Below are 53,699 nucleotides of genomic sequence, written 5' to 3'. Positions count from 1 at the left end.
TTTGTCAAGGCGGGAAAGCGTGCCTTGACAAACCCGATCGTCGGCTGAAGGGAAGGCTGGGATGAGGGGCGGGGGAGGTCTGGTGACGTCGTTGGTTCTTTTGCGCTGCCGGCCGCCGGTTCGTTTCCGCTTGGTAAAAGAACAAGAAGGGCCCCTCCGCTCGCCGAGCGAAGAGGCCCTTCTTCGAAAAAACTCAAACGCGCTTGAACAGCAGGGCGCGCTTCACTTCCTGGATCGCCTTGGTCACCTGGATCCCACGGGGACACGCGTCCGTGCAGTTGAACGTCGTGCGGCAGCGCCACACACCCTCGCCGTCGTTCAGGATGTCCAGGCGCTCCTCGGCCCCCTCGTCGCGGGAGTCGAAGATGAACCGGTGGGCGTTGACGATCGCCGCCGGGCCGAAGTACGAGCCGTCGTTCCAGTACACCGGGCAGGACGATGTGCAGCACGCGCACAGGATGCACTTCGTCGTGTCGTCGAAGCGGTCGCGGTCCGCCTGCGACTGGATGCGCTCGCGCGTCGGCTCGTTGCCGTACGTGATCAGGTATGGCTTGATCGCGCGGTACGCCTCGAAGAACGGGTCCATGTCGACGTAGAGGTCCTTCAACGTCGTCAGGCCCTTGATCGGGGCGATCGTGATCACCGTCGGCTTGCCGGACGCCGACAGCAGGTCCTTCATCAGGACCTTGCACGCGAGGCGGTTGATGCCGTTGATCTGCATCGCGTCGGACCCGCACACGCCGTGCGCGCAGGACCGGCGGAACGAGAACGTGCCGTCGATGTAGTCCTTGACGTAGAACAGCAGGTTCAGCAGCCGGTCGGTGCGCTGGGCCGGGACGTCGTAGGACTCCCAGTGCGGCTCGCTGTCCACCTCCGGGTTGAAGCGGAGGATCTTCAGCGTGACCGTGATGGGCGTGTGCTCGTCCGAAGCGGAAGAGGCAGGAGCTTCAGCAACGCTAGTCATCAGTACTTCCGCTCCATCGGCTCGTAGCGGGTGAAGGTGACCGGCTTGTAGTCCAGCCGGATGTCGGACGACAGACCCGAGCCCTGCTTGTAGGCCATGGTGTGCCGCATGAAGTTCGTGTCGTCGCGGGTGGGGTAGTCCTCGCGGGCGTGGCCGCCGCGGGACTCCTTGCGCGCCAGCGCACCCACGATCAGGACCTCGGCCAGCTCCAGGAGGAAGCCCAGCTCGACGGCCTCGAGCAGGTCGGTGTTGTACCGCTTGCCCTTGTCCGACACGGTGATCCGCTGGTAGCGCTCCTTGAGCGCCTGGATGTCGGTCAGCGCCTGCTTCAGCGTGTCCTCGGTCCGGTACACCGAAGCGTGCGAGTCCATCGTCTGCTGCATTTCCTTGCGGATGTCGGCGACGCGCTCGTCGCCGTGCTCCGACAGCAGGCCCGAAAGCTGCTCTTCCACCAGCTTCGTGGGGTCCGCAGGCAGCTCGACGTGCTCGTGCGCCAGCGCGTACTCCGCGGCCGCGATGCCGGCGCGGCGGCCGAACACGTTGATGTCGAGCAGCGAGTTCGTGCCCAGGCGGTTCGAACCGTGCACGGACACGCAGGCGACCTCGCCCGCGGCGTACAGGCCGGGGATGACGTTCTCGTTGTCCCGCAACGCTTCGCCGTGGACGTTGGTCGGGATGCCGCCCATCACGTAGTGACACGTCGGGAAGACCGGCACCGGCTCCTTCACCGGGTCGACGCCCAGGTAGGTCCGGGAAAACTCCATGATGTCCGGGAGCTTCGCGTTCAGCGTCTCCTCGGGGATGTGCGTGACGTCGAGGACGACGTAGTCCTTGTTCGGCCCGCAACCCCGGCCCTGCAGCACTTCCTGCACCATCGAGCGGGCGACGATGTCGCGCGGCGCGAGGTCCTTGATGGTGGGGGCGTACCGCTCCATGAACCGCTCGCCGGAGGCGTTGCGCAGGATCCCGCCCTCGCCGCGGACGGCTTCGGAGATCAGGATGCCCAGGCCCGCGAGGCCGGTCGGGTGGAACTGGAAGAACTCCATGTCCTCCAGCGGGAGGCCCTTGCGGAAGATGATGCCGAGGCCGTCACCGGTGAGGGTGTGCGCGTTCGACGTCGTTTTGAAGATCTTGCCCGCGCCGCCGGTGGCGAACACGATCGACTTCGCCTGGAAGACGTGCAGCTCGCCGGTGGCCAGCTCGTAGGCGACGACGCCGGAGGCGACCGGGTTGCCGTTCTCGTCCGGGGTGGTGACGAGGTCGAGCACGTAGAACTCGTTGAAGAACTCCGTGCCGTACTTGACGCAGTTTTGGTACAGCGTCTGGAGGATCATGTGCCCGGTGCGGTCCGCGGCGTAGCAGGCGCGGCGGACCGCGGCCTTGCCGTGGTCACGCGTGTGCCCGCCGAAGCGGCGCTGGTCGATCTTGCCTTCGGGCGTGCGGTTGAACGGCAGGCCCATCTTCTCGAGGTCGAGGACCGCGTCGATGGCCTCCTTCGCCATGATCTCGGCGGCGTCCTGGTCGACCAGGTAGTCGCCGCCCTTGATCGTGTCGAAGGTGTGCCACTCCCAGTTGTCCTCTTCGACGTTCGCCAGCGCGGCGCACATGCCGCCCTGGGCCGCGCCGGTGTGGGACCGGGTCGGGTAGAGCTTGGTGAGGACCGCGGTGCGGGCGCGCTGGCCGGACTCGATGGCCGCGCGCATCCCGGCGCCGCCGGCGCCGACGATCACCACGTCGTACTTGTGGACCTGCATGGTGGGAAGTCTCCGGGTCAGTTCGCGGGCATGTTCGGGTCGAACGTGAAGATCACCATCGTGCCGACGGCCAGGATCAGCACCATCGAGACGTACAGCAGGATCTTCAGCCAGAACCGCGTGCTGTCCTTGCGGGCGTAGTCGTCGATGATCGTGCGCAGCCCGTTGCCGCCGTGGATCTCGGCGAGCCACAGCATCAGCAGGTCCCAGAACTGCCAGAACGGCGAGGCCCAGCGGCCGGCGACGAAGCCCCAGTTGATCCGGTGCACGCCGCCGTCGAGGATGTTCATGATCAGCAGGTGGCCGAGCACCAGGACGACCAGGACCAGCCCGGAGATCCGCATGAACAGCCAGCTGTAGAGCTCGAAGTTGCTCCGGCGCGCGGCGGGGCGCTTCGGCGCGCGCGGGTTCGCGAGGGCGAGGTCGGCCATGTCAGTTACCCCCGAAGAGCATTTCGGCGGTGCGCTTCAGCATGAAGAACGCACCGGGGACCATCACGACGACCCAGACGACGCCGATGACCCACAGCATCGCCTTCTGCAGCTTCGGGCCCTTCGACCAGAAGTCGACCAGCATGACGCGGATGCCGTTCAGCGCGTGGAACAGCACCGCGCCGACCAGGCCGACCTCCAGGAGGTTCACGATCGGCGTCTTGTAGGTCTCGATGACCTGGTCGTAGGTGTTCGGCGACACGCGCACCAGCGCGGTGTCGAGCACGTGCACGAACAGGAAGAAGAATGTGAGCACGCCGGTGATGCGGTGCAGCACCCAGGACCACATGCCGGGGTCGCCCCGGTAGAAGGTCCCCTGCCGGCGTGAGGCACCCGCCCGATCGCTCGCCTCTGCCGCTGTGGCAGTGCTCGCCGTGGTGGACATCGGTGAACGGCCTCCAACGTCTGACTGTGCGCCCGGTGGCCGGTGAGGTCCGCTGTCGCCGCGGGAACGGCGGCTGTGCCGAGATCAACGTCATCGAGCCTGGATGAATCGGATGCTAGACCCGCACCCGAAAGGCGGCTCACCTCCGGGTTCCCCTCTGTGATGGACCAGACACCGGTACTCCCGCACCGCCACCCGGCGGTGTGGTGCAGCGCACTCGGTGGCGCGGCGGCCAGGAGTGTCCCGATGAACGGTCATCTGACCTCTGCAAGATCTGATATCTGATGCGCTACGCCGAACGGCTGGTGATCGTGGTGTGTCATTGACCATCTACGACGTCGTCCCTAGCGTCGCTCGGGCAAACATCGGATCTCTCACGATGGGGTGACGTTCTGGTGCGACGACTCGGCTTGGTGATCGCCGTCGCGGCCCTGGTGCCCGTGGTGTCGGTCACGCCCGCGCAGGCACTGCCCGACGGACTGGCGCTGACACCGCCGATGGGCTTCAACAACTGGAACACCACCGGCTGCGCCGTCGACGAGCGGCTCATCCGCGACACCGCCGACATCTTCGTCGACAAAGGACTCAAGGCCGCCGGCTACGAGTACGTCAACGTCGACGACTGCTGGGCCGAGCCGGAGCGCGACGCCGACGGGCGCATGCAGGCCAGCAAGGCCCGGTTCCCCGGCGGCATCAAGGCGCTGGCCGACTACGTCCACTCGAAGGGCCTCAAGTTCGGCATCTACACCAGTGCGGGCACGCTGACCTGCGCGAAGACCCAGCCGGGCGCGCTCGACCACGAAGACGTCGACGCGCAGACGTTCGCGGACTGGGGCGTCGACTACCTCAAGTACGACAACTGCAACAACCAAGGCCGCCCGGCGCTCGAGCGCTACGCGAAGATGCGCGACGCGCTGAAGAAGACGGGTCGCCCGATCGTGTACTCGCTCTGCGAGTGGGGCGAGAACAAGCCGTGGACGTGGGGTGGCGACGTCGGGCACCTGTGGCGCACCACCGGCGACATCAAGGACAACTGGGCCAAGATGCTCCAGATCCTCAAGGCGAACGCGCCGCTGGCGCCGTACGCCGGGCCGGGGCACTGGAACGATCCCGACATGCTCGAGGTCGGCAACGGCGGGATGACGACCGGGGAGTACCGCTCGCACTTCTCGCTGTGGGCGATGATGGCCGCCCCGCTGCTCATCGGGGCCGACCTGCGCAAGGTGTCGCCGGCGAACTTCGATGTCCTGCGCAACGCCGAGGTCATCGCGCTCGACCAGGACCGCCGCGGCGTCCAGGCGCGGGTGCTGTCCAACCAGGACGGACACTGGGTGTTCGCCAAGCCGCTGTCAAACGGGGACGTGGCCGTCGCGCTGTTCAACGAGACGACGTCGTCCGCCACCATCGGCACCACCGCGGCGGAGGCCGGGCTGCCGAAGGCCGCCGGGTACAGCGCACGGGACCTCTGGGCGCACAGCGACCTCCAGACGGCGGGCCGGCTCTCCGCGGTCGTCCCGCCGCACGCGACGGTCGTCTACCGGGTCCACGCGGGTGGGTCGTGGTGGCGGAACGCGCCGCTGGTGAGCACCGGCATCGAGCTGGCTTCGCCGGTCCCGGGCGTCCCGGGCGAGATCACGCCCGCCGGGCAGCCGTTCGAGGTCACCGTGTCGGCGACCGACGAGGCCCGCGTCCCGGTGTTCGACCCCCGCGTGACGCTCACCGCACCCGCCGGGTGGCACGTCGAGCAGGTGGCGCGGCCGCGGGCCGTCGTGCTCGGGACCGGCGAGACCGCGGCCGGCCGCTGGCGGGTCACCCCGCCCGCCGGGACCGAGGGCACGACGGAGGTGCTGCGCGGCGGCGTCACCTACCGCGCGCTCGGGTTCGGGCAGGTCACCTGGACCGGTGACCAGCAGCTGACCGTGCCGGCGGCACCGCCCACCACGTCCGCGTGGGCCAGCGACCTGCGCTGGGCGGCGGAGAAGAACGGCTACGGCCCGGTCGAGCGGGACATGTCCAACGGCAGCATCCCGGCCGGCGACGGCAAACCGCTGACGATCAACGGCGTCGTCTACCCGAAGGGCCTCGGCGCGCACGCACCCAGCGAAGTCGTCTTCTACCTGGGCGGGCACTGCACGGCGTTCACCGCGGACGTCGGCGTCGACGACGAGCGCGAGGCGACGAACAAGCAGGGCTCGGCGACGTTCGAGATCTACGCGGACGGCACAAAGGCGGCTTCGACCGGCGTGCGCACCTGGCAGGACCCGGCGACGCCGCTGGCGGCGGACCTGCATGGGGCGCGCTACCTGCGGCTCGTCGTCACCGACGGCGGGGACGGCAACTCCTACGACCGCAGCGACTGGGCCGGCGCCCGGCTCACCTGCGGCTGAAGGGACTTCGCATGAAGAAGCGGATGGGAACGGCGGCCGCCTTGGCCGCCGGGGTGGCGCTGGTCGGGCTGCCGGCCGCCGGGCAGCCCGCGCCGGTGACGTCCTGGACGCTCACCGCGCCGGGGACGTCGCTGGCCCCCACGCCGGCCGCGCACATCGTCCTGGACCGGGGCCGGCTCACGCTGTCGGTCACCCGCGGTGCGACGACGGTGCTCGAGCCGTCCGCGCTCGGCGTCGAGACCGCGAACGGCGACCTCACCCAGGGGCTGAAGGTCACCGGGTTCAGCCAGCGTCCGGTGCACGACGAGTACCCGACCACCACCGGCAAACGCTTGCAGCACGCCTATGACGCTGCCGAGACCACGCTCGACGTGAAGGGGCCCGGTGGCGCGTTCGCCGTCGTGGTCCGGGTCTCCCGCGACGGCGTCGCCTACAGGTACGTCTTCGACACCCCGAAGTGGGTCACGGTCGTGGGCGAGGCGTCGGAGTTCGCCGTCCCGCAGGCCGCCGACTCCTTCCTGCTGCCGTTCGACAACGGCCGCAGTGACTACGAGAGCATCCACGTCCACAAGCCGGTCGCGCAGCAGGACCTGATCGAATACGGCTACCCGGCGCTGTTCCACGTCGGTGACACCTGGCTGTCGGTCCTCGAATCCGACCTGAACGGCAGCTACGCGGGCTCGCGGCTGACGCTCACCCCGCAGCACCGCTTCCGGCTGACCCTCGGCGACCCGGCGGAAGTCGCGAAGGGACCCCTGGCCACGCCGTGGCGGGCGATGATCGTCGGCGATCTCGCCACCGTCACGCAGTCGGACCTCAGCACCGACCTCGCGAGCCCGGCGAAGATCGCCGACACGTCGTGGATCAAGCCCGGCGCGGGGGCGTGGTCGTGGTGGTCGGAAGGCACCGGCGACCTGGCGCTGCAGGAGAAGTACGTCGACCTCGCGGCGAAGGAGGGCTGGGCGTACAACCTCGTCGACTCGGGCTGGAACGCCGCCTGGGTGCCGGACCTGGTCGCCTACGCGAAGCAACGCGGCGTCGGCATCTGGCTCTGGGCCGACGCGAAGATCACCGACACCGACAGCGAGCGGGAGAAGAACTTCAAGCAGTACGCCGACTGGGGCGTCGCCGGGCTGAAGATCGACTTCGTCGAGTCCGAACGGCAGGACCGCACCCGCTGGTACGACGCGGTGCTCGCGGCGGCCGCGAAGGAGCACCTGATGGTGAACTTCCACGGCGCGCCGATCCCGCGGGGCATCCAGCGGACCTGGCCGAACGTGATGAGCGTCGAGGCGGTGAAGGGCGCCGAGGGCACGAAGCCGAAGCCGGGGCGCGTGCCGTTCCCGATCGAGCACTACCTGACGCTGCCGTTCACGCGGAACCTGTCCGGCTCGATGGACTTCACGCCGGTGACCTTCTCCGGCGTCCGGCCGACCAGCGACGGCGGCGAGCTCGCGCTGTCGGTGCTGTTCGAATCCGGCGTCCAGCACTTCGCGGACAGCGTCGCGAGTTACGACGCCCACCCCGTCGCCGAGCGGCTGCTCAAGGGCATCCCGACGGCGTGGGACGACACGCGGCTGCTGGCCGGCGACCCCGGGAAGCTCGCGGTGATCGCCCGCCGCAGTGGCGCGCAGTGGTACGTCGGGGCACTGGCGGCGGGGCCGGCGACCCGGCTCGACGCACCGCTCGATTTCCTCCCACCGGGTGATTGGCTGGCCGAGATTTACGGCGACGGCGCCGACGGCCGGCTCCAGGTCACGACACAGCGCGTGACATCCGGCGGGGTCCTCACCGTTCCGGTGGCCGCGAACGGCGGATTCGCGGCCCGCCTCTGCGTCGCCGCCGCGGGCGCGCCGACCTGCCCCTGAGTAGCCCGAATGGCCGCTGCGGGCGGCCATCGGGGCACGGAAAGCCCTGGTGGCGGCCCGCTGGGCCGGTTTTTGCCCCGCCGCTGGTCCGTTCGGATGATCACATTCGGTGTCCGGTTCGTCGCGCGCGCGACTCGTGAGTAAACGTTTGTGTTACGTAGCGTGCCTTTCCTATGGCGCATTCCTGTCCGCCGGGTACGGTCTGGCGGTCGACCCGGCAGTAGGGCCGGGTCGTGCCCTTGACCATCCGCTGGATCAGCGGGGAGGGAGACACACGTTGCGTCGCATGCGTGGAACCGCGCTGGCCGCCGCGGCCATGGCCGGGGTGCTCGCCCTGGCCGGGTGCGCCAAGGACTCGAGCGGTGGCAGCAGCAACAACAGCGCCGCACCTTCGTCGGGCGGTTCCGACTGCGTCACCGCGCAGAAGCCGCCCGCGGCGCCCGCCGCGTCGAGCAGCACGGCCGCCGCCGGGGAGAAGGTCGACGGCAGCAAGCTGAAGATCGGCCTGGCCTTCGACGTCGGCGGCCGGGGTGACGCGTCGTTCAACGACGCCGCCGCCGCGGGTACCGACAAGGCGAAGGCCGACCTCGGCGTGACGACGGTCAGCGAAAGCACCGCCTCCGCCAGCGAGGCCGAGTCGGCCAAGCAGCAGCGCCTCGACCAGATGGCTTCGCAGGGCCTGAACCCGATCGTCGCGGTCGGCTTCGCGTACGCCGATTCCGTCAAGGCCGTCGCCGCCAAGTACCCGAACACCAAGTTCGCGATCGTCGACGACGACTCGATCCAGCTGCCGAACGTGACGCCGCTGGTGTTCGCCGAGGAGCAGGGCTCGTTCCTGGCCGGCGTCGCCGCCGCGTACAAGAGCAAGAACTGCCACATCGGCTTCGTCGGCGGTGTCAACACCCCGCTGATCCAGAAGTTCGAGGCCGGCTTCCTGCAGGGCGCGAAGACCGCTTCGTCCAAGATCAAGATCGAGGACGAGTACCTCACCCCGGCCGGTGACTTCTCCGGGTTCCAGGACCCGCCGAAGGGCAACGCGAAGGCCGCCGCCGAGATCGCCAAGGGCGCGGACGTCGTCTACCACGCCGCCGGCGCCTCCGGTAAGGGCGTGTTCGACGCCGCCAAGGCGGGCAACGCGCTGGCCATCGGGGTCGACTCCGACCAGTACAACCAGAAGACCGTCGCGGCCGACAAGGACGTCATCATCACGTCCATGCTCAAGCGTGTCGACGTCGCGGTGTTCGACTACATCCAGGCCGTCGCCAAGGGTGACCTGACGGTCCTGCCGAAGCGGTTCGACCTCAAGGTCGACGGCGTCGGCTACGCCACCTCCGGCGGCAAGGTCGACGACATCAAGGACGTCCTCGACGGGTACAAGGCCCAGATCATCTCGGGCGCGATCACCGTTTCGGACAAGCCGCAGAAGTAGCTCAACGCGTGCCGGGGCTCGGAGGAATTCTCCTCCGGGCCCCTCACGCGTTCCAGAGATATGGAATTCTCCCGCCCATGAGCACAGCCGAGGCCCCGGCCGAGGCCGTCCCCGACCGGGGCGCCCCCGCCGTCCAGCTGACCGGGATCACCAAGCGCTTTCCCGGCGTGGTGGCCAACTCCGACGTCAACCTCACCGTCACCGCCGGCGAGGTGCACGCCATCTGTGGCGAGAACGGCGCCGGCAAGTCCACCCTGATGAAGATCCTGTACGGCATGCAGCCGCCGGACGAGGGCACCATCGCGATCAACGGCGAAGAGGTGAAACTGCGCAACCCGCAGGACGCCATCCGCGCCGGCATCGGCATGGTGCACCAGCACTTCATGCTCGCCGACAACCTGACCGTCGGCGAGAACGTCTTCCTCGGCGCCGAGGGCCTGCACGGCATCGGCCGCGCCGCCCGCGCGCGGCTGGCCGAGCTCGCCGAGCGGACCGGCCTGCACGCCAAGCCGGAGACGCTGCTGGAGGAGCTCGGCGTCGCCGACCGCCAGCGCGTCGAGATCGTCAAGGTGCTCTACCGCGGAGCGAAGATCATCATCCTGGACGAGCCGACCGCGGTCCTCGTGCCGCAGGAGGTCGACGCGCTCTTCGAGACCGTGCGGGAGATGAAGGCCGGCGGCTACACGTTCCTCTTCATCTCGCACAAGCTCGACGAGGTCCGGGCGATCGCCGACACCGTCACGGTGATCCGCCGCGGCACGACCGTCGGCACCGCCGACCCGAAGACCATCACCTCCCGCCAGCTCGCGGAGATGATGGTCGGGTCCGAGCTGCCCAGCCCGGAGACCCGCGAGTCCACGGTCACCGACCGGGACGTGCTGCGGCTGACCGGGCTGACGCTGGGCGCCGAGGGCTCCGGCCGCAACGCGCTCGACGACGTCTCCTTCACCGTGCACGCCGGCGAGGTGCTCGGCGTGGCCGGCGTCGAGGGCAACGGCCAGACCGAGCTCGTCGAGACGATCATGGGCATGCGCAAGCCGTCCGGCGGCACGATCGAACTGGTCGATGCCGAGGGCAAGGCGCGCGACCTCACCAAGACGGGCACGCTGGCGCGCCGCGAAGCCGGTATCGGCTACATCGCCGAAGACCGCACCCGGCACAGCCTGCTGCTCACGCAACCGTTGTGGGTCAACCGGATCCTCGGCTACCAGACCCGCGAACCGGTCTCCAAAGGACAGTTGCTCGACATCGCCGGCGCCCGCGCCGACACCGAGCGGATCGTCCGCGACTACGACGTCCGCACGCCGGGCATCGACGTCCCGGCCGCGGCGCTCTCGGGCGGCAACCAGCAGAAGCTGATCGTCGGGCGCGAGCTGTCCGGCAACCCGGTGCTGCTGGTGGCTTCGCACCCGACACGCGGGGTCGACGTCGGCGCGCAGGCGCTGATCTGGGAGCAGATCCGCCTGGCCCGCGCCGCCGGGCTCGCGGTGCTGCTGATCTCCGCCGACCTCGACGAGCTGATCGGCCTGTCCGACACGATCCGGGTCATGCTGCGCGGGCGCCTCGTGAGCGAGGCCGACCCGGCGACGGTGACCCCGCAGGAACTGGGCTCCGCGATGACCGGCGCGGGAGAGGGTGACGAAGAATGACCTCCTGGCGCACGAAACTGCTGCCGCCGCTGCTGGCGATCGTGTTCGCCGTGCTGCTGTCGGCGATCGCGCTCATCATCTCCGGGGCCGACCCGCTGCAGGCGTACGGCACGATGATCGGCCAGATGTTCAAGGGCTCGACCGCGGTCGACACGGTGAACCTGGCGACGGTGTACTACCTGTCCGGCCTCGCGGTGGCCATCGGCTTCCAGATGAACCTGTTCAACATCGGTGTCGAAGGCCAGTACCGCTTCGCCGCCGTCGTCGCGGCCATCGCGGGCGGCGCGATGAAACTGCCGCCGGTCATCCACGTCATCGCGATCCTCGTGGTCGCGGTCGTCGCGGGCATGGCCTACGCGGCCGTTCCGGCGATCCTCAAGGTGACCCGCGGGGTCAGCGAGGTCATCTCGACGATCATGCTCAACGCGATCGTCGCCGGCATCATCGCGTTCCTCATCAACGCCGACCAGTTCGGCGTGCAGCGCGGCAACAATATCGGCACCCGCGTGATCGAGCCGTCCGGCCGGATCCCGGGCATCCCGCTCGGCTCGGGCACGCTGTTCGGGTTCGTCGTCATCGCCGCGCTCATCGGCGGGGCCTACTGGTTCATGCTCAACCGCACCCGGTTCGGCTTCGAGCTGAAGGCCTCCGGCGAGTCCACCACCGCCGCGGCCGCGGGTGGCGTCAGCGCCAAGAAGATGACGCTGATCGCGATGCTGCTCTCCGGTGGCGTCGCCGGCCTGGTCGCCATGCCGGAACTGCTCGGCCGCGACTACAGCTACGGCATCACCGCGACGCAGATGTACGGCTTCACCGGCATCGCGGTCGCGCTGCTCGGCCGCAACCACCCCGGCGGCATCGCGCTCGGCGCGCTGCTGTGGGCGTTCCTCGACACCTCCGCGGTGTCGCTGGAGCAGATCAACGTGTCCAAGGAGATCGCGACGATCATGCAGGGCATCATCGTGCTGTCGGTCGTCGTGGCGTACGAGATCGTGCGGCGCGCCGACCTCGCGGCCGAACAACGCAGGGTCGGGCGCGCACTCGCCGGCCGCAAGGGTTCCACGGTCGCCGAAGGGGGTGCGGTGTGATCACCGACGTCGCTCCCGAATCCGGCTCGACCATGCCGGTGCAGCGCAAGCGGGGCCGGGTCCCCGGCTGGCTGCGCGGCGTGATCTGGGCCGTGATCGCCATCGCGGTCATCTCGACGGCGTCGTACTCCACCGGCGTCGCCGCGCTGACGTCGTCCAACACCGCGTCGACGGCGTTGCGCCTGGCGCTGCCGATCCTGCTCTGCGCGCTGGGCGGTCTCTGGGCCGAGCGCGCGGGTGTGGTCAACATCGGGCTCGAGGGCATGATGATCCTCGGCACCTGGGGCGCCGCCTGGGGTTCCTACTACGGCGGCGCGTGGTCCGGCCTGCTGGCCGCGCTGCTGTTCGGCGCGCTGGGCGGGCTGCTGCACGCGGTGGCGACGGTGACGTTCAACGTCAACCACATCGTCTCCGGCGTCGCGATCAACCTGCTCGGCCTGGGTGTCACGAAGTACCTGGCGAACCTGATCTTCGCGCCGATCTCGGGCAACCCGCGCCAGTCGCCGGTGGTGCCGAAGTTCGACACCTACTCGGCGACGTTCCTCTCGGACTGGCTGGGCGACCTGGAGAAGGAGCAGCGCGTCGGCATCTCCGACGTCGCCGGCATCCTGCGCGGCCTGGTCACCGAGGTGGCGCCGCTGACGATGCTCGCGATCATCCTGGTGCCGGTGAGCTTCTGGGTGCTCTGGAAGACCCGGTTCGGCCTTCGGCTGCGGTCCTGCGGCGAGAACCCGGTCGCGGCCGAGTCCCTCGGCGTGAACGTGTACCTGCACAAGTACGCGGCCGTGATCATCTCCGGCGCGTTCGCCGGCATGGGTGGCGCCTCGCTGGTGCTGCTGCGCGGCGGCGCGGACTACCTGGAGAACCAGACGAACGGCCGCGGGTACATCGGCCTCGCGGCGATGATCTTCGGCAACTGGCGCCCGGGCGGCCTGCTCGGCGGCGCGGCGCTGTTCGGCTACGCCGACGGCCTGCAGCTCGCCGGCGGCGGGGAAGCGGTGCTCGCGCTGCTGTACGGCGCGGTGATCCTGGTCGCCGTGATCGTCGTCGTGCAGCTGTTCCGGAAGCAGTGGATCGCGGCGGGGCTCGGCGTCGTCGGTGCCGGTGTGCTGTATGCGATCTACTGGGCCAACGACACGCTGCCGTCGGACCTGATCCCGTACACCGCGCACTTCGTGACGCTGATCGTGCTGGCCGTGGCTTCGCAGCGGCTGCGGCCGCCGAAGGCTGACGGGCAGCCGTACCGACGGGGTGAAGACTGATGTCCAGCTTTGAGTCCACTGTGGACTGGGATGCGCTGCGTTCTCAGGCGATCGAAGCGGCTTCCCATGCGTACGCGCCTTATTCGGGCTTGCACGTCGGGGTGGCCGGGATCGTCGACGACGGCCGCGTGGTCACCGGGTGCAACGTGGAGAACGCTTCCTACGGGCTCGGGCTGTGCGCGGAGTGCACGATGGCCGGGCAGCTGCGGCTGTCCGGCGGCGGGCGGCTGGTCGCCGTGGCGTGCCGGTCCGGCGCCGGTGACTTGCTGATGCCGTGCGGACGGTGTCGCCAGATCCTGTTCGAGCTGGGCGGTTCGGCGTGCCTGGTGGACACTCCGCGCGGGGTGCTTCCGATGTCCGACGTCCTGCCGGATGCCTTCGGCCCGGACGACCTGCCGTGAGCGAGCCTGCGAGTGAACCATTGATACAGCGCGCGTTCGCGGCGGTCGACGTCATCCGGACCAAGCGGGACGGTGGCAAGCTTTCCGACGAGCAGATCGACTGGGTCGTCGACGCCTACACCCGCGGGGACGTCGCCGAAGAGCAGATGTCGGCGCTGGCCATGGCGATCTTCTTGCGGGGCATGGATTCCGGCGAGATCTCCCGGTGGACGCACGCGATGATCGCGTCCGGCGAGCGGCTGTCGCTTTCGGTGTCCCGGCCGACGGTGGACAAGCACTCGACGGGCGGGGTCGGCGACAAGATCACGCTGCCGCTGGCGCCCCTGGTGGCCGCGTGCGGCGCGGCGGTGCCGCAGCTGTCCGGGCGCGGGCTCGGCCACACCGGCGGGACGCTCGACAAGCTGGAGTCCATCCCGGGCTGGCGCGCTTCACTGTCCACTTCGGAGATTCAGGCGCAGCTGGAGGACGTCGGCGCGGTGGTCTGCGCGGCGACGTCCGGGCTGGCGCCGGCGGACAAGAAGCTGTACGCGCTGCGGGACGTCACCTCCACGGTGGAGTCGATTCCGCTGATCGCCAGCTCGATCATGAGCAAGAAGATCGCCGAAGGCGCGTCCGGGCTGGTCCTGGACGTGAAGTTCGGGTCGGGCGCGTTCATGAAGTCCCTCGACCAGGCCCGTGCGCTGGCTTCTGCTTTGACGTCGATCGGCGCGGACCACGGTGTCCCGACGACGGCGTTGCTGACCGACATGAACGTCCCGCTGGGGCGGGCGGTCGGGAACGCGGTGGAGGTCGCGGAGTCGGTCGACGTGCTCAAGGGCGGCGGTCCGGCGGACGTGGTGGCGCTGACCGTGGCCTTGGCCCGGGAGATGCTGGCCCTCGCGGGTCTCGACGTGGACCCGGCGGCGGTGCTGGCTTCGGGCGAGGCGTACGAGGTCTGGTGCCGGATGATCGCGGCCCAGGGCGGCGACCCCGCGGCGCCGCTGCCGACGCCGTCTCACGTGCACACGGTCGTGGCTCCGGCTTCGGGCGTGCTGGCTTCGCTGGACGCCTACGCGGTGGGTGTCGCGGCATGGCGGCTCGGCGCGGGGCGCGCCCGCAAGGAGGACCCGGTCCAAGCGGCGGCGGGCATCTTGTGCCTGGCCAAGCCGGGGGACCGTGTCTCCGAGGGTGACCCGCTGCTGGAACTCCACACGGACACGCCCGACGCGGTTCCGGCGGCGCTGTCCGCTCTCGAGGGTGGCTTCACGATCGCTTCGTCGGCTCCGGAGCCGGGCCCGATCGTCGTGGAGACCATCCGCGGCTAGTTCGACTGTGATGATCGTCGCGAAGATGATCACCCGTCCGAGTGACATGAAGAAGGCCCCCGCCGGGATCCGGCGGGGGCCTTCTTCGTGCGTGAGTCCTACTCCGTGGCTTCTTCCGAGCCTTCGCCCGGCTTGCCCTTCACGTCGGCCGGCTTCGGGGCGCGGCCGTTGCGCGAGCTGCGACGCGGCTGGCGCGGCGCCGGCGGGGGCGGGGAGATCTGCTGGACCGCCGGGCCGCCGCCGAGCATCAGCTCCGCGAACGTCGCCATCGCCTCGTCGAGCTGGCCGCCGATGCGGCGGACGCTCTCGTCGTTGCTCTTGCGGACCAGCGAGTCCACCGAGTCGGTGTCCGGCTGCTTCGACAGCGTGCCCTCGACCTTCGACAGCCCCGCCTTGAGCGCGCCGTCGAGGTCGCCGATGCCGGACAGGAAACCGTCCTCCACCTTGTCGAGGCGGCCGGCCAGGTCGTCGAGGCGGGTGGTGACCGTTTCGAGCCGGTTGCCCAGGTTCTCCAGCCGGTCGGACGCGTCGATCATCTCGCCGGTCTCGGTCAGCGCGACCTTGAGCGCCTCGGTGTTGGCGTCGATCCGCTCGTGGGTCGTGCGGCCCAGCTCGCCGACGCGCTCCTGCGTGACGCGGCTCAGCTCGTCGACCTTGCCCCGCAGCTCGTGGTCGGCGTGGTCGACGCGCTCGCGCAGCGCCGCCTCGGTCTGCTCGATCCGCTCGCGGACCGGGCCGGTGACCGACTGCGGCAGCGACTCGATCTTCGCGTCCTGCTTGTCGAGGTGCCCGCCCAGCTCGTCGATCCGGCGGTGGATGTTCTGGAGCTTGTCCTCGAGCCCGTCCATCCGGCCCGCGACGCCCTCGAAGCGCGCGGCGACGCCGTCGAGGCGGCCGTCGAGCTGCGCGAACGGCTTGGCGAGCTTGTCGACGATGCTCTCGACCGCGCGGGTGAGGGCGGCGATGGCCGCGTCCTGCGCTTCGAGGCGGGACATCGTCTCGTCGAGGCGCTCGGCCAGGACGCTGACCTCGGTGCGGTCGGGCATCTCGGAGAGCCGCTTGCGGACCGCGCCCAGCGAGTCCACCGGCGCGAGGCGGGCGTAGATGTCGTCGAGCGCGTCGAAGATCTGCTGCTGCTCGCTCTCACGCACTTCGGCCGCGCGCACCAGCATGTTGCGCATCCGGTCGAAGGACGGGGCGGCAATGTGGTTGTCAGTGGTCACTGCTGTGTGTCCTTCGTCGGCGGGGAAATGGAGGGACGTGCCACGAAGCTTATCGATTGCAAAAATTGCTGTCTGTATGGCCCCCGTGAAGAGGCTATTACGGAGGCTGCCCCCGGATGGCCGATTCGGGACATGATCCTCAACGCTGAGGGTTAGCCCGAGCCTGAGAGTTACGGCCATGTAGGGGAATGACAACGAGGTTACCGTTGGGGGATGCCTGACGAAAGCCCTGTTCTGCCCATCGAGACACTCCGCCGCGCACCCAAGGTGCTGCTGCACGACCACCTCGACGGCGGCCTGCGCCCCGCGACCGTCGCCGAGCTCGCCGACGCCACCGGCTATGCCGGTCTGCCCACCACCGACCCGGCCGAACTGGGCACCTGGTTCCGCCGTGCGGCCGACTCCGGCTCACTCGTTTCCTACCTCGAGACGTTCGCGCACACCTGCGGAGTGATGCAAACGGAGGAATCGCTGGTCAGGGTCGCCGCGGAGGCGGTGGAGGACCTGGCCGCCGACGGCGTCGTCTACGCCGAGGTGCGCTACGCACCGGAGTTGTTCGTCGAACGCGGTCTGTCACTCGATGCGGTGGTCGAGGCTGTCCAGGCGGGGTTCACGGAGGGCACACGGCGAGTGGCCGCGAACGGCGGCACCATCCGCGTCGCGACGTTGCTCTGCGCGATGCGCCAGCACGCCCGGGCGCTCGAGATCGCGAACCTGGCCGTCCGCTACCGGGACACCGGCGTGGCCGGGTTCGACATCGCCGGTCCCGAGGACGGATTCCCGCCCACCCGCAATCTCGACGCGTTCGAATATCTGCGTCAGAACAATGCGCACTTCACCATTCACGCGGGCGAAGCCTTCGGTTTGCCGTCCATTTGGGAAGCGATTCAGCACTGCGGCGCCGAGCGGCTCGGGCACGGCGTGCGCATCGCCGAGGACATCAAGACGGACGCGGACGGCACGGTCCACCTTGGACGGTTGGCCGCGTACGTCCGCGACCGCCGCATCCCCCTGGAGATCTGCCCGACGTCGAACGTCCAAACAGGCACCGTCCGCTCGATCGCCGAGCACCCCATCGGCCTGCTCGCCAAGCTGCGCTTCCGGGTGACCGTGAACACGGACAACCGGCTGATGAGCGGATGCACGATGACCAGCGAATTCGCCGCGCTGCACGAGACGTTCGGCTATGGTATCGACGACTTCCGCTGGTTCACCATCAACGCGATGAAATCCGCGTTCATCGATTTCGACGCCCGGCTCGCGCTGATCGACGACGTCATCAAGCCCGGGTACGCCGCGCTGACCTGACCCACCCCGCTTCGGACCGCAACGTGCTTGCGGTCCTTAGCTGTGCCAACTATCGTTCACTATGTAGGAACAACTTCCCATAGTTTGAGACGGTGGCGAAGATGGCGCAGGTCGGAAGCGGTACAGGTGAGCAGCTACAGGCGAGTTCGCGACGGTGGCTCATCCTCGCGCTCGGCCTCGCCGCGCAGACCGCGAGCTGCTCGTTCCTCTACGGCCTCCCGTTCCTGGTCCCGGCCATGCGCGCCGCCGAGGGGCTGACGCTGGCCGAGGCCGGCACGGTCGTCGCGGCGCCGAGCATCGGGTTGTTGTTCACCCTGATCGTGTGGGGCGCGGCTGCGGACCGTTACGGAGAGCGCCTCATCATGGCCCTTGGCCTGGGCATCTCGGGGTTACTCTTGGTGTACGCCGGGGTAGGAAATCACCCGGTCGGGCTCCTCTTTGGAGTGTTTTTGGCGGCGGGCGCCTGTACGGCTTCGGTGAACGCGGCGAGCGGTCGCGTGGTGATGGGCTGGTTCGCGAAGTCCGAGCGGGGCGTGGCGATGGGGATCCGCCAGACGGCCCAGCCGCTCGGCGTGGGCGTGGCCGCGCTGGGGCTGCCCCCGCTGGCCGCGCACTTCGGCTTCCGCGCGGCGGTCCTGCTGCCGGCCGGGCTGGCGATCGCCGTGGCGCTGCTGGTGGCGTGGCTGGTGACGGATCCGCCCCGGCCGCCTCGCCCGGCTTCGGGGGAGAAGCCGCCTTCGCCGTACCGGCACGCGACGCTGTGGCGGGTGCACGGGGCGAGCGCGCTGCTGGTGGTGCCGCAGTTCGCGGTGTCGGCGTTCGCGCCGGTGTACCTGGTGTCGGTGCAGCACTGGAGCCCGCTGTCGGCGGGCTGGTACCTGGCGGTGGTCCAGGTGCTGGGCGCTGCCGGCCGGCTGGGGTCGGGCTGGTGGTCCGACCGGGTCGGCAGCCGCCTGCGCCCGATGCGTCAGCTCGCCGTCTTGAGCTGCTTCGTCATGCTCTTGGTCGCCTTGGGCGACGCCACTTGGCCGTGGCTGGTCCTGCTGGCGCTGGCGCTGGCGGCGGTGATCACGGTGGCCGACAACGGCCTGGGCTTCACGGCCTCGGCCGAACTGGCGGGCTTGGCGTGGTCGGGCCGCGCGATGGGCACGCAGAACACGGGCCAGAACATCGCGGCGTCGCTGACCCCGCCATTGCTGGGCCTGGTGATCGGCGACAGCCGGTACGCACTGGCGTTCTGCGTGGCGGCGGTCTTCCCGGCCCTGGCGGTGCTGGTGGTCCCGGTCCGCGCCGAACCCACCGACTGACGTGTCGTCCCTCCAATCACGCGAGACGACCCTCCAATCACGCGAGACGACCCTCCAATCACGCGTGATGCCCTCCCAGTCACGCGAGATGCCCGGCTGATCACGCGAGATGCCCGGCTGATCACGAGCCGACCGCCTGGGTACGCCAGCCGACCGTGTGGGTACGCGATCCGACCGTCTGGAGGCGCCAGCCGACCGTGCGGGGAAGCGAGCTGACCCTCTCGGTATGGGCGGAAAGGGGCATCACCCGTGCTGGGAAAGGCATCCCGCGTGATCAGAGGGGCATCACGCGGGCTGTGAGCCCGGGTGCGGAGGCTGAATCATCCCCGTGGCCCGCGGGGGCGCCCCCCGTCTCCAGCGTATCGGCCGCCCACGACGAAAACTGCGGGGCGAAGGGCGTGCTCGGCCGGGTTGTCCACATCTCGCCTTGGCTGTGGAGCGGTCGATTCGCGTGCCCGGCGGGTCGGCTGGCGTACGCAGACGGTCGGCTGGCGTACCTGGGCGGTCGGCTGCGTGAGCCGATCAAGGGTCGACACGCGTGATTGGGCAGTCGACTCGCGTGATTGGGGGGTCGACACGGCGAAGGCCGCCTCCCGGACCCGGGAGGCGGCCTTCGAAAGCCGGAACTCAAGCCACCGTCAGGCGGTTCTCGAAAGTTTCGACGAGCTTGCGCCAAGCGCCCTGCTCCGCGTCGAACGGTGCCGACGGCTCCAGGCGCGTCGGGTCCGGGCGCAGGACGAACGACACCAGCCAGCCCAGGCTTTCGTTGCTCGCCAGTTCCGTCTCGGCCGTGTCGTCGCCCGCCCAGTCCGCCGCGTCCGTGATCAGCTCGACCGCCAGCTCCAGCTGGGTCGGGTCGATCGCCTCCGGGCCCTCCGCGATGTCCGCGTCCAGGCCCGTGAGCACGTACGTGTTCTCCGGGTCGACCTCGATCTCGAGCTCGCCCGCCGTCGCCTTCGCCAGGACCTCGTCCCACGTGGACACGTCGGCGAGGTCGGTGTCGGCCAGGTCCTTGCCGTCGGCGAGGGCGCGGGCGAGTGCGCCCGGGGAGGTGAACACGTCGATCTCGCCCTCGGTGCCCAGGAACACCGGCGCGTCGTCGAGGTAGCAGCGCAGCGTGTAGTACTCCGCGCCGGACGTGATGATCTTGATCGGGTCGATGCCGACCTCGGCCCAGAAGCCGACCGGGCCCTCGTCCTCTTCCTCGTCTTCGTCGTCCGAAGAATCGAGGGTGTCGATGGCCTCGAGGTCCTCTTCGCCCTCGGCGCCGGCTTCGGCCTCGGCGGACTCCTCGTGGAACGCCGCCAGCTCCTCGGCCGTCTGCTCCAGCACCTTCTCGTCGACCTCCGGCTGGGTCACCAGGCCGTCGATCGCGTCGAGCACGGTGTCCCACTTCTGCGACACCGTCTCGGACAGGTCGTTCCACACCTGGGCGCCGACGCTGCCGGTGAACGGCAGGGTGCCCTGGTCGAGCAGCGAGAAGCCCTCGGTCGAGTCGAGGATCTCGTGGACCTCTTCGAGGTCGCAGACGTCGGCGAGCGACCGCACGATGCCGACGATCTCCGCCAGTTCGGCGATGTGCCAGACGTCCGGCTCCTCGGCGACGAGCTCCGGCACGCCCACGAGGTCGTACGTGTGGTCCTCGTCCGGGATCAGCTCCGGCACGTTCAGCGACGGCACCGCGTCCCAGGCCGGGTGGTCGAGCAGGTCGTGCCGCTCGGACGTGCGGACGAAGGCGGCCAGGTGAGCTGCGTCGGCGAAGGCGTACAGGTCGTCCTCGTCGCCGAGGAACGCTTCCCACTCCTCGCCGTCTTCCCGCCAGCGCGGCGCCCACAGGGTGACGACGTCGCCCTGCGGCAGGCCGAGTTCGATCGGGATGATGTCCTGTGCCATTCCTAAGCCCTCCGGAGTACCGCCCGTGTGCGCGCGGGACCGGAAGTATCACCCAGTCGCCGCGCGGTACCGCGAAGCCTACGGGTTTCGCACTCGCGATGCGATCGCCCCTGCCGACTTTGCGACGAGCGGATGGCACGATGGACCCCTGATGACTCTCACAGACCTCCTGCCTGCGGATCCCGACCCCGACGCCCTCTTCGAAGCCTTCACCACCTGGACGGCCGAGCGGGGCATCGAGCTGTACCCGGCGCAGGAGGAGGCGGTGATGGAGGTCGTCTCCGGATCGAACGTCATCCTTTCGACGCCGACCGGCTCCGGGAAGAGCCTCGTCGCCGTCGGCGCGCACTTCACCGCGCTCGCCCAGGGCCGCCGCAGCTACTACACCGCGCCGATCAAGGCCCTCGTTTCGGAGAAGTTCTTCCAGCTCATCGACATCTTCGGAGCCGAGAGCGTCGGGATGATGACCGGCGACTCCAGCGTCAACCCGGACGCCCCGATCATCTGCTGCACGGCCGAAATCCTGGCGAACATCGCGTTGCGGTTCGGTGCGGACGCCCCGGTCGGGCAGGTCGTGGCCGACGAGTTCCACTTCTACTCCGAGCCCGACCGCGGCTGGGCGTGGCAGGTGCCGATCCTCGAGCTGCGAGGAGCCCAGTTCGTCCTGATGTCGGCGACCCTGGGGGACGTGTCCTTCTTCGAAAAGGACCTCACCCGCCGCACCGGCAGGCCGACGGCCGTCGTCACGTCGGTGCAGCGCCCGGTGCCGCTGACCTTCCGGTACGCGCTGACGCCGCTGCACGAGACGATGTCCGAGCTGCTCAACGGCGGCCAGGCTCCGGTCTACGTCGTGCACTTCTCGCAAGCCGCGGCCATCGAGCGGGCGCAGACGCTGATGAGCATCAACGTGACGTCGAAGGCCGAAAAGGACGCCATCGCCGAGCTGATCGGCGACTTCCGGTTCGCCGCCGGCTTCGGCAAGACGCTCTCGCGGCTGGTCCGCCACGGCATCGGCGTCCACCACGCCGGCATGCTGCCGAAGTACCGCCGATTGGTCGAGACCCTGGCCCAGTCGGGGCTGCTCAAGGTGATCTGCGGGACCGACACCCTCGGCGTCGGCATCAACGTGCCGATCCGGACGGTCGTCTTCTCCGCGCTGACGAAGTACGACGGCGTCCGCCAGCGGCACCTCAAGGCCCGCGAGTTCCACCAGATCGCCGGCCGGGCCGGGCGCGCGGGCTACGACACCGACGGCTACGTCGTCGTGCAGGCCCCCGACCACGTCGTCGAGAACGCGAAGGCCCTCGAGAAGGCGGGCGACGACCCGAAGAAGAAAAAGAAGATCGTCCGGAAGAAGGCGCCCGAGGGGTTCGTCAACTGGACCGAGAGCACGTTCGACCGGCTCATCGCCGCCGACCCGGAGCCGCTGACGTCCAGCTTCAAGGTCACGCACTCGATGCTGCTGAACGTGATTTCGCGGCCGGGCAACGCCTTCGACTCGATGCGGCACCTGCTCGAGGACAACCACGAGGACCGCGCGTCGCAGCGCAAGCTGATCCTGCGCGCCATCGCGATCTACCGCGCGCTGCTCGCCGCCGGCGTCGTCGAACGGCTGTCCGAACCGGACGAACAGGGCCGGATCATCCGGCTCACCGTCGACCTGCAGTTCGACTTCGCGCTCAACCAGCCGCTTTCGCCGTTCGCGCTGGCCGCGATCGAGCTGTTCGACCTCGAGTCGCCGAGCTACGCGCTCGACGTCGTGTCCACTGTGGAATCCACGGTGGACAACCCGCGGCCGGTGCTCTCGCAGCAGCAGTTCAAGGCGCGCGGCGAGGCCGTGCAGGCGATGAAGGCCGAGGGCATCGAGTACGACGAGCGGATGGAGCTGCTCGAGAACGTCAGCTACCCGAAGCCGCTCGAAGAGCTGCTGCAGGGCGCGTACCACAGCTACCGGCAGGGCCACCCGTGGGTCGACGACTACGAGCTGTCGCCGAAGTCGGTCGTGCGGGACATGTACGAGCGCGCGATGAACTTCGTCGAGTACATCGGCTTCTACCAGCTGGCCCGGTCCGAGGGCCTGGTGCTGCGCTACCTCACGGACGTCTACGACTCCTTGCGGCACACGGTCCCGGACGAGGCGAAGACCGAGTCGCTGCAGGACCTCATCGAGTGGCTCGGCGAGCTCGTCCGCCAGGTCGACTCGAGCCTCCTCGACGAGTGGGAAGCCCTGCGTCACCCGGACGAGGAGGGCCCGGTCTCGACGCGGCCGCCGTCCGAGCCGCCGGCCGTCACCCGCAACGAGCGCGCGTTCCGCGTCCTGGTGCGCAACGAGCTGTTCCGCCGGGTCGAGCTGTTCGCGCGGCGGGCGTGGTTCCCGCTCGGCGAACTGGACGCGGACTCGGGCTGGGACGCCGACGCGTGGCAGGAAGCGATCGAGGGCTACTTCGAGGAGTACGAGACACTCGGCACCGGCCCGGACGCGCGCGGCCCGCAGCTGCTGATGATCGAGCAGCAGCCGGACGTCTGGAAGGTGCGCCAGATCTTCGACGACCCCGCGGGCGACCACGACTGGGGCATCAGCGCCGAGGTCGACCTGGCCGCGTCGGACGAGGCCGGGATGGCGGTCGTCCGGGTGACCGAGGTGGGCGCGCACTGACGCCGGGTTGCGCTCAACGGCCCAGTCCGGCGGCGGTGGTCGTGGCGCTCGCCCCGGCCGCGCCGGCCGCATCGATGGTGGAATACGCGCTGTCGGCGAGCCCCAACGCCACCGCCATCGAATACGGCCTCTGACGCTCAGCCCACCGGGGTCAGGATCGCCTGGGCGTCTTCGCCCGCGAACCACAGCCCGATGACGAACGCCGCCGTGGCCTCCAGCAGGGCCGCGCGGTCCAGGCCGCCCGCGGGCACCGGCTTGGCGCCGACGTCCCGGACCAGCGTGCTCACCGCGTCGAGCGCGCCCGGGTCGTCGCCGCACAACGGCACCGACAGGGGGCGGCCGTCGAACACCGGTGGCGTCATCCGCCAGACGTCGACGTGCGCCAGGTTGAACGCCTTCACGACGTGGGCGTCCGTGGTGATCCGCGACGCCACGGGGGTGCCCGTCAGATCCGGGTCGTTGGTGCAGTCCACCAGCACCTTCCCGGCCAGCGGACCCGCCTCGGCGAGCACCTCGCCGATCGCCGCGGCGGGCACGGCCAGGAGCACCACGTCAGCGAAGGCGGCCGTCTCGCGCCAGGTTCCGGCGGACGCGCCGAGCCGCGCGGCCAGCGCGGCGGGGTCGGACCGGCCGCTCACCATCAGCTCGTGTCCCGCCCGCGCCCACTGCGTGCCCAGCGCGTCCGCCATCCCGCCCGTGCCGAAGATCCCGATCCGCATGCGTCCTCCTTGTGCTTGGCTGGTACCGGAACGACGGTAGGAGCCCGGGAAGGAACCGAACGGTAACCATGGACTTCCTCGCGGATTGCCGGACGCGGCTCGCGTTCGACCTGGTCGCCAACACGTGGAACCCGGTGGTGGTGTGGGCACTGCGCGACGGGCCGCAGCGGCACGTCGACCTGCGGCGCACCATCGGTGGCATCAGCGCGAAGGTGCTGACGGAAACCCTGCGGCGCCTCGAATTCGACGGTCTCGTCGAGCGGTGCGAAGGCGCGTACGCGCTCACGCCGCTGGGGAAGACGCTGCTGGGGCCGATCGAGGGCTTCGGACGCTGGGCTGCCGAGCACGGCGACGACGTCGTCGCCGCTCAAACCCGAGCAGCACGACCAGCATGACCAGTTCCGCCGCGGGCAGCGGGTAGCCGAGGGCGATCCCGGCGGCGACGTCCGCGGCGGGTGCGGCGAGCCCCGCCACGAACACCCACGTCGGCGCGGCCGGCGGCTTCGCGGCCGGCGACCACGGCGTCTTCTTGCCCGGCTTCGCGATGGAGAGCCAGGCCTGGAAGGCCAGGGCGCTCACCATCAGCGACGCCCCGGCGATCTGCGGCCAGACGACGACCGCGGTGTGCGCGGACTCCCGCAGCGCCCGCGAGAGCAGGAAGATCCCGGCGTAGAGCTGGGCGAACGTCAGGACGAACTTGGTCAGCACCCACCAGTGCCGGAAATAGCCCCACGCCGTCGCGCCGGCGAGGAGCAGGCCGGTGAACGCGGAGACGTTGGCCATCGGCGCGAGCAGGACGGAGTCGAGCCGGTCGGCCATCGCCGTCGCGGCCGGCGCCTGGGCGGGGCTGGTCAAGGCCAGCGAGGTCAGCACGACGAGGGCGAGGGCCTGGCTCATCCAGGCCACCGAGGACACGACGTGCAGCCACACGACGGCCTGGCGCCAGCGGGGAGAAGTCTTGGTGGTCACGGGATCCAGGCTCGCCGAGCGCGGCCGCGGCCACATCGGGCGCGACCCCGGTTTCGTCCCGGAGCCGGAACAGGCGAGGGTGCGCCCGCTGCGGTAGGAACCCGGTGGCGAAGTACGCCCGGGGGAGTAGGGCCGAAACCCGGAACTCGCGTGATTGGAGGGTCGACTCGCGTGATTGGAGGGTCGACTCGCGTGATTGGAGGGTGCTGGCCGTGTCGACCCTTCAATCACGCGTGTCGGCTCCGTAATCACGCGTGTCGGCGGCTCCGTCACGCGCGGGGTGGGTTCTTCGCCGCCAGCGCCAGCAGCGGGACGGCGGCCGCGGCGTCGGTGATCAGGGTCGAGACCATGCCGGACCGGAGAACCGCGTCCACCGCCGCGGCTTTGGGCCTGCTGTAGCCCAGGGCGATCACCTCCGGGACCGCCATCAGCTCCTCGTGGCTGATCGCCAGGACGTGGTGGGCCAGGCCCGTCGACAACGCGTTGCCGGACGCGTCGAACAGCCGGGCCGCGACCTCCGCCGTCGCCCCGCGGGCCGCGATCGCCGCGCGCTCGGCCTCGTCCAGCGCGTCGTACACCGTCGACTCGCCCGGCTGCCAGGCGCCGATGCTGACCACCGCCTTCGTCAGGTTGCGGAACTGGCCGAACGTCTCCGCGATACCCGGCTGACGCCGCAACGTCTCGGTCGTCCGGCGGTCGGGCAGCACCAGCGGGCCGAAGATCGGGTACGCGTCGCCGCCGGACACCGAGGTCACGCGGCTGACCGTCTCCACCGAGCGGCCGCGCATGTCCATCCCGGCCTGCACCCCGCAGAGCTGGACGATCGGGCAGCGCGGCAGCGCCCGGATCGCCTCGGTCATCGCGTTCACCGAGCGCGCCCACGACAGGCCGATGACGTCGGACGGGAGCGCGATCTCCTCCAGCAACAGCGCTGCCAACGAGCCGATCTTGGCCCGGACGACCTCCTTCGGCTCGCGCTCGGTTGAGCGCTCGAGGACCAGGGCGCGCTTCAAGCCGTACGCGGAACACACCTCGTCCGACAACGCCAGGTCCACCGGGGCCGGCAGGGAGAACTCCACCCTGACCAGGCCGGACTCCATGGCGGTGTCGAGCATCCGCGCCACCTTGAACCGGCTGACGCCGAACTCGTCGGCGATCTCCAGCTTGGAGCGTCCCTGCACGTAGAAGCGCCGGGCGACGGTGGCGAGCAGCAGTGCCTCCGAAAGCAAAGGAGGCTTCTTGGTGGCGCTCATATGAGCATAATAGCGCGAAATCCAGTCGAAAGGTTGACGTAATACCGACGTCAGACCTGTAATGCCTTCACGTGTTCTCGACTCGATAGGTCAACGTTGCTCAATTGAGCGCGAGGAAGGGGCAGGCATGCGTGCCGCCATCGTCGACCGGCCCGGTGAGATCAGGGTCGGCGAGGTGCCCGATCCGAAACCCGGGGAACGTCAGGTCGTCGTCAAGGTCGGAGCGTGCGGCATCTGCGGCACCGACCTGCACATCGCGGACGGGCACTTCCCGCCCACGCCGTACCCCATCGTCCCCGGGCACGAGTTCGCCGGGGAGATCGTCGAGCTCGGCGCGGACGTGCCGGGCGAGTGGAAGGTCGGCGACCGCGTGGCCGTCGACCCGTCCCTGTTCTGCGGCTACTGCGGCCCGTGCCGCGCCGGCCACGGCAACCTCTGCGCGAACTGGGGCGCCACCGGCGACACCGTCAACGGCGCCTTCGCCGAGTACGTCGCCGTCCCGTCGTCCACCTGCTACCGCATGCCCGACACGATGACGTGGGAACAGGGCGCGCTGGTCGAGCCGGTTTCCTGTGCCGTGCACGGTGTTCGCCGCGTCGGTGTCGAAGCCGGCGAACGCTTCCTCGTCGTCGGCGCCGGCACCATGGGCTTGATCATGCAGCAGCTGCTGCAGCGTTCGGGTGCGCAGGTCACGGTGGTCGACCGCAACGAAGCCCGGTTGCCACGCGCGAAAAGCCTCGGTGCCGTCGCCACCGCGAAGGACGTCGGCGACCTGAACGGCGAGAAGTTCGACGTCGCCGTCGACTGCACCGGCGCCGCGCCCGCCATCGAAGCCGCCTTCGACTCGATCCGGCGCGGGGGACGGCTGCTCGTCTTCGGCGTCGCCCCGGCCGAAGCCCGCGTCGCGCTTTCGCCGTTCCGCATCTACAACGACGAAATCACCATCGTCGGCTCGATGGCCGTGCTGCACAGCTTCGGCGCCGCCCTCGACCTCGTCGCGAGCGGCGCGATCGACACCGGCGCGCTGCTCACCGACACCCTGCCGCTGGAGCAGTACCCCGAAGCGCTGGCCAAGATGCGCAGCGGCTCGGGCCTCAAGGTGCAGGTCCTCCCCGGAGGTGGCCGTGCGTAAGCTCCTCACCCTCCTCGCGGCGACGTCGCTGCTGGCCACCGGCTGCGCGGGCGCCGGCTCGCTCGGCACCGGTAACTCGACGCTCGTCATCGCCATCGTGTCGAACCCGCAGATGAAGGACGCGATCGCGCTCGCGCCGGAGTTCGAGAAGGCCACCGGTATCGGCCTCAAGTTCGTGTCCCTGCCGGAAAACCAGGCCCGCGCCAAGATCACCGCGTCGACCGCCACCGAGGGTGGCGAGTTCGACGTCGTCATGATCAGCAACTACGAAGCCCCGCAGTGGGCGGCCAACGGCTGGCTCGAGAACCTCGAACCGCACATGGCGGCCACCCTGGGCTACGACGAAGGCGACTTCATCCCCAGCATCAAGCAGTCGCTGTCGTACCAGAACCAGATGTACGCGGTGCCGTTCTACGGCGAGTCGTCGTTCCTGGCCTACCGCAAGGACCTCTTCGACAAGGCCGGGATCACCATGCCGGCCAAGCCGACGTGGCAGCAGATCGCCGACTACGCCGCGAAGCTCGACGACAAGGCGAACGGCGTCGCCGGCATCTGCCTGCGCGGCAAGCCGGGCTGGGGCGAGAGCCTCGCGCCGTTCACGACCGTGGCCAACACCTTCGGCGCGCAGTGGTTCGACAAGGACTGGAACGCCAAGCTGACGTCGCAGGAGTTCACGGAAGCCGCGAATTTCTACGTCAACCTGATCCGCGAGCACGGCGAGGTCGGGGCCTCCAGCGCCGGGTTCTCCGAGTGCGGCACGCGCTACACCCAAGGCAACGCGGCGATGTGGTACGACGCCACGGTCATGGCGGGCACCAACGAGGACCCGTCGAGCAGCAAGATCGTCGGCAAGTCCGGGTACGCGCCGGCGCCGGTCGTCAAGACGCAGGCCAGCGGCTGGCTCTACACCTGGGCCCTCGGCATTCCGAAGGTCGCCAAGGACAAGGACGCGGCCTGGAAGTTCATGGCCTGGATGACCGACAAGGCGTACGTGCAGAAGGTCGGCCACACGTACGGCTGGAACCGCGTCCCGCCGGGCGTCCGCCAGTCGACGTACGCCATCCCCGAGTACGCCGACGCGGCGAAGGCCTACGCGAAGCCCACGCTCGACGGCATCGCGGACGCGAACCAGCAGAAGGCGATGGCGAGCCCGGTGCCCTACCCCGGCATCCAGTTCGTCGGCATCCCCGAGTTCCAGGACCTGGGCACCCGGGTGAGCCAGCAGCTGTCGGCCGCGATCGCCGGCCGCGAGTCGGTCGAAGACGCCCTGAAGCAGTCCCAGGACTACGCCCAGACGGTGGGCGACTCCTACAAGGCGGTGCAGTGATGTCCACGCTCTCCGTATCCACCCCCACGTCCACCTCGCAGGCGAAGGTCGAAGAGAAACGCGGCCTGAGCACCGCGGCCAAGCGGCGGCTGCCCCTGCTGCCCGCGTTGATCTTCGTCATCGCGGTGACGCAGCTGCCGTTCCTGCTCACCGTGTTCTACTCGTTCCAGTCGTGGAACCTGGTCCGGCCCGGCTCGCGGCACTTCGTCGGCCTGGACAACTACATCGACGTCTTCAGCGACACGACGTTCCTGGTCGCCCTGCTCAACACCGTGCTGCTGACCGTCGTGTGCGTGTTCGTCGCGCTCCTGCTCGGCCTGGGCCTGGCGATCCTGCTGGACCGCAAGTTCCTCGGCCGCGGGGTCGTCCGGACGCTGCTCATCACGCCGTTCCTGATCCTGCCGGCGGCCGGCGCGCTGCTGTGGAAGACGACGGTGTTCGACCCGACCTACGGGCTGCTGCACTTCGTCTTCGGCACCGACACCGACTGGCTTTCGGAGTTCCCGCTGGCGTCGGTGATGGCCCAGATCGTGTGGCAGTGGACGCCGTTCATGATGCTGCTCATCCTGGCCGGCCTGCAGAGCCAGGCCAAGGACGTGCTCGAAGCGGCCAATGTGGACGGTGCCGGCCGCTGGCGGACGTTCGTCTCCATCACGCTGCCGCACCTGTCCCGGTTCCTGCAGCTGGCCACGTTGCTGGGCGCGATCTACATCGTGAACAGCTTCGACGCGATCTTCCTGATGACCCAGGGCGGCCCGGGCACGGCGAGCACCAACCTGCCGTACTACATCTACCAGCGCGCGTTCGAGGGCTTCGACGTCGGCCAGTCCTCGGCGATGGGCGTGATCGTGGTGATCCTGACGATGATCGTCGCGACCTTCGCGCTGCGCCTGATGTTCCGGACCTTCTCGGTGAGCGGAGGCATCAAATGACGACGGTCGCGCCCCGCAAGCGGGCTTACGGCAAGGGTTCGCTGACCGTCGCGACCTGGATCATCGCGATCCTGTTCGTGTTCCCGCTGCTGTGGATGATCCTCACCGCGTTCAAGCAGGAGGCGGACGCCTACACCGACCCGCCGAAGCTGTTCTTCACCCCGACGTTCGAGCAGCTCGGCAACGTCCTGAGCGGCGGGTTCCTGCCGTATGTGTCGAACTCGGCGTTCGTGACGATCCTGTCGACGGCCTTGGTGCTGCTCTTCGGCGTCCCGGCGGCGTACGCGCTTTCGCTGGCGCCGGTCAAGGGCACGTCGAACGCGCTCGGCTTCTTCCTCTCGACGAAGATGCTGCCGATCGTGGCGGCGATCATCCCGCTGTACGTCATTTCGCAGAACACCGAGCTGCTCGACACGGTGTGGGCGCTGGTCATCCTGTACACGTCGATGAACCTGCCGCTGGCCATCTGGATGATGCGGTCGTTCTTCCTCGAAGTACCGCACGAGATGATCGAGGCGGGCCGGATCGACGGCGCCAACCTGCCGACGCTGCTGCGCAAGATCATCATGCCGGTGGTCGCGCCCGGGATCGCGGCCACCGCGCTGATCTGCGTGATCTTCTCCTGGACGGAGTTCTTCTACGCGGTCAACCTGACCGCGGCCCGGGCCGGCACGGTCCCGGTGTTCCTGGTCGGGTTCATCACCAGCGAAGGCCTGTACTGGGCGCAGCTGTCCGCGGCCGCGCTGCTGGCTTCGCTGCCGGTGATGATCGTCGGCTGGATCGCGCAGAACCACCTGGTCCGCGGCCTGTCGATGGGCGCGGTCAAGTAGCTCGAAAGTGCGCGAAGGCCACCTCGAGGAGTCTCGAGGTGGCCTTCGCGCTGGGTCACTCCTGGAGGGAGAGGGCCTGGCTCGGGCAGACGTGCACCGCTTCTCGGGCCTTCTCGACCAGCTCGCCCTGCGGCTGGTCGTCGAGCACGATGACCGTGCCGTCCTCCTCGCTCTGGTCGAACAGCGCGGGCTCGGTGAGCACGCACTGCCCGGCGCCGACGCACTTGCCGGTGTCCGCGATGATCTTCATGGTCCTCTTCTTCCCCTGTGGTGGTTCGGCAGTTCGCTTCTACCAGGTCACCGGCAACCGGTACAGGCCGTAGATGTTCGCGTCGTCCTTGAACGGCAGGTCGTCGACCGGCGCGGCCAGCTTGAGCTCCGGGATCCGGCGGAAGAGGGTGTCGAAGACGATCTGCAGTTCCATCCGGGCCAGGTTCTGGCCGAGGCACTGGTGCGGCCCGAAGCCGAACGCCACGTGGTGCCGCGCGCCGCGCTCGATGTTCAGTTCGTCGGGGTTCTCGAACGCCGTTTCGTCGCGGTTGGCCGCGTAGCCCAGCGCCAGCACGCCTTCACCGGCCCGGATCAGCTGGCCGCCGATCTCGGCGTCCTCGACGCACAGCCGTGCCGTGGCGGCGTCGACGATGGTGAAGTAGCGCAGCAGTTCCTCGACGGCGTCGAGGGTCTTGCCCGGGTCGTCCTTGATCAGCGCCAGCTGCTCCGGGTTCTCCAGCAGCCCGACCGTGCCGAGGGAGATCATGTTCGCCGTCGTCTCGTGGCCGGCGACGAGCAGCAGGAAGCCGGTCGCGGCCAGCGATGCCCGCCGGTAGGTGCCCTCTTCGCGCAGCTTGACGATCTGCCGCCCGAGCAGGTCGTCCGGCGGGTCGTCCTCCTTCCCGGCGATGAGGTCGCCCATGTACCCGCGCACGGCCTCGACCGCGGCCCGCCGCTCCTCCGGGGGCGTGCCCCGCTTGATCAGCTTCGTCGTGTGGGTCTGGAAGAAGTCGTGGTCGGCGTACGGCACGCCGAGCATCTCGCAGATGACCAGCGACGGCACCGGCAGCGACAGCATCTCGACCAGGTCGCCCGGCTTCGGCCCGGCCAGCAGCGCGTCGATCCGCTCGTCGACGATCTCCTGGATCCGCGGCCGCAGCGCCTCCATCCGGCGCACGGTGAACTCGCCGAGCACGGCCTTGCGGGCCGGCCCGTGCTCGGGCGCGTCCATGGTGATCATGGTGCGCTCGTCGTCCGGCCGCCGGAACCCGGGCACCAGCTGCGGGAAGTCCGGGTGCTGCCGGTCGGCGCTGAACCGCCGGTCGTTCAGCACGGCCCGGACGTCCTCGTGCCTGCTGACCACCCAGGCCTTCCGGCCGTCGGGCAGCCCCACCCGGGTGACCGGGTCCTCCTCGCGGATCTCGGCGTACGCCGGCGGCGGGGCGAACGGGCACGTGCGCGTCATCGGGAATTCGTGGACCGCGGTCATGACGTCTCCCTCACCAGGTCACGGGCAGGCAGTAGAGGCCGAAGATCGACGAGTCGTGCTTGAACGGCAGCTGGTCCACCGGGGCGGCCAGCTTGAGCTCCGGGATGCGGCGGAACAGCGTGTCGAAGACGATCTGCAGTTCCATCCGGGCCAGGTTCTGGCCGAGGCACTGGTGCGGGCCGAAGCCGAAGGCGACGTGGTGCCGCGCGCCGCGCTCGAGGTCGAGGTCGTCGGGGTTCTCGAACGCGGCTTCGTCGCGGTTGCCGGAGTAGCTCAGCCCGAGCACGCCCTCGCCTTCGCGGATCAGCTGCCCGCCGATCTCGACGTCCTCCGTGGCGACCCGCGAGGTCGCGAACTCGGCGATGGTGAAGTAGCGCAGCAGTTCCTCGACGGCGTCGAGCGTCTTGCCGGGGTCGTTCTTGATGATCTCGAGCTGGTCCGGGTTCTCCAGGAGCGCCACGGTGCCGAGCGAGATCATGTTCGCCGTCGTCTCGTGCCCGGCGAGGAGCAGCAGGAAGGCCAGCGAGACGAGCTCGTCGTGGGCGACGTCGCCGTGCTCTTCGCGCTGCTTGAGGATCTGGCGGCCGAGCAGGTCGTCGGTCGGGTCGGCCTCCTTCGCCGTGACCAGTTCGTCGAGGTAGTCCTGCAGCTCGTCGACGGCCTTGACCCGGGTCTCCTGGTCGACCTCCCGGTTGAGCAGCGTCGAGCTGCGCACCTGGAAGAAGTCGTGGTCGACGTACGGGACGCCGAGCTGTTCGCAGATCACCAGCGAGGGCACCGGCAGCGCCAGCGCCGAGACCAGGTCGGCGGGCTTCGGGCCGGCCAGGATCGCGTCGATGTGCTCGTCGACGATCTGCTGGATCCGCGGCTGCAGGGCCTTCATGCGCTTGACGGTGAACTCGCCGACGACCTCGCGCCGGGCGGCGCCGTGCTTCGGCGGGTCCATGTTGATCAGCGACGCGGTGAAGCGGCGGCGCTGCTGCGGACGGCCGTCCTTCGCGAGGATCGGGAAGCCCGGGTTGAAGCGGTCGGAGCTGAAGCGCGGGTCCGTCAGCATCTGCCGGACTTCCTCCAGACGGGTGACGGCCCAGGCCTCCGAACCGTTGGGCAGCCCGACGCGCTGGACAGGACCCGCTTCGCGGAGCTTTTCGTACGCCGGCGGCGGCGCGAACGGGCAGGTGCGGGCCAGCGGAAAAGTCTCGTGCCGCGTCGAGGATTCTGCCAATTCAGTCATTTCGGACCCCCTAAATCGGACGGAAAGTATGCGGAGGATTACATTCCGGTTCCCTGTCCAAGGTACTCAAGCGGAGGGAATTCGTCCACTAGGTGCCGACTACCCGCTCGCGCGGGGAGTGTGTGGCCCGCTGACCATGCGAGAATCACCCCGCGCGATTCAGCGGAAGGCGAACGGCATGACGGCAGACCCCGAGATGACCCTGCGGGCGGACGCGCGGCGCAACCGCGACCAGATCCTGGCCGCCGCGAAGGACATCTTCGCCGCTTCCGGTCCCGAGGCGCCGATGGAGGAGATCGCCCGCGCGGCCGGCGTCGGCGTCGGCACGCTCTACCGCCGGTTCCCGGACCGGGACGCGCTGATCCGGGCGGTCGCGATGGACAACTTCGAGCGGGTGCTGATCGATGCCCGCACGATCGCCGCCGAGGAGACGTCGTCGTGGCGCGCGCTGGAACGGCTGCTGCGTCATTCGGTGGCGCTGCAGCTGAGCGTGCAGCTGGCCATGGTCTCGCACCGGGCGCTGGTGATCTTGAAGAACGACCCGGAGGTCCGCCGGCTGCGGGACGAGATCCTGGTGGTCCTCGACGGCTTCGTCGACGGCGCGAAGGCCGAGGGCAAGCTCCGCGACGACGTCGGGGCCGGCGACATCGCGATCCTGCTGGCAACGCTGCTGCGGCAGATGCGCGCGAAGGCGCCGGAGGTTGCCGAGATGGCGGCGCGCCGGTGCGTCGGCATCATGATCGACGGCCTCAGTGCGCGGCCGGGTTCGGCGCTCCCCGGCCGTCCGATCACGTCGCGGGACCTCGACCCCGACTGATTCCGTCGATTTCCGTGTTAGGGTCCGCCTCGTTCTGCCGGCAATTGCAGCTATGGGCGGGAAAATGCGACGAAGAACGCTGGCCGTGTTGTTGGCGATTTCCTTCCCGGTGCTCGCCGGGTGCGGCGGCGCGCCCGTCGACGGCGCGGCGGCCGCGCCGGCTTCGCTGCCGGCGCCGACGCCCACGTCTTCTTCGGTGACGGCCCCTGGTACGCCTGCTTCTTCGTCGTCGCCGGCGCCTTCGGCGTCTCTACCTGCGCCTCCGTCGACTCCGGCGCCGCCGTCGACCACGCCGGTCCGGAGCTGCCGCAGCCCGGAGTTCACCACGAGCGGCCCCGACGGCGGCTGGTCCGACGGCGGCTACTACGTCCACAACAACATGTGGAACGCCGGGGAAGCGGGCCCGGAAACGCTGCGGGCGTGCGCGTACGACAACTGGTACGTCGAATCCACCCAACCCGATTCGACGTCGGTGAAAACCTATCCGAACGTGCACAAGGACATCAACGATCAGAACGGGAAACCGTTCAACGACTATTCGGTGATCAAATCGACTTTCGCCGGCCGCGGCCCGGGCACCGGCGTCTACGACGTGGCTTACGACCTCTGGCTGAACGGTGTGGGCGACGGCAAGGGTGTCACCGAGGTGATGGTCTGGACGGAGAACCGCAAGCAGCAACCCTCGGGCGACAAGCTGACGACGTACGTGGCGGGCGGCTTCACGTACGACGTCTGGGCGGACGAGGACGGGTACGTGGCGTTCGTGTCCCGCTCGACGCAGTACGCGGGCAGTGTGGACCTGAAGGCGATGATCGCCTGGGCGATCGGCAAGGGCCTGATCCCCTCGAACCCGACGGTCAACCAGATCGGCTACGGCATCGAGTTCTGCTCGACCGGCGGCGGCAAGGCCCGGTTCACGCTGTCGGACTTCTCGGTGACGATGAGCTAGCGTCAAGCCGCGGCGCGGGTGGCCAGGTAGGCCAGGTGGTGGGAGGTCGCGAACGCGATCGGCTTGCTGGTGTCGCCCAGAGCCCGCCCGCCGCCCGTCGCCACCTCGTGGATTTCGTGATCTCCCCAGGAGAAGGCCGGGCCGGCGTAGCCCGCCGATTCGACCACGCGGCGGCACACGACCCGGAATGCGCGGCCGCGGGCCGGCTCCTCGCCCGGCTCGTCCGGCATCCGCTCTCGCGAGTAGAGCCAGCGGTGCGGGCACGTGTACTTCAGCGCGACGTGCTTGCTGCGGAAGCCCGGCCCGGGCATCGGGTGCACGGCGCCGTAGTCGCCGAACCGCAGGTTCGCGGCCCCGCCCCGCACCAGCTGTTCCCACAGCACTTCTTCGGCTCGCGCCTGTTCCCAGGTCGCCGTCTGGCCGAGCATCTTCGGGATCGAGCCGGTCAGCAAGCTCGTCGAGCCGAAGGGGCCCAAGCCGGTGAGCACGGCCAGGATGGCCGCGGCCCGCTCGGCCCGGGTGGTCGTCGCCTCGGCGACGTACTGGAGGTCCAGGACCACGTGGATATCGCCTGGTTCGAGCGCCAGCCGCTCGACGAGCCGGCCGAGGGTGTCCCGGCCGGCCGTGTCCGGCCGCACCCGGAGGGCGACTCCGGCGCCCAGTTCGGCGCCGAGGCGTCCCAGTGTCGCGGCCTCCTGTTCGGTGGCGTCGCTGCGGACCACCGGGACGAACGGGACCGGCCCAGCCGTGTCGAGGAGGTCGGCCGGGCCGGCCAGGTGGTCGGCCAGCCGGCCGAGCGCGCCACCGGCGCCGAACCCGGGCCGGTCCGCCACGTCGGAGGCGTCGATCCAGCAGCACCGGCCCAGGAGGTACAGGTGGCGTGCGACCTCTTCGACGTCGTCGAGCTGGTCGGCGGGGCGCTTCCGGCCCGGGTCGAACTGCAGCAGTGGCTGCACCCGCCGGACCTGGGCGGGCCGGGTCAGGGCGCGGAGCGCGGCCAGTTCGCCGGCCTTCGCGCGCAGAGCCACCAGCGTCGTGAAGCCGGCGTGCGCATCCACGGAGCTTCCGATCACGTCAAGTGAGTACCCGGTTACATCGAGCGTAGATCGGCGGGGCTCGGCGGAGAATCCACCACAAGAATGAAGGCCACCACCCGGTCCGCCGGGTGGTGGCCTTCGACAACGAGATCAGACGCCCAGCGGGTGCCAGACCGTCTTGGCCTCCAGGTACCGCCGCAGCCGGGTGAGGTCCGGCGCCGTCGTCCAGTCCGGTTCCGTCTGCGGGACCGTCAGCACCCGCTTCACCGTGTTCGCCGCTTCGCGGGCCAGGGCCGGGCGGTCCGCCGGGGCGGCTCCCGTCGGGTCCAGCGCGTTGACGTCGCCGTGCGAGGCCAGCCAGGGGCCCAGCTCGGCCGCGTGGCCCGTGAGGATGTTCGCCACGCCGCCCGGGACGTCGGACGTCGCCAGGACTTCCGACAGCGTGATCGCCGGCAGCGGCCGCTCCGCGCTCGAGACCACCACCGCCGTCGAGCCCGTCGCCAGGACCGGGGCCAGGACCTCGACCAGGCCCAGCAGCGACGACTGCTGCGGCGCCAGGACACCCACGACACCCGTCGGCTCCGGGAGCGTGAACGAGAAGTACGGGCCCGCCACCGGGTTGGCCGAACCCAGCACGGAGGCGATCTTGTCCGTCCAGCCCGCGTACCAGACCCAGCGGTCGATCGCCGCGTCCACAATGGACTCGGCCTTCTTCGCGGCCAGGCCTTCCGACGCCGACACCTCGGCGATGAACTGGTCGCGGCGGCCCTCCAGGACCTCCGCCACCCGGTAGAGCACCTGGCCGCGGTTGTACGCCGTGGCCGCCGACCAGCCGGGGAACGCCTTGCGCGCGGCCACCACCGCGTCGCGGACGTCCTTGCGCGAAGCGTGCGCCGCGTTCGCCAGGAACTTGCCCTTGCCGTCCGTCACCGGGTAAATCCGGCCCGACTCGGAACGCGGGAACTTGCCGCCGATGTACAGCTTGTACGTCTTCGCGACGGAAATTCGGTCAGACATTCAGGTACGCCTCCAGCCCGGTGCGGCCGCCTTCGCGCCCGAAGCCGGATTCCTGGTAGCCGCCGAAGGGGGCGGTGGGGTCGAAGCGGTTGAAGGTGTTGGCCCAGACCACGCCGGCGCGCAGCTGGTTCGCCATCCACAGGATCCGGGAGCCCTTTTCGGTCCAGATGCCGGCCGAAAGCCCGTACGGCGTGTTGTTCGCCTTCGCCACGGCCTCGTCCGGCGTGCGGAACGTCAGCACCGACAGCACCGGCCCGAAGATCTCTTCGCGGGCGATCCGCATCGACTGGTGGACGTTCGCGAACACCGTCGGGGCGAAGAAGAACCCGCGGTCCGGGACCGGGCACGGGCTGGTCCAGCGCTGCGCCCCCTCGGCGTCCCCGGCTTCGACGAGCCCCTGGATCTTCGCCAGCTGCTCGGCCGAGTTGATCGCGCCGACGTCGGTGTTCTTGTCCAGCGGATCGCCGACGCGCAGCGTCGAGACGCGGTAGCGCAGCTTTTCCAGCACCTCTTCGGCGATGGACTCCTGCACCAGCAGGCGCGAACCCGCGCAGCACACGTGGCCCTGGTTGAAGAAGATGCCGTTGACGATGCCCTCGATCGCCTGGTCGAGCGGGGCGTCCTCGAAGACGATGTTCGCCGCCTTGCCGCCCAGTTCCAGCGTCAGCTTCTTCGCCGTGCCCGCCACCTGGCGCTGGATCGCCTTGCCGATCTCGGTCGAGCCGGTGAAGGCGATCTTGTCGATGTCACCGTGCTCCACGATGGACGCACCGATGTCGCCCGCGCCCGGCAGGATGTTCACCACGCCCGGCGGCAGCTCGGCCTGCTGGCAGATCTCCGCGAAGACCAGCGCGGTCAGCGGCGTCGTCTCGGCCGGCTTGAGGACCACCGTGTTGCCGGTGGCCAGCGCCGGGGCGATCTTCCAGGCCAGCATCAGGAGCGGGAAGTTCCACGGGATGATCTGGCCCGCCACGCCCAGCGGACGCGGGTTCGGGCCGTAACCCGCGTAGTCCAGCTTGTCGGCCCAGCCGGCGTGGTAGAAGAAGTGCGCGGCCGCCGTCGGGACGTCGGAGTCGCGCGACTCCTTGATCGGCTTGCCGTTGTCGAGGCTCTCCAGCACGGCCAGCTCGCGCGAACGCTCCTGGATGAGCCGCGCGATGCGGAAGAGGTACTTGGCGCGCTCGGTGCCCGGCATCTTCGACCAGACACCGGTGTACGCCTTGCGCGCGGCCTTGACCGCGGTGTCCACATCGGACTTCGACGCGGTGCCGACCTCGGCCAGGACCTCTTCGGTGGCCGGGTTGATCGTCTTCAGCGGCTCACCCGAGCCGTCGACGAACTCCCCGTTGATGAAGGGCTTGTAGGAGTCCTTCAGGTTCGCGATGGCGCGCGATTCCGGCGCCGGTGCGTACTCGAAAACAGGCATCAGTCCACCGTCACGTAGTCGGGGCCGCTGTAGTGGCCGTCCACCTGGGTGCGGCGCTGCAGCAGCAGGTCGTTGAGCAGGCTGGACGCGCCGAAGCGGAACAGGTCCGGGGTCAGCCACGGCTCGCCGGCGACCTCGTGCACCGCGACCAGGTACTTGATCGCGTCCTTCGTCGTCCGGATGCCGCCCGCGGGCTTGACGCCGCGCAGCTCGCCGGTCTGCGCGTGCCAGTCGTGGACGGCCTGCAGCATGATGTGGGTGACCGGCAGCGTCGCGGCGGGGGACACCTTGCCGGTGGAGGTCTTGATGAAGTCGCCGCCGGCCAGCAGCGCCAGCCACGACGCGCGCCGCACGTTGTCGTAGGTCGCCAGCTCGCCGGTCTCGAGGATGACCTTCAGGTGGGCGTCGCCGCAGGCGGCCTTGATGGCCCGGATCTCCTCGAAGACGTCCATGTACCGGCCCTCGAGGAAGGCGCCGCGGTCGATCACCATGTCGACTTCGTGCGCGCCGGCCTCGACGGCGATCTTCGTGTCGGCCAGCTTGATCTCGCGGCTGGTGCGCCCGGCGGGGAAGCCGGTGGCGACGCTCGCGACGTGCACGCCGCTGCCCTTCAGCGCTTCGACGGCCGTGGCGACCATGTCCGGGTACACGCAGACGGCGGCGACGCGCGGGGTGTCCTGGCGTTCGGGATCGGGCCGGACCGCCTTCGCGGCCAGCGCCCGGACCTTGCCCCGGGTGTCGGCGCCCTCCAGCGTGGTCAGGTCGACCATGGAGATGGCGGTGTCGATGGCCCACCGCTTGGCGTCCTTCTTGATGCTGCGCGTGCCGAGGCCCGCCGCGCGCTGCTCGACGCCGACCTGATCGACACCGGGCAGCCCGAGCAGGAAGCGGCGCAGGCTCGCGTCGTCGCGAGTCGCGTCCACCAGCGGTGCCGGGGTGGCCGGCGCCGCTGACGTGCTGGTCGTGGCTGTCATGCGCCCGAGTCTAGGCGGCGGGTCCGACAGTATTGTCCCGACAGTGCGAGCCCGACAGCGTGGTCCCGACAGTGCAGCGTCTGGAGGTGGGTCACCCGGTGTGACGCTTCAGGTGGTGAGTGTCAATATCGACGGCAGATGTCCGAGCCGGGAAGCACACACCAGCCGTCGGGCGTGGCGGCAAGCGGGGCCGGCGCGGTGCAGGGCGCCGGGCCCTTGCACCAGCCGGCCGGGGTCGCCGCGGAGGCGGGGACGGCGGTCAGGACGGCGGTCAGGACGGCGGCCGCGGCGATCAGGCCGCCCAGGACGATCCGGGTGAAAGTGCGCATGACGGCCACGCTAGCGGGCCTGCAGCCCGTCAGGACTCGATTTGCGGCGGTTCGGTCCGCTTCGCCGGCTTCCGGTACACCACGACGCCGCCCCAGAACGCCAGGCCGTTGATCTTCACCGTCGGGGCCGTCGGCGGAGCCGGGGGTGCGCCCGACTTGTCCTCCAGCACGAACCCGCCCATCAGGCCGAGGCCGGTGACGTCCACGTTGACGTCGTCCGGGACCGTGATCTGGATGCCGCCCATGATCGCCACCGCGGTGATCGTGCAGTGCTTGTCCGCGAACCGCGCCTGCCGCAGGTCGATCTCCGCGCCGCCCCAGAACGCGAAGCTGTTGTGCTGCGGGGGCAGGACCCAGCTGCCCTTGCGGACCGCGCCCGACAGCACGCCGATCGACACCGGGGAGCCCGGGTGGCCGCCGATGCGCTGGTCCGGGAAGCCCAGGGCCCGCGTCGTGGCCGGCTCGACGGCCGCGGACGACATCGGCAGGTCCGCCGTCACCGGCTTCAGTTCGCCCAGGGTTTTCGCCGCGTAGATCGTCGTGAGCCGTTCTTCCAGCTCGTTCACGGTGATCCGGCCCTCCGAGAGGGCGTTGTGCAGCACCTGGGCGACGCGTTCGCGGTCCGCGTCGGAAGCCCGCATCTGGTCGGGCGTCAGTTCGCTCACCCGGCGGAGCTTATCGGCGAAAACCACTCAGCGTGTCCATCTTCTGGAGGACACTGACCCGATGGGATCCACGACAGTCGAATTCCCGGACGGCGTGCGGGTCCGCGGCCGCGGATTGGGCCGCCCGCGGCCCGCCGAACCCGCCCCGGATTTCGGGCTCTACCTGGGGGCGAGCCGGCTGCGGCGCAAGCACGGCGGGGGCATCACCTGGCCGCACGAATGGGTGACCTGGCCGGACTTCCTGCTGCCGGTCCACCCCGCCGACGCCCGCGAAAAGATCAAGGCCGTCCACGAGCGGGCGAAGGCCGAGACCGTCGAGATCGCGTGCTACGGCGGCGCCGGCCGGACCGGCACCGTGATGGCCTGCCTGGCCACGCTCTCCGGCGTCCCGGCCGAGGACGCCGTCGCCTGGGTTCGGGCGCACTACCACGAACGAGCCGTCGAAACGCCCTGGCAGCGCGGCTGGGTGAAGAGCTTCGCGAAACGGCTAGATTGACCCGCATGGATGTGCACGTCGTCGACCACCCCCTCGCGAAGGCCCGGCTTTCCACGATGCGCGACGCGCGCACCGACAGCGCCGCGTTCCGGGCCGCGCTGCACGAGCTGACCGTCATGCTGGTCTATGAAGCCACGCGCGCCGTGCCGGTGAAGATCGAGAAGATCCACACGCCGGTCGCCCGCACCGACGGCTACAAACTGGCCAAGCCGCCGCTGCTGGTGCCGGTGCTGCGCGCCGGGCTGGGGATGGCCGACCAGGCGCACAAGCTGATCCCGGACGCGCAGATGGGCTTCGTCGGCCTGGCGCGCGACGAGGAGACGCTCAAGCCGACGCCGTACCTGGAGTCGCTGCCGGAATCGCTCGCCGACCGGCCGGTCATGGTGCTCGATCCGATGCTCGCCACCGGCGGCTCGATGGAGTACACGATCCGCCTGCTCACCGACCGCGGCGCCGACGACGTGACGGCGATCTGCGCGCTCGCGGCGCCGGAAGGCTTGGCGCACCTGGAGAAGACGGGCCTGCCGGTCCGGGTGGTCACGGCGAGCATCGACGAGCGCCTCAACGACTCGGGCTTCATCGTCCCGGGCCTCGGCGACGCGGGTGACCGCCAGTACGGCGCCGTCTGAGCCGGTGCCGGTCCTGAAGTGGCGGTGGATCGCCGTGACCGCCGTCGCGGTCGCCGCCGTCACCGGGGTCCTGCTCTGGCTGTTCCTGGCCTGGTCCGGGCGACCGGACGCGCCGGTCCGGATCGACGCGGTCAAGACGGCGTTCGGCGTCGGCGCGGGCGCGGGCGGCGTGTTCGCGCTGTGGCTGGCGACGCGCCGCCAGCGCACGCTGGAGGTGCAGCTGGCCGAGACGACGCGGGACCTCGAGGAGCGCAGGGTCACCGAGCTGTACACGAAGGCCGTGGAGCAGCTCGGCAGCGACAAAGCCCCCGTGCGGCTCGGCGGGCTGTACGCGCTCGAGCGGCTCGGGCAGGACAACCCGAAGCAGCGCCAGACGATCGTGAGCGTGCTGTGCGCCTACCTGCGGATGCCGTTCAAGGCCCCGGACGTGGGACTCAAAGGCACTGCGGCACGCGACCTGGACGACGACCCCGAGGAGAGTGAACTCCTCGTTCGGCTGGCCGTGCAGGAGCTGCTGAAGACGCACCTGAGCCACGACGCGACGGGCTACTGGCCAGGCATGTCGATCGACCTGCAGCGGGCCACCCTCGTCGACTTCCGGCTGAGCGGCTGCACCCTGGCCGCCGCCGACTTCAGCCGCGCCCGGTTCATCGGTCAGCTCCACATCCGCGGCACGCGCTTTACGCGCCAGGTGGGGTTCTACGGCGCGGAGTTCCGCGACATCGTGAACTTCGACCGGTCGGTCTTCGAGGAGGGCGCGTTCTTCTCCCGGGCGCATTTCGCCAGGGACGTTCGCTTCACCAGGATCCGCTCGGGCGGCCGATTCGAGTTCCCGCGCGCGGTCTTCGCCGAGGGAGCCGCCTTCGACGGAGGCGAACACCAGGAACTCGACCTGGCGGACGCGCAGTTCCCCGCGGCCGAGTAGCGCAACATCCGGGTCGGTGCCGGCCACGAAGGGGTGTGACCAACCAAGCGACGGGGGCGCCGGTGGGTGATCGGGCGCTGTGGGACCGGGCGGCCGAAGGCGACGAGGCGGCCTTCAGCGAGCTTTTCGAACGCCATGTGGAGGCCGTCTGGAACCACGCCTACCGGCTGACCGGTTCGTGGAGTGCGGCCGAGGACCTCACCTCGAACACGTTCCTCACCGCTTGGCGCCGCCGCGCCGAGGTGACCCTGGTGCGCGACAGCGCGTTGCCGTGGCTCTACACCGTCGCCGGCAACGCGGCCCGGGACGAGTACCGCGGCGCGCGAAGGCGGCTGCGGCTGCTGCAAAGGATGCCTGACGCGCCGGTGGTGTCCGACCACGCCGACACCGTGGCCGAGCGGCTCGACGGCGAGCGGCGGCTGCGCGAAATCGTCGAGGCCGTCCGGACGCTGCCCAAGGCGCAGCGGGAGGTCGTCGAGCTGTGCCTGCTCGGCGACCTGAACGCCGCCGACGCCGCGGCGCTGCTCGCCGTCGCCGAAGGCACTGTCCGCGCCCACCTGTCCCGGGCTCGCGCCCGGCTGCGCACGTTGCTGGAGGAGAAATGAGCGACGACCTCGGCCTGCCGCTCCGGCAGAAGCTCCCGGACGACGTCCGGGCGCGGTTGCGGACCGAAGTCCGCCAGGGCCTCACGAAACCACGGCGGAGGAAGCACGCCTGGTACGCCGCCGCGGCGGCCGTCGTGGTGCTGGCCGCGGGGGCGGTCGTCGTGACGCAGGCGATCCGGCCGCAGCCCGTGGGCGGTCCCGCGCCGACACTGCCGCCGAGTGTGGACGTCCCCAACCGGCTCACCCTCGACGTGCAGGTGGCGACCTCGTCGCTGGACCGCTGCTGGGCCGCGGTGCAGGCGGCGGGCAAGGCGGACCGCGTGCCCCCGCGTGCGGACTGGGTCCCGCTGTTCACGGAGGTCTTCCAGGCCGACGCGGTGGTCGCGGCGACCGCCGCCGGCAAACCGATGTTCTGCGAGACCACCGAGACGACCGTGACGCTGTCGGACCCGGGAGCCACCCCTGCCTACGCCCCGGACACGCGCACCGGGCTGCTGCTGCAGAGCGCGACCGGGATGGTCGGCGGGATCCTCGCCCCCGATGGAGCCGGGCTGTTCCTCGACTCGCGAACCGAGGACGGCCAGAACCAGTCGCAGTCCCTCTACTATTCCCCGGTCACCCGGCAGTTCGTCGGGGTGACCCGGAGCGACCCGGCGCGGACGACTCTCACCATCGGCAGGCCCATGCAGCCGGGCGCGAAGACGTTGCCCGCGGCGCCGCCGCCCCTGCTTTCGGTCGTGGACCGGCCGGTGACCAGCGACCGGACGTCATCCGCGGGCCGGGCGCTGGGCGACTGCCTGGCGGCGGCGGAAGTGGAAGCGATCCCCGACGCGGCGGCGTACGAGCCGGGGACGCTGCTCGAGACGGACGACTACCGGGTGGTCCTCGGCCGCTTCGGCGACCGGTTCGTGGTGTGCACCACCGAGCCCGACTACCGGCGGCCGGGGAAGACGCGGGCCCGCGCCTTCCCCAGCGGCCCCCCACCGGAGAAACCGCCGGCGTACCCCTTGATGGTGGACACCCTGGGCCATCCCCAGACGGGTGCCCCGCCGGGGGTGGCGCGCCGGCCGTTCGCCGCGGTCCTGCCCGCGACCGCGGCGACGGCGGTCGTCGACTTCGGGAGCGGCGCGAGCACCGAGACCCACGTCGTGGACGGCATGGTCGTCGTGTGGACCCCCGCGAACATCAAGGTCCTCCCGGAAACGAACGTCCACGTGACGGCGCGGGACGCGAAGGGCGGGGTCGTCTACGACGGGACGGTGCCGCTGGTCTGAGGCCGCAGCCAGCCGGAGGCGTTCGCGCGCAGGGCCCGCTCGTAGGAGCTGGTGACGTCGAACCCCTCCGGCAGGTTGCCGGTCAGCTCCAGCGACACGAGGCCGTGCACGATGGCCCAGCAGCCGACCGCGACCGTCTCCGCCGGGACGTCGAGGAAGACGCCGTCGGCGATGGCGCGGCGGATGATCCGTTCCAGGGGCTTGAGCGTTTCGCGGGCGAGCTTTTCGGCGTCTTCGTTCGGCTCGAACCCGGGCACCGACTTGGTGAACATGATCCCGTAGAGGTGCGGGTCGGCCAGCGCGCTGGTGCGGTACGCGCTGCCGAGGGCGACGAGGTCCTCGACGGCGTCGCCGGTCAGCGGCGTCCCGGCCATCCGGGCGCCGAAGCGGCGGAAGCCCTCGGTGTACAACGCGTTCACCAGATCGGGTTTGCTGCCGAAGAGCGAGTACACGGCGGTGGTCGACGTCCCGGCGTCGGCGGCCAGCTTGCGCAGGGAAAGCGCCTTCGGGCCGTCGGCCGCGAGGAGTTCGCCGGCCCGGTCGAGCAGCTTGAGCCGGAGCGCTTCGTCGTGCGTGCGTGGTCGCGCCATGTACGCAGCGTATCGGAACGGTGTTATGGAAGGCCAGTGCCGGGATTTGACCTGGAGTGCACTCCAGGTCGTACTGTCGGGCCATGAGCTACTCGATAGCGGAAGCCGCGCGACGTAGCGGACTGTCCATCGACACCCTCCGGTACTACGAGCGCATCAAACTGCTCGATCCGCCCGCACGGGACACCGCGGGCCGCCGGGCCTATTCCGACGACGACCTCGGCTGGCTGGGTTTCCTGACCAAGCTGCGCACCACCGGGATGCCCATCAAGAGCATGCGCGAGTACGCGTCGCTGCGCCGTCACGGCCCCGCGAGCGCGGGCCGCCGCAAGGCCCTGCTGGTCGAGCAGCGCCGGTCGGTCGCCGAGCGGATCGCCGAGCTGCAGGGCTGTCTCGACGTCCTCGACTACAAGATCGAAAACTACGCCCAGGTCGAGCGCAAGGTGCTCGGCGTGGAACCCGGCATGGAGGAGATTTCCGCGTGAAGAACAGGAAGCTGGGCGGCCTGGAAGTCGGCGCCCAGGGGCTGGGCTGCATGGGGATGAGCCAGGCCTACGGCGTCCGCGACAACGACGGCGAGTCGATCGCGACCATCCACCGCGCGCTCGAGCTCGGCGTGACACTGCTGGACACGGCGAACGTCTACGCCAACGGCGTCAACGAAGAGCTGGTCGGCCGCGCGATCGCCGGCCGCCGCGACGAGGTCGTGCTCGCGACGAAGTTCGGCATCGTGTGGAACGACGGCGCGATGGGCGCCCGCGGCGACGCCGCGTACGTGAAGCAGTCGTGCGACGAGTCGCTGCGCCGCCTCGGCGTCGACCACATCGACCTCTACTACCAGCACCGCGTCGACCCGGACACGCCGATCGAGGAGACCTGGGGCGCGCTGGCATCGCTGGTGGAGGCCGGAAAGATCCGGTACGCCGGAATTTCCGAGGCGAGCGCGGCGACGATCCGGGCCGCGCACGCGGTGCACCCGGTGACGGCGCTGCAGAGCGAGTGGTCGCTGTGGACCCGGGGCATCGAAGGCGAAATCCTGGACACGTGCCGCGAGCTCGGCATCGGGATCGTCCCGTTTTCGCCGCTGGGCCGCGGTTTCCTGACGGGCGCGGTGAAGTCGGTCGCGGACCTCCCGGAGGACGACATGCGCCGCGGCCTGCCGCGCTTCGCCGAGGGCAACTTCGAGCGGAACATGGCGATCGTCGAGGCCCCGCGCGAGCTGGCTTCGGACAAGGGCGTGACGGCGGGACAGCTGGCGCTGGCGTGGGTCCAGTCCCAGGGCGACGACGTGGTGCCGATCCCGGGCACCAAGCGCCGCAAGTACCTCGAAGAGAACGTGGCGGCGGCATCCCTAGAGCTGACGTCGGACGACCTGGCCGCCATCGCGGCGGCCGCACCGGCCGACGCGATCGCCGGAGAGCGCTATCCGGAACGGCTCGCCCGCGCGGCCGGGAAGTAACTTACTTCTGAGGCTTTTCTGAGATCTCCGGAGCAGGCTCGGCGCCGATCAAGCGGTCGGTGCCGAGCCCCAGGAGGTCGTCGTGGCGGAGGAAGTGCTCGATTATCTGGTCGTCGGGGCCGGGCCGGCCGGGTTGCAACTCGGGCAGCACCTCGGCCACGCCGGGCACCGGTACCTGGTGCTGGAAGGCGGTTCCGCGCCCGGGCACTTCTTCGAGACCTTCCCGCGGCACCGGACCCTCATCTCCATCAACAAGAAGCACACCGGGTACGCCGACCCGGAGCTGCGCATGCGGATGGACTGGAACTCGATCCTCGCCGAGCCCGACGCCGGCGACGACGCGCTCGTCTTCACCGGCTACAGCGACAAGCTCTTCCCGGACGCCCCGGACTTCCTCCGCTACATCGCCGACTACGCGGCGAAGCACGAAGTCGACGTCCGCTACGACACCCGGGTGACGCGCATCCGCCGCGAGCAGGAGATCTTCGTCCTCTCCGCCGGTGACGAAGAATTCAAAGCGCACCGGCTGATCATGGCCACCGGCGTCACCAAGCCGTACATCCCGCAGTTCCCCGGCGTCGAGCTGATCGACCAGTACGTGGACGTCGACATCGACCCGAAGAGCTTCACCGGCCAGCGGGTCCTCGTGCTGGGCAAGGGGAACTCGGCGTTCGAGACCGCGGACAACCTCATCGAGACGGCCGCGGTCGTGCACGTCGGCGGGCCGCGGCCGGTGAAGCTGGCCTGGCGCACGCACTTCGTCGGCCACCTCCGCGCGTACAACGCGGGCATCCTCGACATGTACCAGCTGAAGCTCCAGCACGCGATCCTCGACGGCGACGTGCGCGAAGTCCGCAAGGACGCCGACGGCTACCACGTCAAGTTCGCCTTCGCCCGCGCCGACGAGGTGATCAAGGAGATCCGCTACGACCGGGTGATCGGCTGCACCGGCTTCCGGTTCGACGCGTCGCTGTTCGACGAGGACTGCCGCCCGGAGCTGACCATCAACGACCGCTTCCCGGCGCAGACCCCGGACTGGGAGTCGGTGAACGTGCCCGGCCTCTACTTCGCCGGCACCATCACGCAGGTCCGCGACTTCAAGAAGGCCACCAGCGCGTTCATCCACGGCTTCCGCTACGGCGTCCGCGCGCTCGCCAAGGTCCTGAACGAGCGCCACCACGGCACGCCGTGGCCGAGCACCGAGCTGCCCGCCAAACCGGACGCATTGACCGAAGCGGTGATCACCCGGATCAACCGGACTTCCGCGCTGTACCAGCAGTTCGGCTTCCTCGGCGACGTCCTGGTCGTGGACGGTGACACCGCCCGCTACCTCGAAGAGGTGCCGGTCGACCGCGTTCTCCAGGACCCGCCGGACGACGCCTACGTCGTCACCCTCGACTACGGCCCCGACCACGACAAGATCGACCCGTTCGACTTCGTCGCGCGCGCGGCCCAGGACAAGGCCAACGACCACGGCGAAGGCCACTACCTGCACCCGATCGTCCGCCACTACCGCCGCGGCGAGCTGGTCGCCACCCACCACGTCACCGAGAACCTCGAGAACGAGTGGGACAAAGAGGTGCACGTCGAACCGCTGACCGCGTTCTTCGCCGGGGAGCTGTGATGCGCACGATCGCCGAGTTCGAGGCGGCGGCCCGCGGCCGCCTCGACCCGGTCCACTACGACTACTTCGCGGGTGGCGCGCAGGACGAGATCACCCTGCGGGAGAACGAAACGGCGTTCCAGCACCTGCGGCTGGTGCCCCGGGTGCTGCGCGGCAGCGACAAACGGGACCTGAGCATCGAGCTGCTCGGGACGCCGTCCTCGATGCCGATCCTGGTCGCGCCCACGGCGTTCCACCGGCTCGCGCACCCCGACGGCGAGCTGGCCACCGCGCGGGCGGCGGCGCGGGCGGGCACGATCATGATCGTCAGCATGGCCGCGACCACGGCGATCGAGGACATCGCCGCGGCGGCCCGCGAGGCCGCGCCCGACCCGGGCCTGTGGTTCCAGCTCTACCTGCAGCCGGACCTGGAGTTCACCGAGGCGATCGTGCGCCGCGCCGAAGCCGCGGGCGTGAAGGCGTTCGTCGTCACCGTCGACTCGCCCGTGCTCGGCCGCCGCGAACGCGACGACCGCAACGCCTTCCACGACCTGCCGCCCGGCCTGGCCGTGGAAAACCTGCGCAACCTCGGCGAAAACCGCAGCGGCGGCAACGCCAGCCATGTTCGCGAGATCGTCATGTCGGCCGGGCTGAACTGGGACCACATCGCGTGGCTGCGGTCGAAGACCAAGCTCCCCGTGCTGATCAAGGGCCTGCTGCACGCCGAGGACGCGCGGCTGGCCGTGCACCACGGCGTCGCCGGGATCGTCGTGTCCAACCACGGCGGCCGCCAGCTCGACACCGTGCCCGCCACCATCGACGTGCTCCCCGAGATCGCCGCGGCCGTCGGCGGCGCGCTGCCGGTGCTGCTGGACGGCGGGATCCGGCGCGGCACCGACGTCGTCAAGGCGCTCGCTCTGGGTGCGGACGCGGTCGGCGTCGGCCGCCCGATCGTGTGGGGTCTGGCCGCGGGCGGGCGCGAAGGCGTCTCCGAGGTCCTGGACCTGCTGCGGGACGACTTCGACCAGGCCCTCGCGCTGTGCGGCGGGCGGCACCCGGCCGATCTCACCCCGGACCAGGTGCGGCGGTGATCGGCAAGGTGGTGGCGGCCGCGGCGGCGGTGTCCGCGGCCGCCTGGCTGCCCCAGCGGGTGGTGGCGCTGCGGATGAAGATCTTCGCCCTGGTCAACGGCCAGGACGCGGTGACGATCCCGGGGCCGCAGGTCGGCGCCGCGGACTTCAAGCGCGTCTACGCCGACCCGGCGGCGAACGGCCGCAGCCGCGGCGCCGCCCTGTCCGACCTGTTCTGGTACTGGCTCGCGCCCGGCCCTCAAGTGCACCAGGAGCACCTCGAGGCCGGCCCGCGCTACGACGCCGTCGCCAAGTGCACCCGGCACATCCTGGTCCGGTCCAAAAAGGACTCCGAGGCGCTGGCCCGGCGGGTGGCCGCGCACGTCCTCGACGGCGTCGAGCCCGGCCTCGTCCGGCTGCGCGACCTGATGATGCCGATCTGGGCCGAGCTGTACTACGAGCTGGTGTTCGAGGAGCCGTGCCCGCCCGAGGCGCGCGACCTCATCGTCGGGCACGCCGACGACGTCGTCTCGGCGCTCAAGTGCGTGCGGCCGCGGAACATGCGCCGCCGGGCCCGGCTGACGCAGTACCTGCGACGGCGCCTCGCCGACGTCCCGCACCCGCTGCCGGAGTCCCTGACTCCGGAGGAGCAGGCCTACTACCTGCAGGGGACGTTCTTCAACACCGCCGTCGTGCAGATGTCCGAGGCGATGGCGCACCTGCTGATGATCATCGCCCAGTCCCCGGACACCCAGCGGCGGCTCGCCGGGCACCCGGACGACGACGCCTACCTCGACGGCGTCATCGACGACGGCCTCCGCCGGTTCCCGCTGTTCGGCATCGCGCACCGGATCTCCACCGCCGACATCGAGGTGGCGGACCTGACCATCCCGGCGGGCACGGTGCTGTGCTTCAGCTACCCGGGCTACGCCGCCCAGTCCGGAAAGGACGATTTCATCCCCTTCGGCGTCGCGCAGAACCGCGCCTGCCCGGCCCGGGGGCTCGCGCCGCCGACCATGCGGGTCGTGACGCGGGAAGTGCTGCGCCGCTTCAGCCTCGCCTCGACGGCCGCGCACACGCGCTCGATCCCCAACCGCGGCCCGGCGCTGCTCACGCCGCGCGGGGCCCGCCGGCGCCGCGCACCCCTGGTGTGGCTCGCGGTCCGCGACCGCTGGGAAGACGTCTGGCGCAGCTTCGCCCAGCTCGTGTTCGGCACGTACATGGTCCTCGACGCCCGTCGCCAAGCCCTGTGTTCGACCTACTTCGCCGGAGGCAACCGATGAGCCCGTCCGAAGCGGCACCGGCGTTCTTCCTCGCCGTCGTGGTGATCCTCCTGGTGGCCCGGCTGGTCTGCCTGGCCGCGGTCAGGCTCGGCCAGCCACCGGTGGTCGGCGAGATGATCGCCGGGGTCCTGCTCGGCCCCTCGCTGTTCGGGCTGATCCTGCCGGACGTGCAGGCGGCGCTGTTCCCGGACGCCGTCCGCTCGCTGCTCTACGTCGGTGGCCAGATCGGCCTGGTCATCTACATGTTCGGCGCGGGCTACGAATTCAGCATCAGCAGCATCGGGAAATCGCGCAGGTCGGTCGCGGCGATCTCGTCGGCCGGGACGATCGTGCCGCTGGCGCTCGGGTTCGGCGTCAGCGCGATCGGCCTGAGCTGGGTGGGCATCGGCAAGGCCGGGGTGTCGCCGGTGACGTCGATGGCGTTCGTCGGCGTCGCGCTGGCGATCACGGCGTTCCCGATGCTCGCGCGGATCATCACCGAACGCGGGATCGCGTCGACGAAGTTCGGCTCGCTGGCGTTGGCCTGCGGCGCGCTCGACGACGTGCTGGCGTGGATCCTGCTGGCGGTCGTGCTCGGCATGCACGCCGGGTCGGCCGGGCCGGTCGCGCTCGCGCTGGGCGGCGGCCTCCTCTTCGCCGGGCTGGTGTTCATCATCGGACGGCGGTTGCTGGCGAAGGCGATGGGCAGCGAGCGGCTGAGTGTCGACCACCGGGTGCTCATCACCGCGATGACGTTGTTCGCCGCCGCCTGGTTCACGGACGTGATCGGGCTCTACGCGGTGTTCGGCGCGTTCTGCGTCGGGATCGCGTTCCCCCGCACGCCGGCCACCGAGGCCGTGCTCGCGAAGATCATGCCGATCGGGCGGATCGTCTTCCTGCCGCTGTTCTTCACCTATTCCGGCCTGAACACGCGGTTCGCGCTGCTCGCCGATCCGAAGCTGCTCGCCTTCGCGGTGCTGTGCGTGGTGGTCGCGATCGTCGGCAAGCTGGGCGCGTCCTGGGGTGCGGCGCGGCTGGCGGGGGAGCCGCCGTTCATCGCGACGCGCGTCGGCGTGCTCGTCAACGCCCGCGGGCTGATGCAGCTGATCGCGTTGAACGTCGGGCTCGCCGCGGGGATCGTGTCGCCGGCGTTGTTCACGGTGCTGGTGCTGGTCGCGTTGGTCACCACGATCATGACCGCGCCGGTGCTCAGCTGGCTCGACCGGCGTGATGCGCGCAAGGGGACTACGGAGGTACTCCTTACGGCCGAACCAGTCCCGGTCACCGGGAAAAGTTGATTCTTCAAGTTCGGAAATAACTGCCAAGATGGATCGGTGCGCGACGGGGTGGCGAAACCGAGAGTGCTGCTGGTCGAAGACGACCGGGAACTGGCGGGCATGCTGCGTGAGCTGCTCGCGGACGAGGGCTATGAAACCGAAGCGGCGCACGACGGCCAGCGGGGCCTGCACCTCGGGCTCACCGGGCACTACGACGTGCTGGTCATCGACCGCCGGCTCCCGGTGCTCGACGGGCTCGAGCTGCTGCGGCGGCTGCGGGCCCGGGCGGTGACCACGCGGGTCCTGGTGCTCTCGGCGCTGGGCGAGGTGGCCGACCGCGTGGCGGGTCTCGACGCCGGCGCGGACGACTACCTCGTCAAGCCGTTCGAGGCCGAGGAGCTGCTGGCGCGGCTGCGCGCGCTGGGCCGGCGTGACCTCGAAGGTGCCGAGTGCCTGCCGCTCGGCACGGCGGCCCTCGACCTGCAGCGCCACGAAGTCGTGCTGCCGCGCGGGGAGCGGATCACGCTTTCGGGGCGGGAGTTCGAGCTGCTGCGGACGCTGGCGCAGCGGCCCAAGGCGATCCACCCGCGGGCGGCGCTGCGCACGCGCGTGTTCGCCGATTCGACCGGTGAGTCCATTGTGGATACTTACGTGTACTACCTGCGGCGCAAGCTCGGCCGGGACGTCGTGCGGACCGTGCACGGCCTGGGGTACCAGATCGGCGTGGTATGAGTCCCGGCTCCGAGGAACGGGCCCTGCGGCGGGCGCGGTGGGTGATCACCGCGCAGATCGCCGTGGTGGTGTCGCTGCTCGTGGCCGTCGCGGGCGCGATCGCGTACGGGATCCTGCTGTCCGGCCAGCACGCCGACGCGGACCGGCTGCTGGCCAGGACGATCCAGCTCGGCCCCGGCGCGACCCCGCCGGGCTGCGTCTGGCTGTTCACGCCGGGAGCCCACACGCCCGCGGGACCACCGCCGCCGGGAATGCCGATCCCGGAGCTGGCCGCGTTCGTGCCCGCGCCCGGCGACGTCTACACCGATCGGCGGTCGATCGGCGGGATGACGCACACGATCCGGGTGGAGAACCGCGGCGGCGTCGTCTCCCAGGCGTTCTTCGAGGAGCGCTACCAGGTCGAGGACCGCGCGTCGCTGGTGCTGGGGCTCGGCGTCGCCGAGGTGCTCGCGCTGCTGGCGGCCCTGGGGTGCGGGCGGGTGCTGGCCCGCCGGGCGATCCGGCCGCTGGAGGACGCCCTGCGGCGGCAGCGGACGTTCGTCGCGGACGCGTCCCACGAACTGCGGGCCCCGCTGACCCGGCTGCACACGCGTGCCCAGCTGCTCGCCCGGCGGTCGTCCGGGCGTGACGCGGCGGAACTCGACCAGCTGGTGCGCGGCACGCGGGAACTCGGCGAGGTCGTCGAAGACCTGCTGCTGTCGGCGCAGGCGTGCGGCGAACGGCCGTCGCTGGAGCTGGTCGAGCTGGGCGTGCTGGCCGAGGAGGCGGTCGCGGCCGAAGCGGTGCGCGCCTCGGAAGGCCAGGTCCGGCTGGCGGTGACGCGGGAGCGGCGGCCGTACGTCGTCCAGGGCGTGCCGACGGCGTTGCGCCGCGTGCTGTCGGCGTTGCTGGACAACGCACTCGGCCACACCCCGCCGGGCGGCTCGATCGAGGTGTGGCTCGGCGTCCCCGACGAGCGGCACGTGGAACTGCGCGTCCGCGACACCGGGTCCGGCTTCCCCCAGTCCGACGCGGACCGCATCTTCGAGCGCTTCGCCCGCGGCTCGGACGGCGACGGCCGCCGCTTCGGCCTCGGCCTCGCCCTGGTCCGCGAAGTGGTGACCGGCCACGGCGGAACGATCGCGGCCGCGGCCCGCCCCGGAGCCGGAGCCACCTTCACCCTCCGCCTCCTCCGCGCCGACCCCTCGTGACCAGCCAGCCGACACGCGTGATTCCAGGGTCGACATGTGGAGTTGCCCCGTGGAGCCGGACACCTTGATTCCAGACAGTGGTCTGGAGGGAGGATGTCCTGGTGTCTCGCAGGTCGAAGTATCCGGAG

Annotated in this window: 50 protein-coding genes; 31 read left to right on the top strand and 19 right to left on the bottom strand. The window is 70.1% G+C overall.

Annotated elements, in window-relative coordinates; all coding sequences use genetic code 11:
• Positions 1-193 precede the first annotated feature (193 nt).
• The 4 genes from AB0M30_RS43675 to sdhC are packed head-to-tail and all read right to left on the bottom strand — an operon-like array spanning position 194 to position 3,594.
• Positions 194-964: a succinate dehydrogenase iron-sulfur subunit gene (locus AB0M30_RS43675; protein ID WP_364597359.1), complete on the bottom strand. Its 771-nt coding sequence runs from the start codon at positions 962-964 to the stop codon at positions 194-196.
• A complete protein-coding gene (sdhA, locus tag AB0M30_RS43670) occupies positions 964-2,718 on the bottom strand; it encodes a succinate dehydrogenase flavoprotein subunit (protein WP_364597356.1) in 1,755 nt (584 codons plus the stop codon). Before sdhA ends, AB0M30_RS43675 begins: the two co-directional genes overlap by 1 nt.
• Before the next feature lie 17 nt (positions 2,719-2,735).
• Positions 2,736-3,149 (bottom strand): succinate dehydrogenase hydrophobic membrane anchor subunit, encoded by a 414-nt coding sequence (locus AB0M30_RS43665; protein ID WP_103340945.1) that lies wholly within the window; start codon positions 3,147-3,149, stop codon positions 2,736-2,738.
• A gap of 1 nt (position 3,150) precedes the next feature.
• Entirely contained in the window at positions 3,151-3,594 is a 444-nt protein-coding gene (gene sdhC, locus AB0M30_RS43660) for a succinate dehydrogenase, cytochrome b556 subunit (protein WP_360172461.1), read from the bottom strand.
• A 395-nt stretch (positions 3,595-3,989) separates the two neighbouring features.
• On the opposite strand from sdhC, the gene AB0M30_RS43655 reads away from it, so the two are divergent.
• The 8 genes from AB0M30_RS43655 to AB0M30_RS43620 all read left to right on the top strand — a co-directional run bounded on the left by AB0M30_RS43655 (position 3,990) and on the right by AB0M30_RS43620 (position 14,982).
• Entirely contained in the window at positions 3,990-5,981 is a 1,992-nt protein-coding gene (locus AB0M30_RS43655) for an NPCBM/NEW2 domain-containing protein (RefSeq protein ID WP_364597352.1), read from the top strand.
• 11 nt (positions 5,982-5,992) lie between these two features.
• A complete protein-coding gene (locus tag AB0M30_RS43650) occupies positions 5,993-7,849 on the top strand; it encodes a glycoside hydrolase family 97 catalytic domain-containing protein (RefSeq protein WP_364597350.1) in 1,857 nt (618 codons plus the stop codon).
• A 286-nt stretch (positions 7,850-8,135) separates the two neighbouring features.
• A complete protein-coding gene (locus AB0M30_RS43645) occupies positions 8,136-9,278 on the top strand; it encodes a BMP family ABC transporter substrate-binding protein (RefSeq protein ID WP_364597347.1) in 1,143 nt (380 codons plus the stop codon).
• A gap of 77 nt (positions 9,279-9,355) precedes the next feature.
• Positions 9,356-10,927 (top strand): ABC transporter ATP-binding protein, encoded by a 1,572-nt coding sequence (locus AB0M30_RS43640; RefSeq protein WP_364597344.1) that lies wholly within the window; start codon positions 9,356-9,358, stop codon positions 10,925-10,927.
• Positions 10,924-12,015: an ABC transporter permease gene (locus tag AB0M30_RS43635; RefSeq protein WP_354828165.1), complete on the top strand. Its 1,092-nt coding sequence runs from the start codon at positions 10,924-10,926 to the stop codon at positions 12,013-12,015. The genes AB0M30_RS43640 and AB0M30_RS43635 overlap by 4 nt, the downstream gene beginning before the upstream one ends.
• A gap of 32 nt (positions 12,016-12,047) precedes the next feature.
• Positions 12,048-13,277: an ABC transporter permease gene (locus AB0M30_RS43630; protein ID WP_364597369.1), complete on the top strand. Its 1,230-nt coding sequence runs from the start codon at positions 12,048-12,050 to the stop codon at positions 13,275-13,277.
• Positions 13,277-13,678, top strand: a complete 402-nt coding sequence (locus AB0M30_RS43625) for a cytidine deaminase (protein ID WP_364597341.1) — start codon at positions 13,277-13,279, stop codon at positions 13,676-13,678. Before AB0M30_RS43630 ends, AB0M30_RS43625 begins: the two co-directional genes overlap by 1 nt.
• Positions 13,675-14,982, top strand: a complete 1,308-nt coding sequence (locus tag AB0M30_RS43620; RefSeq protein ID WP_364597338.1) for a thymidine phosphorylase — start codon at positions 13,675-13,677, stop codon at positions 14,980-14,982. The genes AB0M30_RS43625 and AB0M30_RS43620 overlap by 4 nt, the downstream gene beginning before the upstream one ends.
• A gap of 98 nt (positions 14,983-15,080) precedes the next feature.
• Here the strand turns inward: AB0M30_RS43620 and AB0M30_RS43615 are convergent, their stop codons facing one another.
• Positions 15,081-16,205, bottom strand: coding sequence for a PA containing protein (locus tag AB0M30_RS43615; RefSeq protein ID WP_364597336.1), 1,125 nt, complete (start codon positions 16,203-16,205; stop codon positions 15,081-15,083).
• 213 nt (positions 16,206-16,418) lie between these two features.
• Here AB0M30_RS43615 and AB0M30_RS43610 point away from each other — a divergent pair, with 213 nt between their 5' ends.
• Together AB0M30_RS43610 and AB0M30_RS43605 are read left to right on the top strand one after the other, a co-directional pair.
• Entirely contained in the window at positions 16,419-17,513 is a 1,095-nt protein-coding gene (locus tag AB0M30_RS43610; RefSeq protein ID WP_364597333.1) for an adenosine deaminase, read from the top strand.
• A gap of 101 nt (positions 17,514-17,614) precedes the next feature.
• Positions 17,615-18,820: an MFS transporter gene (locus AB0M30_RS43605; protein WP_364597330.1), complete on the top strand. Its 1,206-nt coding sequence runs from the start codon at positions 17,615-17,617 to the stop codon at positions 18,818-18,820.
• A 627-nt stretch (positions 18,821-19,447) separates the two neighbouring features.
• Here the strand turns inward: AB0M30_RS43605 and AB0M30_RS43600 are convergent.
• Complete coding sequence (locus AB0M30_RS43600; RefSeq protein ID WP_364597327.1) at positions 19,448-20,713, bottom strand: primosomal protein; 1,266 nt, start codon at positions 20,711-20,713, stop codon at positions 19,448-19,450.
• A 151-nt stretch (positions 20,714-20,864) separates the two neighbouring features.
• Here AB0M30_RS43600 and AB0M30_RS43595 point away from each other — a divergent pair, with 151 nt between their 5' ends.
• A complete protein-coding gene (locus AB0M30_RS43595) occupies positions 20,865-23,369 on the top strand; it encodes a DUF3516 domain-containing protein (RefSeq protein ID WP_364597324.1) in 2,505 nt (834 codons plus the stop codon).
• Between the two features lie 137 nt (positions 23,370-23,506).
• On the opposite strand, the gene AB0M30_RS43590 is transcribed toward AB0M30_RS43595, so the two are convergent.
• Positions 23,507-24,238, bottom strand: a complete 732-nt coding sequence (locus tag AB0M30_RS43590) for an NAD(P)-binding domain-containing protein (RefSeq protein WP_364597321.1) — start codon at positions 24,236-24,238, stop codon at positions 23,507-23,509.
• Here AB0M30_RS43590 and AB0M30_RS43585 point away from each other — a divergent pair.
• A complete protein-coding gene (locus tag AB0M30_RS43585) occupies positions 24,157-24,483 on the top strand; it encodes a helix-turn-helix domain-containing protein (RefSeq protein WP_364597318.1) in 327 nt (108 codons plus the stop codon). The two genes, AB0M30_RS43590 and AB0M30_RS43585, sit on opposite strands and share 82 nt — an antisense overlap.
• On the opposite strand, the gene AB0M30_RS43580 is transcribed toward AB0M30_RS43585, so the two are convergent.
• Both AB0M30_RS43580 and AB0M30_RS43575 read right to left on the bottom strand, forming a co-directional pair.
• On the bottom strand, positions 24,371-25,057 hold the full coding sequence (locus tag AB0M30_RS43580; RefSeq protein ID WP_364597315.1) for a hypothetical protein: 687 nt from the start codon (positions 25,055-25,057) through the stop codon (positions 24,371-24,373). The genes AB0M30_RS43585 and AB0M30_RS43580 overlap by 113 nt on opposite strands.
• A 269-nt stretch (positions 25,058-25,326) precedes the next feature.
• Entirely contained in the window at positions 25,327-26,310 is a 984-nt protein-coding gene (locus AB0M30_RS43575; protein WP_364597312.1) for a sugar-binding domain-containing protein, read from the bottom strand.
• Positions 26,311-26,437: 127 nt separating this feature from the next.
• Here AB0M30_RS43575 and AB0M30_RS43570 point away from each other — a divergent pair, with 127 nt between their 5' ends.
• Genes AB0M30_RS43570 through AB0M30_RS43555 form a run of 4 tightly spaced genes read left to right on the top strand, consistent with a single transcriptional unit; the run spans position 26,438 to position 30,531 of the window.
• Positions 26,438-27,442, top strand: coding sequence for a zinc-dependent alcohol dehydrogenase family protein (locus AB0M30_RS43570; protein WP_364597309.1), 1,005 nt, complete (start codon positions 26,438-26,440; stop codon positions 27,440-27,442).
• Positions 27,429-28,769, top strand: coding sequence for a sugar ABC transporter substrate-binding protein (locus AB0M30_RS43565; protein WP_364597306.1), 1,341 nt, complete (start codon positions 27,429-27,431; stop codon positions 28,767-28,769). The genes AB0M30_RS43570 and AB0M30_RS43565 overlap by 14 nt, the downstream gene beginning before the upstream one ends.
• The gene (locus AB0M30_RS43560; RefSeq protein WP_364597303.1) at positions 28,769-29,701 is read left to right on the top strand and encodes a sugar ABC transporter permease; all 933 of its coding nucleotides are present in this window, start codon (positions 28,769-28,771) and stop codon (positions 29,699-29,701) included. The genes AB0M30_RS43565 and AB0M30_RS43560 overlap by 1 nt, the downstream gene beginning before the upstream one ends.
• Complete coding sequence (locus tag AB0M30_RS43555; protein WP_360172515.1) at positions 29,698-30,531, top strand: carbohydrate ABC transporter permease; 834 nt, start codon at positions 29,698-29,700, stop codon at positions 30,529-30,531. The genes AB0M30_RS43560 and AB0M30_RS43555 overlap by 4 nt, the downstream gene beginning before the upstream one ends.
• Before the next feature lie 55 nt (positions 30,532-30,586).
• On the opposite strand, the gene AB0M30_RS43550 is transcribed toward AB0M30_RS43555, so the two are convergent.
• From AB0M30_RS43550 to AB0M30_RS43540, 3 genes are read right to left on the bottom strand one after another with little or no spacing between them, the layout of a single operon-like run.
• Positions 30,587-30,781, bottom strand: coding sequence for a ferredoxin (locus AB0M30_RS43550; protein ID WP_364597300.1), 195 nt, complete (start codon positions 30,779-30,781; stop codon positions 30,587-30,589).
• A 39-nt stretch (positions 30,782-30,820) separates the two neighbouring features.
• Positions 30,821-32,011 carry a cytochrome P450 gene (locus AB0M30_RS43545; RefSeq protein WP_364597297.1) on the bottom strand — a complete coding sequence of 397 codons (1,191 nt, stop codon included), beginning with the start codon at positions 32,009-32,011 and terminating at the stop codon, positions 30,821-30,823.
• A 10-nt stretch (positions 32,012-32,021) separates the two neighbouring features.
• Positions 32,022-33,245, bottom strand: coding sequence for a cytochrome P450 (locus AB0M30_RS43540; protein WP_364597294.1), 1,224 nt, complete (start codon positions 33,243-33,245; stop codon positions 32,022-32,024).
• Positions 33,246-33,423: 178 nt separating this feature from the next.
• Here AB0M30_RS43540 and AB0M30_RS43535 point away from each other — a divergent pair, with 178 nt between their 5' ends.
• Together AB0M30_RS43535 and AB0M30_RS43530 are read left to right on the top strand one after the other, a co-directional pair.
• Positions 33,424-34,062, top strand: a complete 639-nt coding sequence (locus AB0M30_RS43535; protein ID WP_364597291.1) for a helix-turn-helix domain-containing protein — start codon at positions 33,424-33,426, stop codon at positions 34,060-34,062.
• Positions 34,063-34,126: 64 nt separating this feature from the next.
• A complete protein-coding gene (locus tag AB0M30_RS43530) occupies positions 34,127-35,011 on the top strand; it encodes a hypothetical protein (RefSeq protein ID WP_364597288.1) in 885 nt (294 codons plus the stop codon).
• A gap of 2 nt (positions 35,012-35,013) precedes the next feature.
• On the opposite strand, the gene AB0M30_RS43525 is transcribed toward AB0M30_RS43530, so the two are convergent.
• The 6 genes from AB0M30_RS43525 to AB0M30_RS43500 form a co-directional block, all read right to left on the bottom strand.
• On the bottom strand, positions 35,014-36,084 hold the full coding sequence (locus AB0M30_RS43525; protein ID WP_364597285.1) for a hypothetical protein: 1,071 nt from the start codon (positions 36,082-36,084) through the stop codon (positions 35,014-35,016).
• A 114-nt stretch (positions 36,085-36,198) separates the two neighbouring features.
• Complete coding sequence (locus tag AB0M30_RS43520) at positions 36,199-37,065, bottom strand: aldehyde dehydrogenase family protein (RefSeq protein WP_364597282.1); 867 nt, start codon at positions 37,063-37,065, stop codon at positions 36,199-36,201.
• The gene (locus AB0M30_RS43515) at positions 37,058-38,491 is read right to left on the bottom strand and encodes an aldehyde dehydrogenase family protein (protein WP_364597279.1); all 1,434 of its coding nucleotides are present in this window, start codon (positions 38,489-38,491) and stop codon (positions 37,058-37,060) included. The genes AB0M30_RS43520 and AB0M30_RS43515 overlap by 8 nt, the downstream gene beginning before the upstream one ends.
• Complete coding sequence (gene deoC, locus AB0M30_RS43510; protein WP_364597276.1) at positions 38,491-39,465, bottom strand: deoxyribose-phosphate aldolase; 975 nt, start codon at positions 39,463-39,465, stop codon at positions 38,491-38,493. The genes AB0M30_RS43515 and deoC overlap by 1 nt, the downstream gene beginning before the upstream one ends.
• A gap of 122 nt (positions 39,466-39,587) precedes the next feature.
• A complete protein-coding gene (locus tag AB0M30_RS43505) occupies positions 39,588-39,794 on the bottom strand; it encodes a hypothetical protein (RefSeq protein ID WP_364597273.1) in 207 nt (68 codons plus the stop codon).
• Positions 39,795-39,823: 29 nt separating this feature from the next.
• On the bottom strand, positions 39,824-40,435 hold the full coding sequence (locus AB0M30_RS43500) for a DUF1707 domain-containing protein (protein WP_364597367.1): 612 nt from the start codon (positions 40,433-40,435) through the stop codon (positions 39,824-39,826).
• A gap of 85 nt (positions 40,436-40,520) precedes the next feature.
• On the opposite strand from AB0M30_RS43500, the gene AB0M30_RS43495 reads away from it, so the two are divergent.
• The 5 genes from AB0M30_RS43495 to AB0M30_RS43475 are packed head-to-tail and all read left to right on the top strand — an operon-like array spanning position 40,521 to position 44,388.
• A complete protein-coding gene (locus AB0M30_RS43495; protein ID WP_364597270.1) occupies positions 40,521-40,955 on the top strand; it encodes a protein-tyrosine phosphatase family protein in 435 nt (144 codons plus the stop codon).
• A 5-nt stretch (positions 40,956-40,960) separates the two neighbouring features.
• Complete coding sequence (gene upp / locus AB0M30_RS43490) at positions 40,961-41,584, top strand: uracil phosphoribosyltransferase (protein ID WP_360172548.1); 624 nt, start codon at positions 40,961-40,963, stop codon at positions 41,582-41,584.
• A 34-nt stretch (positions 41,585-41,618) separates the two neighbouring features.
• Entirely contained in the window at positions 41,619-42,509 is an 891-nt protein-coding gene (locus AB0M30_RS43485; protein WP_364597266.1) for a pentapeptide repeat-containing protein, read from the top strand.
• Between the two features lie 35 nt (positions 42,510-42,544).
• Positions 42,545-43,114, top strand: coding sequence for an RNA polymerase sigma factor (locus AB0M30_RS43480; protein WP_364597264.1), 570 nt, complete (start codon positions 42,545-42,547; stop codon positions 43,112-43,114).
• Positions 43,111-44,388, top strand: coding sequence for a hypothetical protein (locus AB0M30_RS43475; RefSeq protein WP_364597262.1), 1,278 nt, complete (start codon positions 43,111-43,113; stop codon positions 44,386-44,388). Before AB0M30_RS43480 ends, AB0M30_RS43475 begins: the two co-directional genes overlap by 4 nt.
• On the opposite strand, the gene AB0M30_RS43470 is transcribed toward AB0M30_RS43475, so the two are convergent.
• The gene (locus AB0M30_RS43470; protein WP_364597259.1) at positions 44,361-44,978 is read right to left on the bottom strand and encodes a TetR/AcrR family transcriptional regulator; all 618 of its coding nucleotides are present in this window, start codon (positions 44,976-44,978) and stop codon (positions 44,361-44,363) included. The two genes, AB0M30_RS43475 and AB0M30_RS43470, sit on opposite strands and share 28 nt — an antisense overlap.
• An 83-nt stretch (positions 44,979-45,061) precedes the next feature.
• Here AB0M30_RS43470 and AB0M30_RS43465 point away from each other — a divergent pair, with 83 nt between their 5' ends.
• The 8 genes from AB0M30_RS43465 to AB0M30_RS43430 all read left to right on the top strand — a co-directional run bounded on the left by AB0M30_RS43465 (position 45,062) and on the right by AB0M30_RS43430 (position 53,571).
• Positions 45,062-45,463: a MerR family transcriptional regulator gene (locus AB0M30_RS43465; protein WP_364597256.1), complete on the top strand. Its 402-nt coding sequence runs from the start codon at positions 45,062-45,064 to the stop codon at positions 45,461-45,463.
• 50 nt (positions 45,464-45,513) lie between these two features.
• The gene (locus AB0M30_RS43460; protein ID WP_364597364.1) at positions 45,514-46,437 is read left to right on the top strand and encodes an aldo/keto reductase; all 924 of its coding nucleotides are present in this window, start codon (positions 45,514-45,516) and stop codon (positions 46,435-46,437) included.
• An 82-nt stretch (positions 46,438-46,519) separates the two neighbouring features.
• Complete coding sequence (locus tag AB0M30_RS43455) at positions 46,520-48,061, top strand: NAD(P)-binding domain-containing protein (RefSeq protein ID WP_364597253.1); 1,542 nt, start codon at positions 46,520-46,522, stop codon at positions 48,059-48,061.
• Positions 48,061-49,131 carry an alpha-hydroxy acid oxidase gene (locus AB0M30_RS43450; protein WP_364597250.1) on the top strand — a complete coding sequence of 357 codons (1,071 nt, stop codon included), beginning with the start codon at positions 48,061-48,063 and terminating at the stop codon, positions 49,129-49,131. Before AB0M30_RS43455 ends, AB0M30_RS43450 begins: the two co-directional genes overlap by 1 nt.
• Positions 49,128-50,393, top strand: a complete 1,266-nt coding sequence (locus tag AB0M30_RS43445) for a cytochrome P450 (RefSeq protein ID WP_364597247.1) — start codon at positions 49,128-49,130, stop codon at positions 50,391-50,393. The genes AB0M30_RS43450 and AB0M30_RS43445 overlap by 4 nt, the downstream gene beginning before the upstream one ends.
• The gene (locus AB0M30_RS43440; RefSeq protein WP_364597244.1) at positions 50,390-51,670 is read left to right on the top strand and encodes a cation:proton antiporter; all 1,281 of its coding nucleotides are present in this window, start codon (positions 50,390-50,392) and stop codon (positions 51,668-51,670) included. Before AB0M30_RS43445 ends, AB0M30_RS43440 begins: the two co-directional genes overlap by 4 nt.
• A 63-nt stretch (positions 51,671-51,733) precedes the next feature.
• Positions 51,734-52,381, top strand: coding sequence for a response regulator transcription factor (locus AB0M30_RS43435; RefSeq protein WP_364597362.1), 648 nt, complete (start codon positions 51,734-51,736; stop codon positions 52,379-52,381).
• Complete coding sequence (locus AB0M30_RS43430; RefSeq protein WP_364597241.1) at positions 52,378-53,571, top strand: HAMP domain-containing sensor histidine kinase; 1,194 nt, start codon at positions 52,378-52,380, stop codon at positions 53,569-53,571. Before AB0M30_RS43435 ends, AB0M30_RS43430 begins: the two co-directional genes overlap by 4 nt.
• Positions 53,572-53,699 lie beyond the last annotated feature (128 nt).

The organism is Amycolatopsis sp. NPDC051716, from assembly GCF_040681595.1.
Taxonomy (GTDB): Bacteria; Actinomycetota; Actinomycetes; order Mycobacteriales; family Pseudonocardiaceae; genus Amycolatopsis.
This window is presented reverse-complemented; position numbering and strand designations above follow the sequence as displayed.

What these genes read in the sequence shown, in the direction of transcription:
- AB0M30_RS43675 (WP_364597359.1), bottom strand. Translation starts at nt 964, where the DNA reads ATGACTAGCGTTGCTGAAGCTCCTGCCTCTTCCGCTTCGGACGAGCAC.
- sdhA (WP_364597356.1), bottom strand. Translation starts at nt 2,718, where the DNA reads ATGCAGGTCCACAAGTACGACGTGGTGATCGTCGGCGCCGGCGGCGCC.
- AB0M30_RS43665 (WP_103340945.1), bottom strand. Translation starts at nt 3,149, where the DNA reads ATGGCCGACCTCGCCCTCGCGAACCCGCGCGCGCCGAAGCGCCCCGCC.
- sdhC (WP_360172461.1), bottom strand. Translation starts at nt 3,594, where the DNA reads ATGTCCACCACGGCGAGCACTGCCACAGCGGCAGAGGCGAGCGATCGG.
- AB0M30_RS43650 (WP_364597350.1), top strand. Translation starts at nt 5,993, where the DNA reads ATGAAGAAGCGGATGGGAACGGCGGCCGCCTTGGCCGCCGGGGTGGCG.
- AB0M30_RS43645 (WP_364597347.1), top strand. Translation starts at nt 8,136, where the DNA reads ATGCGTGGAACCGCGCTGGCCGCCGCGGCCATGGCCGGGGTGCTCGCC.
- AB0M30_RS43640 (WP_364597344.1), top strand. Translation starts at nt 9,356, where the DNA reads ATGAGCACAGCCGAGGCCCCGGCCGAGGCCGTCCCCGACCGGGGCGCC.
- AB0M30_RS43635 (WP_354828165.1), top strand. Translation starts at nt 10,924, where the DNA reads ATGACCTCCTGGCGCACGAAACTGCTGCCGCCGCTGCTGGCGATCGTG.
- AB0M30_RS43630 (WP_364597369.1), top strand. Translation starts at nt 12,048, where the DNA reads ATGCCGGTGCAGCGCAAGCGGGGCCGGGTCCCCGGCTGGCTGCGCGGC.
- AB0M30_RS43625 (WP_364597341.1), top strand. Translation starts at nt 13,277, where the DNA reads ATGTCCAGCTTTGAGTCCACTGTGGACTGGGATGCGCTGCGTTCTCAG.
- AB0M30_RS43610 (WP_364597333.1), top strand. Translation starts at nt 16,419, where the DNA reads ATGCCTGACGAAAGCCCTGTTCTGCCCATCGAGACACTCCGCCGCGCA.
- AB0M30_RS43605 (WP_364597330.1), top strand. Translation starts at nt 17,615, where the DNA reads ATGGCGCAGGTCGGAAGCGGTACAGGTGAGCAGCTACAGGCGAGTTCG.
- AB0M30_RS43600 (WP_364597327.1), bottom strand. Translation starts at nt 20,713, where the DNA reads ATGGCACAGGACATCATCCCGATCGAACTCGGCCTGCCGCAGGGCGAC.
- AB0M30_RS43595 (WP_364597324.1), top strand. Translation starts at nt 20,865, where the DNA reads ATGACTCTCACAGACCTCCTGCCTGCGGATCCCGACCCCGACGCCCTC.
- AB0M30_RS43585 (WP_364597318.1), top strand. Translation starts at nt 24,157, where the DNA reads ATGGACTTCCTCGCGGATTGCCGGACGCGGCTCGCGTTCGACCTGGTC.
- AB0M30_RS43575 (WP_364597312.1), bottom strand. Translation starts at nt 26,310, where the DNA reads ATGAGCGCCACCAAGAAGCCTCCTTTGCTTTCGGAGGCACTGCTGCTC.
- AB0M30_RS43570 (WP_364597309.1), top strand. Translation starts at nt 26,438, where the DNA reads ATGCGTGCCGCCATCGTCGACCGGCCCGGTGAGATCAGGGTCGGCGAG.
- AB0M30_RS43560 (WP_364597303.1), top strand. Translation starts at nt 28,769, where the DNA reads ATGTCCACGCTCTCCGTATCCACCCCCACGTCCACCTCGCAGGCGAAG.
- AB0M30_RS43555 (WP_360172515.1), top strand. Translation starts at nt 29,698, where the DNA reads ATGACGACGGTCGCGCCCCGCAAGCGGGCTTACGGCAAGGGTTCGCTG.
- AB0M30_RS43550 (WP_364597300.1), bottom strand. Translation starts at nt 30,781, where the DNA reads ATGAAGATCATCGCGGACACCGGCAAGTGCGTCGGCGCCGGGCAGTGC.
- AB0M30_RS43545 (WP_364597297.1), bottom strand. Translation starts at nt 32,011, where the DNA reads ATGACCGCGGTCCACGAATTCCCGATGACGCGCACGTGCCCGTTCGCC.
- AB0M30_RS43540 (WP_364597294.1), bottom strand. Translation starts at nt 33,245, where the DNA reads ATGACTGAATTGGCAGAATCCTCGACGCGGCACGAGACTTTTCCGCTG.
- AB0M30_RS43535 (WP_364597291.1), top strand. Translation starts at nt 33,424, where the DNA reads ATGACGGCAGACCCCGAGATGACCCTGCGGGCGGACGCGCGGCGCAAC.
- AB0M30_RS43530 (WP_364597288.1), top strand. Translation starts at nt 34,127, where the DNA reads ATGCGACGAAGAACGCTGGCCGTGTTGTTGGCGATTTCCTTCCCGGTG.
- AB0M30_RS43520 (WP_364597282.1), bottom strand. Translation starts at nt 37,065, where the DNA reads ATGTCTGACCGAATTTCCGTCGCGAAGACGTACAAGCTGTACATCGGC.
- AB0M30_RS43515 (WP_364597279.1), bottom strand. Translation starts at nt 38,491, where the DNA reads ATGCCTGTTTTCGAGTACGCACCGGCGCCGGAATCGCGCGCCATCGCG.
- deoC (WP_364597276.1), bottom strand. Translation starts at nt 39,465, where the DNA reads ATGACAGCCACGACCAGCACGTCAGCGGCGCCGGCCACCCCGGCACCG.
- AB0M30_RS43505 (WP_364597273.1), bottom strand. Translation starts at nt 39,794, where the DNA reads ATGCGCACTTTCACCCGGATCGTCCTGGGCGGCCTGATCGCCGCGGCC.
- AB0M30_RS43500 (WP_364597367.1), bottom strand. Translation starts at nt 40,435, where the DNA reads ATGCGGGCTTCCGACGCGGACCGCGAACGCGTCGCCCAGGTGCTGCAC.
- AB0M30_RS43495 (WP_364597270.1), top strand. Translation starts at nt 40,521, where the DNA reads ATGGGATCCACGACAGTCGAATTCCCGGACGGCGTGCGGGTCCGCGGC.
- upp (WP_360172548.1), top strand. Translation starts at nt 40,961, where the DNA reads ATGGATGTGCACGTCGTCGACCACCCCCTCGCGAAGGCCCGGCTTTCC.
- AB0M30_RS43475 (WP_364597262.1), top strand. Translation starts at nt 43,111, where the DNA reads ATGAGCGACGACCTCGGCCTGCCGCTCCGGCAGAAGCTCCCGGACGAC.
- AB0M30_RS43470 (WP_364597259.1), bottom strand. Translation starts at nt 44,978, where the DNA reads ATGGCGCGACCACGCACGCACGACGAAGCGCTCCGGCTCAAGCTGCTC.
- AB0M30_RS43465 (WP_364597256.1), top strand. Translation starts at nt 45,062, where the DNA reads ATGAGCTACTCGATAGCGGAAGCCGCGCGACGTAGCGGACTGTCCATC.
- AB0M30_RS43460 (WP_364597364.1), top strand. Translation starts at nt 45,514, where the DNA reads ATGGGGATGAGCCAGGCCTACGGCGTCCGCGACAACGACGGCGAGTCG.
- AB0M30_RS43450 (WP_364597250.1), top strand. Translation starts at nt 48,061, where the DNA reads ATGCGCACGATCGCCGAGTTCGAGGCGGCGGCCCGCGGCCGCCTCGAC.
- AB0M30_RS43440 (WP_364597244.1), top strand. Translation starts at nt 50,390, where the DNA reads ATGAGCCCGTCCGAAGCGGCACCGGCGTTCTTCCTCGCCGTCGTGGTG.
- AB0M30_RS43430 (WP_364597241.1), top strand. Translation starts at nt 52,378, where the DNA reads ATGAGTCCCGGCTCCGAGGAACGGGCCCTGCGGCGGGCGCGGTGGGTG.